Genomic DNA, 54,828 nt, shown 5'->3' on the forward strand with positions numbered 1-54,828 from the left:
CAACGGCGGGCCGTGGCTGCCGCCGCACGACGTCGCCCGCCACGCCCCCGGCGTGGCCGGCGTGCGCTGGACGCTGGTGGCCGACGGCGCCTTCTGGGTGTCGCTGCTGTGCGGCTATGCCTACCTGGGGGTGGTGGCGCCGGGCTGGCCGCCGGCCGCTTGTGTCGAGGGCGGCCTGCCCGCGGCGGCGGCCTCCGCCCTGGCGCTGCTGCTGACGGCCGTCGCCGCACGGCAGGCCTGCGCACGAGCGGGCGACGGCGCGGCGCGGCAGCGCTGGCTGGCCGTCGCGGCGGGGGCAGGCGTGGCGGCGGTCGGTCTGCTGGCCGCGGGCGGCCTGGCGGCGCTGCCGTCGCCGCGCAGCCATGCCTACGGCGCCACGGTCGCGGCCTGCATCGTCTACGCCGGCTTCCACGCAGCCGTGGGCGTGCTGTTCGCCGCCTACGGCTGGACGCGCGGCCGCGCAGGATTCGTGTCGGCACGGCGCACGGTCGAACTGCGGGTGCTCCGCATGTGGACCGGCTATAGCGCCGCGACCGGGATCGTGCTGCTGGTCGCCGTCTACCTGCCGGGCGTCTTCCGATGACGTGCGCTCCTGAAACGATAGCTGCCAGCGCAGGCCGCACCTGCGCAGAAAGGCGATTTGCATCATGAACACCGGAACCGCCGACCGCCTCTGGTCGCTCTGCACCTCGGCGGCGCCGCCCGCCCTGCCCGGCGACTGGATCGGCGCATGGAGCCTGGCGCCCGCCAGCCTCGTCGCCGTGGCGCTGCTGGCCGCCATCGGACTGTGCCACCGCGCGACCGACTCGGCCGCGCGGCGCCGCCAAGCGTGGTGGTGGACGGGTGTGGCGTTGATGGTGCTGGCGCTGCTGTCGCCGCTGTGTCGGTTGGGCGCGACGCTGGTGGCGGGCCACATGGCCCAGCTGATGCTGATCGCCACCGCCGCGGGTGCGGCCCTCGCGGCCGGCAGCGTACCGCGGCACATCCCGTGGCGCCCGACGCCGGCCGCCGCGGCCTACAGCGCGGTGCTGTGGGGCTGGCACCTGCCGCCGGTCTACGCGGCGACCCTCACCGATCCGGCGATCCACGCCGCCGCCTACGTCGCCCTGGCAGCGGTGTCGTGGTGGTTCTGGTGCGCCGTGCTGCAGGCTCCCGCCGCCCGCCGGGGCGCGGCGTTTTCGGCGCTCGGTTTCACGGTCGTGCACACCGGCCTGCTGGGCGCCCTGCTTACCTTCGCGCCGGTCGCCTACTACCCGCTGCAGACCGGGGGCGCCACCGCCTGGGGCCTGTCGCCGCTGGAGGACCAGCAGCTCGCCGGTCTGCTGATGTGGATACCCGGCGGCATCGTCTACGGCGGCGCGGCCTTCGCCCTTGCGCTGCGCTGGCTGGAACCGCCGGCCGACACCGCTCCGGCCTGACGCCCTACGCGCAGATGCGGCCGGGCTCGGTGCAATCGAGGGATCGAATACGACATCCCTCCAGGAGCTCCTGCATGAACGAAGTGCCCCATCCGCCCGCCGACCAGACCGTCCGCATCGAACCCTACGACGGGCCGGCCGGCGGCTGGGGGTCGGTCAAGTCGCTCGCGGTGGAGATCGCACGCTTCAAGGCGCCCGGTGCCGTGATGCCGCTGTTGCAGAAGCAGAACAAGCCCGACGGCTTCGCCTGCGTCAGCTGCGCCTGGGGACGGCCGCAGAAGTCGCACCTGGCAGAGTTCTGCGAGAACGGCGCCAAGGCCACCTTCTCGGAACTGACCAGCGCCCGGGTCGGCCCCGACTTCTTCGCCGACCACACGCTGACCGAACTGCGCGGCTGGACCGACTACGCGCTGGAGCAGCTCGGTCGCCTGACCGAGCCGATGCGCTACGACCCGGCCACCGACACCTACCGCCGCGTCGCCTGGGACGAGGCCTTCGCCGAGATCGGCGCCGAGCTGCGCGCACTGGCGTCGCCCGACGAGGCGGTGTTCTACGCCTCGGGCCGGGCGTCGCTCGAGACTTCCTACATGTACCAGCTGCTGGCCCGGCTCTACGGCACCAACAACCTGCCCGACAGCTCCAACATGTGCCACGAGACCACCTCGGTAATGCTGAAGAAGACGATCGGCGTGCCGGTCGGCACGGTACACGTGGCGGACTTCGAGCACACCGACTGCATCTTCTTCTTCGGCCAGAACGTCGGCAGCAACAGCCCGCGCATGCTGCACCAGTTGCAGGAAGCCCGGCAGCGCGGCATCCCGATCGTCGTCTTCAACCCGCTGCGGGAGCGCGGGCTGGAAGCCTTCGCCAACCCGCAGTCGCCCAAGGACATGCTCGGCGGCACGCCGACGCAGATCGCCACCCAGTACCACCAGGTGCGCCCGGGCGGCGACATCGCGGCGATCGCCGGCATCGCCAAAGCGCTGTTCGCGCTCGACGATGCGGCGCAGTCGGCCGGCGGCCGGCGGCTGCTCGACACCGCCTTCCTGGACACGCACACCCACGGGCTCGCCGATTTCGAAGCCTATGTGCGCGGCCTCGGCTGGGACGCGATCGAGCGCGAATCCGGCCTGACACGGCAGGCGCTGGAAGGCGCGGCGCGGGTCTACGCGCAGGCCGAGGCGGTGATCGGCGTCTACGGCATGGGCCTGACCCAGCACAAGCGCGGCGTCGACAACATCGGCATGCTGGTCAATCTGATGCTGCTGCGTGGCAACGTTGGCAAGTCGGGCGCGGGCCTCTGTCCGGTGCGCGGCCATTCCAACGTGCAGGGCCAGCGCACCGTCGGCATCGCCGAAAAGCCCGAGCTGGTGCCGCTCGACACCCTTGCCCAGCAGTACGGCTTCGAGCCGCCGCGCCACAAGGGCCTGAGCACCGTCGATGCCTGCCAGGGTGTGCTCGACGGCAGCGTTAAGGCCTTCATCGGTCTGGGGGGCAACTTCGTGCGGGCGATGCCGGACCATTTCCGGATCGAGCCGGCCTGGCAGCGCCTGCAGCTGACGGTGCAGATCGCCACCAAGCTCAACCGCAGCCACCTGCTGGCCGGCCAGGTGGCGTACCTGCTGCCCTGCCTGGGCCGTATCGAGATCGACACCCAGGCGACCGGCGTGCAGACCCTCAGCACCGAGGACAGCACCGGCTGGTTCCACGCCTCGCGCGGCCACCATGCGCCGGCCTCGGACCAGCTGCTGTCGGAGGCCCGGATCGTCGCCGGCATCGCCCGCGCCGCGCTGCCGCCGAACCCGCATGTGGACTGGGACGGCTGGTGCGCCGACTACAGCCGTATCCGCGACGCGATCGCCGCCACCTTCCCGAAGGACTTTCACGACTTCAACCGTCGGCTGGCGGCGCCGAGCGGCTTCCACCGCACGCTGCCGGCGCGCGAACGGATCTGGCAGACGGAATCCGGCAAGGCCGAATTCACCGTGCCGCAGCAACTCGACGCGGCCTTCGCCGGCCAGGGCGGCGCAGAGGACTTCCGGCTGATCACGCTGCGCAGCAACGACCAGTTCAACACCACCGTCTACGGCTACAGCGACCGTTTCCGCGGCGTCGAGGGCACCCGCGACGTGCTGTTCATGCACCCCGAGGACATCGCCCGGCTCGGCCTGCAGGACGGCGGCCGCATCGGCCTGCAGAGCGCCCCGGCCGATGCGCAGGACGGCGACGACACCCTGCGACGCATCGACGGCTTCCGGATCGTGGCCTACGACATCCCGCGCGGCAGCGTCGGTGCCTACTATCCGGAATGCAACCCGCTGATCCCGCTGTGGCAGCACGCCGACGAAAGCCTGGTGCCGGCCGCCAAATCGGTGCCGGTAAGGCTGGTACGCGACGGCACGCCGCCGTCTGCGCCGGTGGTACGTGAAGCGGAGGTCACGTCGGTTTGAACGGCAGGTAAAGGGCGCAGGTTTCCTACGCGGGACGTTTGCAGCCGGAGCAAGATGACACCATCGTCACCTCTCAGGAGACCCGCCATGAACCGTTCGAACCGTTTTTCCTCCTCGCTGTTCTGCCTGTCCCGTTCCGCAGCGGTCGTGCTCGGTACTGCCGCCGTGCTGGCCAGCCAAGCCGCGCAGGCACAGGCGCCGGTGCTGGACCCGCGCGATACCCAGGGCTACCACGAAGGCAGCATGCAGAACCAGGGCGGGCGCCCGCCGGCCCAGGTGCGCAACCCGAGCGCCGGCTGGGCCGGCGACACGATCGCCGTGCCGCGCAGTTCCGAACGCGAACTGCGCCAGTACTACGCGGAGCGCGACGCCCAGCGCTACGGCGGCTGGTGGGACCGCGGCGACGACCGCCGGGACCGCCGCGACCGCCGTGAACGTCGCTGGCGGGATTGAGGCGCCCTGCGGCTGCGCAACATCCACCGCGCGGGCATGATGCGCAGTTTCAGTCGTTCGCACGGCCGCTATCGTCTCTGTCATGCCCTTTTCCCTTGCAGCGTCCGTTGCGCATGAACTCGTCGTGCGCAAGAGCCGGTTCATCGCCTGCGTTCAGCCGGTGGCGGACCGGCCGACGGCCCTGGCTGTCGTCGCGCAACTGCGGACGGCGCACCCCGACGCCGCCCATGTGTGCTGGGCGTTGATGGCGGGCGGGCAGTCGGCGGCAGTCGACGACGGTGAACCCTCGGGAACCGCAGGGCGTCCCATGTTAGAGGTGCTGCGGCACCACGATCTCGAGGGCGTACTCGCCACCGTCGTCCGCTATTTCGGCGGTGTGAAGTTAGGCGCGGGAGGCTTGGTGCGCGCCTATACGGACGCCATAGCCCAGGCGCTGCACGTAGCCGAACTGACGCCACTGCAGCGCCGGACCGTGCAGTCGTGCGTCGTGCCCTATGCGCTGGAAGGCATGGTGCGGCGCCAGTTGCAGCAAGCCGATGCGACTCTCCTGTCGGTGGAGCACGGCCACCTCGTGACGCTGCGGTACGACGTGGTGGAGCACGAGGCAGTGCCCCTGATGCAGCGCATCAACGATGCGGCGCAGGGCCGTGCCGTCTGGCCCTGACGCAGTCGGCACGCCTTAGCCGCGGGGCAGACGGATCGTGAAGCGGGTGCCGCCGCGCACCGAGGTATCGGCGGCGACGGTACCGCCCTGCAGCGTGACCAGCATGTGCACAATCGACAGCCCGAGTCCCGAACCGCCGCCACCCGCGGCGCCCCCCCGGTCCAGCGATTTCTGAAAGCGGCGGAACGGGTTCTGGCGCATGTCCTCGGGCAGTCCCGGGCCGTCGTCGCTGACCGACAGCACGGCCTCCTGCGGTGTCGCGTCCAGCGCGACTTCCAGCCAGGCGCCGTTGACCGCGTGCCGGAGCACGTTCTCCACCAGATTCGACAGGGCCTGGCGCATCCGGTCGCGGTCCATGCGGACCGGCAGGGCATCGACAGCGATGCGCGCCTGCAGGTCGATGCCGTGGTCGGCGATGCGTTGTGCGAATCCCTGCAGCGTATCCTGCACCAGCTGCACCAGGTCGCCTTCGGTGCAGTGCAGCGACAGCCGTCCGGCCTCGGCGACCGACAGCGTGTGCAGGTCGTCGACCAGCCGTCCGAGGTGCTCCACCTCGGCGAGCAGCCCGCGGAATTCACGCTCGTCGGCCGCGATCACGCCGTCGCACACTGCGTGCAGCCGCGCCCGCAGCACCGCCAGCGGCGTGCGCAGTTCGTGCGAGACCGCGGCGGCCGTCGCCCGGCGCTCGCGCTCCAGGGATTCGAGCGCATCGGTCATGTGGTTGAAGTCGCGCACCATCTCGACCATCTCGCCGCCAGTGCGGCCGGGTTCGGCCCGCACCGAGAAATCCCCGAGCGCCACCCGCTGCGCCGCCTCGGCCATCGAGGCGAGCGGCAGCGTGACGATGCGCGACACCCAGAAGCCGACGAACAGGCCGATCGGCAGGCACACCACCAGCCCGATCACCAGCGACCACTTCTCACCGAACAGCAGGTCGCCTTTCCAGTACTGCCCGTAGATCTCGACCGCCCGCGGACCGTCTTCCATGCCGAGGTCGTTGAGCGTGTCGAGTTCCTGCTGGACCATCGAAGGCAGCGTGCGGTAGAAGCTGCGGTATTGCCATTCGGCGAAGGCGAACACGCAGGCGCCCAGGATGCCGATGGTGACCAGCACGGTCGCCGCGATCGACAGGCCGAACCGGACCCAGATCCGGTCGAGCGCTCGTCCGCGGACGGCTCCGTCGGCGCTCATTCGCCCGGCCACAGGCGGTAGCCGATACCGCGGACCGTCTCGATCAGTTCGCCGTTGCCGGCGGCCTGCAGCTTGCGCCGCAGCTTCGACAGGTGCGAGTCGATCACCCGGTCGAGCGCATCGCTCTCGGGCAGGCAGGTCTCGATCAGGTGGCTGCGCGAAAAGCACCGCCGCGGCTGGGCCGCCAGGCAGGCGAGCAGCCGGAATTCGGTGAGCGTGAGCGCCAGCGGCTCGAAACGTCCGTCGTCCGTCTGGACCCGCACCATGTGGGCGTCCTGGTCGATCTCCAGCCGGCCGACCCGCAGCACCGCCGCAGCCGGCGCCCGTGCGGCCGCCGCACCGGTGCGGCGCAGGACCGCCCGCACCCGCGCCACCACCTCGGGCGGGCTGTACGGCTTGACGACGTAGTCGTCGGCCCCCAGCCGCAGCGCGAGCAGCTTGTCCACGTCGTCGGCCAGCGCGGTGACCATGATTACCGGGGTGTCGTTGTCGGCGCGGATGTTCTTCAGCACGTCCACGCCGTCCATGCCCGGCAGGTGGATGTCGAGCAGCACCAGGTCGGGCCGCTGTTCGCGGAAGACCCGCAGCGCCGCGGTGCCGTCGGCGGCGCGGCAGCTGCGCAGGCCGTCGCGGTGCAGGTAGGCCACGAGGATGTCGGCGATCGCCGGTTCGTCCTCGACGACGAGCACCAGCGGTCCGGAAGGATGGGCGGCGAGGTTCATGGCAGCCGCGGATTATCGCGGCCCTCCCCGCGCCGCCACGCCCGCGCGCAGCCGATGCCCCCACACGCCGCCCTCCACGCGTTCTCCACATTTCCTGCATCGCCGGGCAAGCCCCGGCGTATCCAATCGCAGCCGCCATGCGCCTGCCCCTGCCCGCCTCCGCCCCTGCTGCGTGCCGTGCCGCGCTGCTGGCCGGTTGTGCGCTGCTGGCCGGTTGTGCGGCGCCTCCGGTACCGGTGCTGCCGGACGCCGTGCCCGCTGCCTGGACGCATGCGCCCGCGGCGCCGGCCGCCGCGGCGCCCGACCTGCGCCGCTGGTGGCAGGCCTTCGGCGATGCACGGCTCGATGCACTGGTGGACGAGGCCCTGCGCCAGAACCTGACGCTGGCCCAGGCCGAGAGCCGGCTGCGCCAGGCCCGGCTGCTGTCCGAACGGGCCGACACAGCCTACCGACCGTCGCTGTCGGCGAGCGTGCGGACGGTCCAGGACGTGCAGGCGGTCGATTCCTATCTCCACGCCAGCCTCGACGCCACCTGGGAACTCGGCCTGTTCGGCGCCCGCGAAAGCGCCGGCAGGATCGCCCGCGCCACGCTCGCCAACGCCGACGCGGCCGTGCAGGCGGCGCGGGTCAGCCTGGTCGCCGAGGTGGTCCGCCAGGCGGTCGAATGGCGGGCGGCGGAACGCCAGACCGCCACCCTCGACCGGCTGGCGGCGCTGGATACCCAGGCGCTCGCGCTCGCGGACGTGCGGCTGCGCACCCGCATCGCCGCGCCCGACGAACGGTTGCAGCTGCAGGCCCGCGCCGCGCAGACGGAGGCACAGCGCGCCGAGGCGGTGCAGGCCGCGGACCGCGCCGCCCAGGCGCTCGCGCTGCTGACCGGCCGCTTCGCGCCCGACCCGGGCTGGAATGGGGGCGCGCCGCTGCAGGCGCCTGCGGCCGGCATCGCGGCACTGCCGGCCGACCTGCTGCGCACCCGCCCCGATGTCCGCCAGGCCGAGGCCGCCGTGCTGAAAGCCGCCGGCGAGGCGGGGCTGGCGCGCGCCGAGCTGTATCCGCGCATCGCCCTGGGCGGCTCGTACCTCTATGCGCGCAACCTGACGCAGAACCGCCGCTACCTGACCGACCAGATTCCGGTGATCGGCCCGCTGATCGACATTCCCCTGTTCGACTGGGGCCGCCGGCAGGCCCAGGCCGCGATGCGCGGCGAAGCCCTGAACGAGGCCCTGCTCGCCTACCGGCAGGCGGTGCTCGAAGGGGTGGCGGATACCGAGACCGCCCTGTCCGCCCTGGCCCAGCAGCAGGCGCGGGCCGCGCGGCTGGACGAGGCCGCCGGTGCGCTGCGCCAGCGGCGCGCGTCGCAGCAGGCGTTGCAGCGCCAGGGCCTGGCGAGCGACTACGACCTGCTCGGCGCCGACCGGGCACTGGTTCTGGCAGAAGCCGACCGTGCCAGCGCCGACACCCAGCGCGCCCTCGCGTTCGTGGCGCTCTACAAGGCACTCGGCGGCGCGCCGTTGCCGGCTGTGCCCTCGTCGCTGGCGGAGGCGCCGCAATGATCGCCCTGGCCCGCAAGACCCTGGTGCACGAGTGGCGCCGCTTCGTTCCGGCGGTGTTCGCCGTCGGCTTCTCGGGCGTGCTGCTGGCGGTGCAAGCGGCGCTGGTGCTGGGCATCTTCGGCAGCGCGGCGGTCGCGGTCAGCGCTTCCTCGGCGGACCTGTGGGCGGGCTGGCCGGGCACCCAGAGCGTCAACTTCGGCCGCCCCGTCGGCCCCGACGTGGAAATGCGACTGCACATGGACCCCGACGTTGCCGCGGTAGAACCCTACCTGTGGGTGGAAGGCGACTGGCAGAACGCCCGCTCCATCGGCGGCAGCGTGTCGGTCTTCGTCTCGGGTGTGCGGACCGCGCCGGACGCGCTGATGTTCTCTGCCGTCCTGCCGCGGCCGCTGCGCCAGCGCCTGGACGAACCGGGCGCCGTGATCGTGGACCGTGCCGATGCGGCGCAGCTGGGCATCGCGGGGGGCGACGGCCGCGGCTGGATCAACGGCCACCGCGTGCAGGTGGTGGCCACCGTGTCGGGCCTTCGGGCACTCGGCGGCGTCACCGTGCTGGCCTCGCTCGACACGGCGCGCCGACTCGCGGGCACCGACGCGTCGGCGGGCAGCACCTATGTCGTGGCCCGGCTGCGCGATCCGGGGCAGGCCGCCGCAGTGCGCGCACGGCTCGCCCCGGACGCGGCCTTCGGGCCGTTCGAGGTGTGGACGGCCGACGCGTTCGCGCGCCGCTCCCAGCACTACTGGCTGTTCGGCACCGGCGCCGGCGTGGCGGTGCTGTTCATGTCGCTGATCGTCTGCCTGGTCGGTGCCATCGTCACCAGCCAGTCGCTGATGGCGGTGGTCGCATCCTCGTCGCGCGAATACGCCACGCTGCATGCGCTGGGCGTGAGCCGGGGTGCGCTCGGCCGGGTGGTGGTGCAGCAGGCCTGCTGGATCGGCGGGCTTGGATTGGCGCTGGCGGCGCTCGCGAGCACCGCACTACTGTCGGCCGCCGCCGCGCAGGATGTGCCGGTGGCGATGACGCTGCAGGCCGCCCTCGTCTGCACCGCCACGGTCGCGGCGATCGCGCTGCTGTCGGGCTTGGTCGCGATGCGCGGACTGCTCCGGGCCGACCCGGCGGAGCTGCTGCGGTGATCGTCCAGCGCACCGCATCGCGCATGCCTGCGGCACCCCGGCCGTCCGGCGCGCCGTCGCTGGAAGCGCGGCGCGTGGCCAAGTCCTTCATGGCAGGCGTGGTGCGGGTGCAGGTGCTGCAGGGCTTGTCGGTCGCGGTCTATCCCGGCGAGCTGACGCTCATCTCCGGTCCGTCGGGCTGCGGCAAGAGCACGCTGCTGTCGCTGCTGTCGGGCCTGCAGCCCGCCGACGACGGCGAGGTGCGGGCACTCGGCGCACCGCTGCCCACCGGCGACAAGCGGGCGCTGGAGCGCTTCCGGCTGCTGCATACCGGCTTCGTGTTCCAGGGCTTCAACCTGTTCCCGGCCCTCACCGCGCGCGAACAGGTGCAGCTGCCGCTGGGCTACCTGGGCCAGGACGACCGCCAGGCTGCCCGCCGCGCTTCGGAAGCGCTCGACGAGGTCGGCCTGTCGCACCGCGCCGACCTGCGGCCGTCCCAGCTCTCCGGTGGCGAAAAGCAGCGGGTGGCGATCGCCCGTGCGCTGGCCAAGGAGCCGCGGCTGCTGTTCGCCGACGAACCGACCAGCGCGCTGGATGCCGAGAACGGCCAGCGGGTGGTGGAGCTGCTGCACCGCATCGCCCGCTTGCACGGCACCACCGTGCTGTGCGTCAGCCACGATCCGCGCGCTGTGCGCCATGCCGACCGGGTGTTGAGCATGGAAGACGGTGTGATCTGCAACGACTGGCGGCCCGCCGAGGCCGGCGCCGCCGAACCCGTGCCGGCCCGGCCGGGCGGTATTCCCGTATGAACCTTCCGCTTTTCCGCCCGGGTGCGGGCCATGGCTTCCGCCGTGCCGCGTCCGCCTCGCTGGTCCTGGCCGGTGTGCTCCTGTCCGCCGCCGGCTGCTCCGACCGTGCCGATGCGCCGATGCGCGCCGCTGCCGCGTCGACGACGGCAGCCGCCGGCCCCCGTGCCGTCGCGATGGCCCGCGGCAAGGTCGAGGTCACGGGCGGCCTGCTCGACCTGATGGCGCCGCAGGACGGCACCGTGGAATCGCTCGCGGTGGCCGAAGGCGACGAGGTCCGCCGCGGCCAGGTGCTGCTGCGGCTGGCCTCCGATGCCGCGCGGCAGGACGTGGCCATCGCCGAGGCCGAACTGCAGCTGGCGCAGGCGCGGCAGCAGGCACAGGCCGCACGCCTGCCGGCCGCACGCCAGCTGGTGCAGCGGCTCGACGAGGCCGCCCGCGCGGGTGCCGCCGACCTGCAGCGCCACGACGACGCGGTGCAGGCCCGGCAGGACATCGCGGCCGCGGTCGCGGTCGCCGCCGCCGACGTGCAGGTGGCCCGCCAGCGGCTCGCGCAGGCCCGCGGTGCGCTGGCGCGGCGGGTGCTTACGGCGCCCCAGGATGGCACGGTGGTGCGGGTTTTGGCCCAGCCCGGCGCCCATGCCGACGCGCAGAGCGGCCGGCCGGCGCTGGTGCTGCTGCCCCACCGCCCGCTGCAGGTGCGCGCCGAACTCAACGAGAGCTTCGCCGCGGCGGTCCGGCCCGGCATGCGGGTGAGCGTGGTGGCCGACACCGGCGCCGCGGGCCGCCCCGCCGCCGGCCGGGTGCTGCGGCTGTCGCCGGTCTACGGCGCCAGCCGGCTCGACGACGAGACCACCCCGCCCCGCGTCGGCGTGCGGGTGCTCGACTGTTTCATCGCTTTCGACCAGACGCCGGATCTGCGCGTCGGTCAGGACGTCAGGGTGACCTTCCATGAATGACTGTGTGATCGATTCCCCGCGGCCGGTCGGCCGCTGCAGCATCCCGCTGCACCCGGTGCCGGCGGTGCGCACGCCCCACCGGCCGACGCCCGATGGCGGCACGGGCTGGATGATCCAGTGCGACTTCGACGGCACGATCAGCCTGGAGGACGTGACGGACACGCTGCTGCGGCGCTTCGGCCGGCCCGGCTGGGAAGCGCTGGAGGACGCCTGGGAGCGCGGCGAGATCGGCTCGCGCGAATGCATGAAGGGCCAGGTCGCGCTGCTCGACATGAGCCCCGGCGAGCTGCAGGCGCACCTGGCCACGATCGCCATCGACCCGCATTTCGCCGGCTTCGTGCGGGCCGCACGGGCGCTGGGCCTTGCGGTGCAGGTGGTGAGCGACGGCATCGACCATGCGATCCGCACCGTGCTCGACCTGCACGGCCTGGGTGATCTTCCGGTGATTGCCAACCGGCTGGTGCAGGCCGGCCCACGCAGCTGGCAGCTGCAGTCGCCGCACGCCAGCGCCGCCTGCGCCCGCGCGAGCGGCAATTGCAAATGCGAGCGGCTGGCCGAGCAGCAGGCAGTGCACGGCCGGGTGCTGTTCGTCGGCGACAGCACCTCGGACTTCTGCGTGTCGGGCCGTGCCGATTTCGTGCTCGCCAAGTACAAGCTGATCGACCACTGCCGCGCCCACGGCATCGCCCATGCGCCGTTCACCCACTTCGGCGAGGCCACCGTGCTGATGCGCGAGACGGTCGGCGTGCAGGAGCGCGTCGCCGCATGACGCACGCGCTGGAGGACGTCTGTGTCACGCCGCACGAGTTCGTGCTGCCGGGCACCGGGGCGGCCGGCCGGACCGGCGTGCTGCTGGTGCACGGCCTGACCGGCACGCCCAACGAGATGCGGCTGCTGGCCAAGGGCCTGCACCGGCAGGGCTTCACCGTCTACGCGGTACAGCTGGCCGGGCACTGCGGCGCCGTGGAGGACCTGCTCGCCACCCGCTGGCAGGACTGGTACGCCAGCGTCGCAGCCGGTGCCGACCGGCTGGCTCCGCATGTGGACCGGCTGGTGGTGGGCGGCCTGTCGATGGGGGCGGTGCTGTCGCTCGCCCTCGCGCAGGAACGGCCCCGGCAGGTGGCCGGCGTCTGCGCGCTGTCGACGATCTTCCGCTATGACGGCTGGAGCATGCCGGTCTACACCCGCCTGTCGTTCCTGCTGCCGCTGTTCCGGCGGCTGGGCATCGGCCGGCGCAGCGTCTTCATGGAGCAGCCGCCCTACGGCATCAAGGACGAGGCCCTGCGCAAACGCATCGTGGCGCAGATGCACGCGGGCGACAGTGCCGCCGCCGGTCTGCCCGGCAACCCGTGGTGGTCGGTGATCGAGATGCGCCGCCTCTCGGCCCGGGTGCTGTCGCGGCTCGGCAGCATCCAGGCGCCCTGCCTGGTCATCCATGCCCGGGAGGACGACGTCTCCACCCTCGGCAACGCCCGCGCGATCGTGCAGGGCGTGCGGCAGGCGCCGGTCGAACTGGTGGTGTTGGAGGACAGCTACCACATGATCACCGTCGACCGCGAGCGCCGCACCGTGATCGCCACGACCGCCGCGTTCGTCGCGCGCCTGGCGGCGGGACCGGGTACGCCGGCCGCGCCTGCGCTGGCGGGAGCCGTCGCCCGTGGCTAGCGACCTGTCGCCGCTGGTCCTGGTCCTCTGGGTGCTGAACGTGCTGGTCGACAGCGGCGGCCAGCTCGCCTTCAAGGCCGCCGCCGGCGATCCGCGCGCCGGCAGCGGACTGGCCCGCTGGCGCTGGATGGCCGGTCGGCCGTGGCTGTGGGTCGGCATCGGCTGCTACGTCGCCGAATTCGTGCTGTGGCTGGCGTTCCTGTCGCTGGTGCCCCTGTCCGAAGGCGTGCTGCTCGGCTCAATCAACATCGTGGCGATCATGGTCGCCGGCCGCTTCTTCTTCGCCGAGAAACTCTCGAGGATGCGGGTCGCCGGCATCCTGCTGGTGTCCCTCGGCGTCGCCATCGTGGGACTGAAGGCATGAAGCGCTTCTACCTGATCGGCTTCGCGGTGCTGATGGCGTTCGACACGCTGGCCCAGATCAGCTTCAAGCTGGCTGGCGAGCATGCGCTGCCGCTGGAGTTCGGGGCCGCCTGGCTGGCGCGGGTGTTCGGCCAGCTGTGGATCTACGGCGCCTTCGTCGGGTACGTCGGCGCCTTCTTCACCTGGATGACGCTGTTGCAGCGCGCGCCGATCGGACCGGCATTCGCGGCCTCGCACCTGGAGATCGTGTCGGTGCTGGCGGTCTCCGTCTGGCTGTTCGGCGAGACCATCGGCTGGCCGCAGATGCTGGGCGGGCTCTTGATCGTCGCGGGCATCGCCTGCCTGGCGGTGAGCGAAACGGTGGACGAAGCGTCGCCACCGGTGGCTCCGGACGGCCTGCCCGGAGCGTCGGCCGCCGCACTCGCCGTGGCCGTCGCCGATGCCGGACTGGACGATGGCGCCACACGCTGAACGGCCGAGGAGCGCGCACGAGCCGCCGCCGACGGCCGGCCTGCCGCTGCGGGCGGCTGACCTGCTGCCGGGTGGCGATGCGGCGCTCGATACCGCGCTGGTGCGCTTCCTGGGCGTGGAGTCGGTCCAGCTCGAATGCTCCGGCACCGCGGCCCTCGTCGTCGCGTTGACCGCACTGCGCGACCTGACGCCTGCGCGCCGCGAGGTGGTGGTGCCGGCCTATACCTGCCCCCTGGTGGCGCTGGCGGTCGCGCGCTGCGGCCTGGCGCTGCGGGTGTGCGAACTGCTGCCGGAGGGGTTCGACATGGACCCGGTGGCCCTGGCCGCCCTCTGCGGCCCGATGACGCTGGCGGTCGTGCCGACGCACCTGGGCGGACGGGTGGGCGACGCCGCGCCGGCCCGCGCCTGCGCCCGGGCCGTCGGTGCCTGGACGATCGAGGACGCGGCCCAGGCGCTGGGCGCGCGCATCGGCACCGAGGGGCGCAGCGTCGGCTCCGACAGCGACATCGCCTTCTTCAGCCTCGCCGTGGGCAAGGGTCTGACGATTTTCGAGGGCGGTGCGCTGGTCGCCCGCGATCCGGCGCTGCGCGCGGCGCTGCAGGCGGCATCCGCGCGGCTCGTGCCGTCGTGCCCGGGATGGGAACTGCGCCGCAGTATCGAACTACTGGGCTACGCGGCCCTCTACCGGCCCGCCGGCTTGCGCTGGGCCTACGGCCGGCCGCTGCGGCAGGCGCTGGCGCGCGAGGACTGGGTCGCCGCGGCAGGCGACGATTTCGAGGCGGACATTCCGCTGCACCGTGTGGGCCGCTGGCGCCGCGCCGTGGGCGTGCGGGCGCTGGAACGGCTGCCGGCATTCCTGGAGCAGACACGCCGCCAGGCCGCGGCGCGCATCGCCCGGCTGCGCCAGTTGCCCGGTATCACCGTGCTCGACGACAGCGCCGCGGTCCCCGGCGCACGGGGCACCTGGCCAGTGCTGCTGGTGCTGCTGCCCGACCAGGCCCGGCGCGACGCGCTGGTGCGCAGGCTCTGGGGTGCGGGCTGCGGCGTGTCGCTGCCTTTCGTGCAGGTGCTGCCGGACTACGTGCGCTACGCCGACGTGGTACCCGCCGTGCGCCCGGGCGCCCTGCCCCATGCGCGCGCGACGGCCGGCCGTCTGCTGGCGATCAGCAACAGCCCGTGGCTCGACGACGCCCGGTTCGACCACCTTTGCGACGCGCTCGCACGCGGCGCCTGAGGCGTCGGGGCGGACGGCTCAGGCCGGTTGCAGCATTCCCCGCCGCTCGATGAATTCCACCACCGCGTCCACGCCCGCCTGCGTCTTCAGGTTGGTCATCACATAGGGCTTGGCGGCGCGCATGCGCTGCGTGTCGGACTCCATGACGGCCAGGTCGGCGCCCACGTGCGGCGCCAGGTCGGTCTTGTTGATGACGAACAGGTCGCTCTTGGTGATGCCGGGGCCGCCCTTGCGCGGAATCTTCTCGCCGGCGGCGACGTCGATCACGTAGATCGTCAGATCGCTCAGCTCGGGGCTGAAGGTGGCAGCCAGGTTGTCGCCGCCGGACTCGACGAACACCACGTCGGCGTCCGGGAACTGCTCCAGCATGCGGTCGATCGCCTCCAGGTTGATCGACGCGTCCTCGCGGATCGCGGTGTGCGGGCAGCCGCCGGTCTCCACGCCCAGGATGCGCTCGGCCGGCAGCGCGCCGCTGACCGTCAGGAGGCGCTGGTCCTCCTTGGTGTAGATGTCGTTGGTGATCGCGACCAGGTCCCACTTCTGGCGCATCGTCTTGCAGAGCATCTCGAGCAGGGTGGTCTTGCCGGAGCCGACCGGGCCGCCGATGCCGACGCGCAGGGGCGGCAGCTTCTTGGTGCGGCCGGGAATGTGGTGGAGTGCGGAGGTGGTCATGCGGATCGTCAGCTTCTGAAAAGGCGGGAGTACTGGGTTTCGTGGCGGGCCGACAGGATGGCGAGCATCGGGCTCAGCGCCTGGCGGTCGTCGTCGGCCCGCGCTGCGGCGTCGGCCACCGCGGCGGGGATGGCGTCGGCGAGCCGCGCGAGGATGCGCTGGCCGGCGCTCTGGCCGAGCGGCACCGCCTTGATCGCGGCCTGCACCATGTTCTCGGCCCAGCCGAAGGCAAAGGCGCAGCCGATGTCGGCCGGCTGGGCCGCGGTGCGTGCCGCAGCGGCCGCAAAGGCGACCGGGTAGGTCGGCTGCCAGCCGTCGAACAGCGCGGCATCGGCCGGATGCAGGCCGCGCAGCCAGTCGGCGAGCGAGCGGCCCATCTGCTCGGCCTGCAGCCGCAGTTCGCTGGTCTCGCGGGTGGTACGCACCCAATCGTCGAGCGCGCGCAGCCGGGCGGTGTCGCCGGCACGGACGGCCGCGACCGCCTGTGCGACGACAGCCAGGTCGGCCCGCGCGAGGGACACCCAGAGCTGGTCGTGCAGCCAGCCGGCGACATCGGTCTCGGTGGCGACGAGGCCGGCGTCGATCGCGGCCTCCAGGCCCTCGGAATACGAGAAGCCGCCGACCGGCAGCGCCGGCGAGGCGAGCCAGATCAGCTGCAGCAGGCCGGGCGTGCCGGCGGACGCCACGGCGGACGGGGGGGCGGCCTCAGGCACCGGCGGGACGGCGCGGGTGGAACTGCATCGCGACCGGGGCCGGTGCGGCGTCGTGGCCGTCTCCGTGGTGGTGGCCGTGGCGGCAGTCCGGGCCATGGACGTGGCCAGGCGCACCGTGCGGGACCGGCGCCGTAGCGCTTGGTCCGTGCGCGTGGCCGGCATGCGCAGCGGTATGGCGTCCGTGGTCGTGTTTGTGCTCGTGCCCGTGGTCGTGGCCGCAGCCGGGACCGTGCACATGCCCGGCACCAGCGCCGTGGCCTGCAGCATGGTGGTCGTGTCCATGACCGTGAGCGTGAGCGTGAGCGTGACCATGGTCGTGGTGGTGTCCATGCCCATGACCATGCCCTCCCCCCTGGGCCCCGTACGCGCCGCCTTCGGGCTCGAAGGCCGCCTGCACCTCGCGCACGGTCAGGTGCTGGGACCGCAGCATGTCGGCCAGTACATGGTCGGGCTCGATCTGCAGGTACTCCGGATGCAGTTCGATCGGCACGTGCCGGTTGCCGAGGTGGTAGGCGGCGCGGGTCAGGTCGAACGGCGTGCCGTGCTCCGCGCAGGGCGTGATGCGCAGCACGGCCTGGGGCGCGGCGAGCACGCGGACCAGCGAGCCGTCCTCGACGACCAGCACGTCGCCGCCACGGACCACGGTACCGCGCGGCAGGAAGATGCCGAGATGCCGGCCGGTGCTGTCGGTGGCATCGAAGCGGCTTTTCTGGCGCACGTCCCAGTCGAGTTCGACGGTGGCGGCACGCTTCAGCAGGACCGGGGCAAGGCCGCGCCCCTGGGGCATGAGTTTGTTGGCGGTGAGCATGGCATCCATCGTACCGGCGGTGTCAAGCGCCGGCGCAGTCTCGGCTCACAGCAGCCACTCGATCGGCAGCAACGACAGCAGGAACACGCCGGTCCGCTTCCACCAGCCGGTGCCGGGCTCGGTATCGTGCCGCACCTGTCCGCCGGGCGTGGGTTCCAGCCAGTACAGCCGGCCGGTGGCGGAGTCGAGCCGCACCGCGTACGACTGCGCCGGGATGTGCTGGGTGAACGCGTCTTCGATGGAGGCCGCCAGAGCGGGGCTGTCGATGACGAAGCCCAGCTCGGTATTCAGGTAGGCCGAGCGCGGGTCGAAGTTGAACGAGCCGATGAAGATGCGCTGCCGGTCCACCGAGAAGGTCTTGGCATGCAGGCTGGTGTCGGAACTGCCGGACAGGCCCAGGCCGCCGCTGCCGCTGCCGCTGCCGCCTTCGGCCGGCGCATCGGTGCGCCGGCGCATCTCGTACAGCTCGACGCCCGCCGCCAGTAGCTCCGCGCGGCGCCGGGCGTAGCCCGAATGCACTGCCGGCACGTCGGTCGCCTCCAGCGCATTGGTGAGGATGCGCACACGGACGCCCTGGCGCGCCAGGGCCGCCAGCGCAGCGGTGCCGTCGGCGCCCGGCACGAAGTAGGCGGACACCAGTTCCACGTCCTTCTGCGGCTGGCGCAACAGGCGCCCCAGCTCCGAAGCCATCAGATCGCTGCGGGCGACCGGGCCCTGCCCTTTCGCGGGATCGTCGCTCAGGGTCTGCACGGCGGCCCACTCCAGCGGCAGCCGGCCGGCCAGCAGGTCGGCCGCGAAGTCCGAGCCCTTGACCTCGCGCAGGTAGCGCCGGCGTGCCGGGTCTGCGGCGACTTCGGCACGGATGCGGTCCAGTCCCGCGAGGTCTTCCGCGCGGCCCGGACCCAGGATCGCGGCCGCCGGCCAGGCCGAGGCGCTGGCCCAGTAGCGGTCGAAGTCGGCCGAGATGTCGCGCGCGGCCGGGCCGAAGGCGAGCACGTCGAGGTCGGCGAAGGCCAGCCCCTCCACCAGCGCGTCGAAGTACTCGTCGCCGATGTTGCGGCCGCCGATGATCGTGGCCTGCGCATCGGCAGTGAACGACTTGTTGTGCATGCGCCGGTTGGCACGCTGGAAATCGGTGACGAAGCCGAGCGGCTTGAACCAGCGGACCGCGAACGGGTTGAACAGCCGCACCTCGACCTGCGGATGGGCGTCGAGCGCCGCCAGTACCGGATCGAGGCCGGGAATGCCGTTGTCGTCCAGCAGCAGCCGCACCCGCACGCCGCGGTCGGCCGCCTCGCGCAGCGCCTGCAGCAGCAGCCGGCCGGTGGTGTCGTCCCGCCAGATGTACGACTGCACGTCGAGTGTGCGCTCGGCCTTGGCGGCCAGCAGCATGCGCGCGGCGAAGGCCTCGCCGCCGTCCTGCAGCGGATGGATGCCCGACGCGCCCGCCGGATGGGCCGCCGCCTGCCGTGCCACGGCGACGCCGAGCCGCGTCGCGGCGGCATCGGCAGGCGGCAGGGCCTGGGACGGCGGCGTGTCGGGCCGCGGCGGCAGCGCACAGCCCGCGAGTACGCAAGCCGTCAGCAGGGCAGCTGCGGCGGTGCGCGACCGACCCGATCGACGCACCGCGGCGATGAAGAAGCAGAAAAGCGCATGCATGGTCGCGGCGAGTGTGGAGAGGCGGTGCGGCAGACACGTGACCGGATGCAGATCGGGCGCTTTGCCAGCCGTGGCGCGCCTTCTTAATATAACGATCGTTATAACTTCACGGCCGAGGTGTCCCATGTCAGCACTTAAGCTCACCCAGATCGGCAATTCCGTCGGTGTGATCCTGCCGAAGGAGGTGCTGGCGCGGCTGAAGCTGCAGAAGGGCGATACCTTGTTCATGACTGACTCGGCCGGCGGTATCCACCTCAGCCCTTACGACGACGCTTTCGAACAGCAGATGGCGATCGCCCGGCGCATCATGAAAGACCGCAGGCAGGTCCTCAGGGAACTGGCGAAATGAGTGCCGCGAATCGGTCCTGGGTAGGGCTCGAGCCGGCGGTATTGCGCGCAGTCCACGAAGAGCAGTTGGCAGAACACGGGGGCGGCACCGGTGTGCGCAATGCGGGTCTGTTCGAGTCGGCCATGAACCGTCCGCGGCAGGCCGCCCACTACGGTGCGCCCGACGTGGCCGACCTCGCCTCCAGCTACGGCTTCGGGCTGGCGCGCAACCATCCGTTCGTGGACGGCAACAAACGCACCGCTTTCGTCGCCGTCGAACTCTTTCTGGCCCTCAACGGCTACACGCTCGACGCCGATGATGCCGATTGCGTCATGACGATGTTGGCGGTCGCGTCCGGCACGCTGGACGAAACGGCTTTCGCCGCCTGGGTCCGGTCGCACATCCGGACGTGAGCCCCCGCCCGCTCAGAACAGGAAATACCGCTGCGCCATCGGCAGCACCTTCGCCGGCTCGCAGGTCAGCAGTTCCCCGTCGGCCCGCACCGCGTAGGTCTGGTGGTCGATCTCCATCGCCGGCGTGAGGCCGTTGTGCACCATGTGGCGCTTGCGGATGCCGCGGATGTTCCTCACCGCCGACAGCGTCTTCTGCAGTCCGAACTTTTGCTGGATGCCCGCGTCCAGCCCGGCCTGCGACACGAAGGTCAGCGAGCCGCGGTGTACCGCGCCGCCGAAGGCGCCGAACATCGGCCGGTAGTGCACCGGCTGCGGCGTCGGGATCGAGGCGTTGGGGTCGCCCATCGCGGCCAGCGCGATGAAGCCGCCCTTCAGCACCACCGACGGCTTCACCCCGAAGAAGGCCGGCTTCCAAACCACGATGTCGGCCCACTTGCCGACCTCCAGGCTGCCGACTTCGTGAGCGATGCCGTGGGCAAGCGCCGGGTTGATCGCCAGCTTGGCGGCGTAGCGCTTGACCCGGGTGTTGTCGTTGCGCTCGCTGTCGCCCGGCAGGACGCCGCGCTGCGCCTTCATCTTGTGGGCCGTCTGCCAGCAGCGGATGGTGATCTCGCCGACCCGGCCCATCGCCTGGCTGTCGGAGCTGAACATGCTGATCGCGCCCAGGTCGTGCAGGATGTCCTCGGCCGCGATCGTCTCCTTGCGGATGCGGCTCTCGGCGAAGGCCAGGTCCTCGGCGATCGCCGGGTCCAGGTGGTGGCAGACCATCAGCATGTCGACATGCTCGTCGAGCGTGTTGACGGTGTAGGGCATCGTCGGGTTGGTGCTGCTCGGCAGGAAGTTGTCCTCGCCGACGACGCGCAGGATGTCCGGCGCATGGCCGCCGCCGGCGCCTTCGGTGTGGAAGGCGCAGATGCCGCGGCCTTTCGTCGCGGCGATGGTGTTCTCGACGAAGCCCGATTCGTTCAGCGTGTCGCTGTGGATCGCGACCTGGATGTCGGTCTCCTCCGCCACCGACAGGCAGGTGTCGATCGCGCTCGGCGTGGTGCCCCAGTCCTCGTGCAGCTTCAGGCCGCAGACGCCGGCGTCGATCTGTTCGCGCAGCGCGTCGGGCTGGCTGGCGTTGCCCTTGCCGAAAAAGCCGAGGTTCATCGGGAACGCGTCGGCCGCCTGCAGCATGCGGGCGATGTTCCAAGGGCCCGGCGTGCAGGTGGTGGCGAAGGTGCCGGTCGCCGGGCCGGTACCGCCGCCGAGCATGGTGGTGGTGCCGGCCGCCAGGGCGTCCTGAATCTGCTGCGGGCAGATGAAGTGGATGTGGCTGTCGATCGCGCCGGGGGTGACGATGCTGCCCTCGCAGCTCAGCACCTCGGTGCCGGGGCCGATGACGATGTCCACGCCCGGCTGGGTGTCGGGGTTGCCGGCCTTGCCGATCGCGGCGATGCGGCCGCCGACGATGCCGATGTCGGCCTTGACGATGCCCCAGTGGTCGAGGATCAGCGCGTTGGTCAGCACCAGGTCGACGGCGCCCTCGGCGTTGGTGCGCTGGCTTTGCGCCATGCCGTCGCGGATCGTCTTGCCGCCGCCGAACTTCACTTCCTCGCCGTAGCTGCCGGCACGCAGGGTGTAGTCGGCCTCGACCTCGATCACCAGGCCGGTGTCGGCCAGCCGCAGCCGGTCGCCGACGGTGGGGCCGAAGATTTCCGCGTAGGCGCGGCGTCCGATGGTGGCCATGGTTGTCCGTCCGAATGCTATTGAATCGATAGCTGCCTGCGCAGGTGGGACATGCGCAAACGGCCTTTTTTATTCTGAACTGGGCCTACAGGGGCCCGCCGACCAGCCCGCGGAAGCCGTAGACCACCCGGTCGCCGGCGTAGTCCACCAGCTCGACGGTGCGCTGCTGGCCGGGCTCGAAGCGCACCGCGGTGCCCGAGGCGATGTTCAGCCGCATGCCGCGGACCGCGTCGCGGTCGAAGTCGAGCGCGGCGTTGGTCTCGGCGAAGTGGTAGTGCGAGCCGACTTGGATCGGCCGGTCGCTGGTGTTCTTCACCACCAGCGACACGGCGCGGCGGCCGGTGTTGAGCGGGTGCTCGCCCGCATCGACGATCAGTTCTCCAGGGATCATGGCGGCGTCCTCCTGCGGTGCGGCCTTAGGCCAGCCGGGTCAGCAGCGCCACGCCCAGGCCCGCCACCACGACGCCCGCGGTGCGCGGCAGCCAGACGGTGCGGTGGCGCAGCGCTAGGCCGAGCGCGAGGCCCGCGCCGTGCAGCAGCACGGTCGCGGCCAGCATGCCGGCCAGCACCAGCGCGGCGCCGCCGTCGGCCGCCGCCAGTTCGGCGCCGTGGGCGATGCCGTGGAACACCGCGAACACGCCGACGACCGCTGCGCCGACGGCGCCCGGCAGCCGCAGCCGCGCGGCGACCAGCAGGCCCAGCACCAGCAACGAGGCCGCGATCATCGGCTCCACCCCCGGCAGCGCCACGCCGCGCAGGCCGAGCAGCGCGCCGGCCAGCAGCATCGCCGCGAAGGCGAGCGGCGCCCGCAGCAGTTCGGCGCCGCCGGTGCGCCGCGCCACCAGCGCCGACCACAGCCCGACCGCGACCATCGCACCCAGGTGGTCGGCCCCGGTGAACGGATGGACGAAGCCGGCGAGGAAACCGCCCGCGTGGGCATGGGCGGCGCCGTCGGCATGGGCGAAGGCTGCCAGCGGCGCGGCGGCGACGGCCGCGAGGGCAGCGGTGCGCCAGGAGGAAGAGGAGGCAGTGCGGAAGGGGCGGGTCATGGGCGGCTCCGGTGTGGGCGGCGGGGAGGAAGCGGGTCAGGCGATCGGCTGGTGCACGGTCACCAGCTTGGTGCCGTCGGGGAAGGTGGCCTCGACCTGGATGTCGGGGATCATCTCGGGCACGCCGTCCATCACCTCGTCGCGGGTGAGCACCTCGCGGCCCTCGCTCATCAGCTGGGCGACCGACTTGCCGTCGCGAGCGCCTTCCAGCACGGCGGCGCTGATCAGCGCGACCGCCTCGGGATGGTTGAGCTTCAGGCCGCGGGCCTTGCGGCGTTCGGCCAGCAGCGCGGCGGTGAAGAGCAGCAGCTTGTCTTTTTCGCGCGGTGTCAGGTCCATGCGCAGCCTCGGGAGATAGGTTCGTCGTGCCGGAAACGGGCATCCTAAGGCAGGAAGCGGGCCACCGGGCTGCATGCACCGGCCGCGTGCATACGGCCAACGGCGTACGCGCCGCAGCTCACATCGCCCAGATGCGCGGCGCGGTGGCGGGCAGCTGCCAGCAGGCCTCGCGCCAGGCGGCCCGGACCTGCTTCATCAGCTGCATCGCCGGCTCCACCACCGGCGCCAGCGCCCGCACCACGACGATGCGACCGTCCGGGCTGGTCGCGCCGGCGGTGGCGCGCAGGCCGTGGGCGTCGATCACCGCGCGGGCGGCGTCCAGCGCCTGCTCGCGCGCCTCGCGACCGAGCGGCGTGCCGCTGGCGAGGAACACCGACGCCAGGCAGCGGTGGCCGGCCAGGCCGAGCGGGCCGTCGAGCAGCCGCGCGTCGTCCGCGGCGATGCGGCCGCGCTCCAGCCAGACGCCCGGCCACTCGATGTGCTGCAGCAGGCTGCCGCGGCGAAACGGTTGTCCCGCATGCGGCAGGCCGAGCGCGGTCATGTCCCAGCCGATCAGCTGCGCGCCGGGCGCGAGCGTGAACTCCAGCCGGTTCTCGGCGAGGCAGCCGTCGAAGCAGAGCGCCTCCAGCGGCAGCCATTCGAAGCGTCCGCCCTCGCCCACCGCGATCCGGGAGTGCTGTAGCGCCCGCTCGCCGTCGGAGCGGTAGAAGCGGCTGGCGCCCGGCGTGGTCGCGAGACCGTGCGCGCCGGCGCCGACATCGATGCGGATGTCGAGCACGTCGCCGCCGACCAGCCCGCCCGGCGGATGCACCAGCACGTTGTGGCAGATGCCGTCGCCCTCCGGATACAGGCTCTGCAGGATGCGCAGCGGCCCGTCGTGGCGGAAGTGCGCGACGGTGCGCCGGGACCCGGCCGGACCGGCGGACGAGCGGTAGTCGAGGGCGAGCGTGGCGTGCCAGGGCATGGGGCGGCAGTGTACGGGCAGCCGCTTATGCTCCTGATTCGATAGCATTAGGCGCAGTCACTGCGTGCGCAAGGCATCGATTTCCCTCTAATCCTGCTATCCGGAAAAAGCGGGCAGTGCGCCGGCTCATTCGGCTCTGCGCCCTTGCGCGCGCAGGATGGCGCGTGACAATCGCCGGTTGTCCGTCCTTCGCCCGCCGCATTCCCTTATGTCCGATGTCACTGCCGAACTCGCCGCACTGGCGGCGCACCTGGGCCCGCGGCGCGACACCGTGCTGGCCCGCTGGCGCGAGGCGATCGGCCTCGACCCGGCGCTGGGCACCGGCGACGCACTGCCGACCGAGCAGCTGAACGACCATGTCCCCGCGCTGCTGGCTGCCTTCGAGCGCGACCTGCAGCACGCGGCAGACGCCAGCGGCACCGGCGCAGCCCCCGCCGAACCGGCAGCGGGCGACGGCGATGCGGCCGCGCACGGCCTGCACCGCTGGCAGCAGGGCTACGACCTGCGCCAGGTGACCCGCGAGCTGGGCGTGCTCAACGCCTGCATGGTCGAGGCGCTCGACCGCTGTGCCGAGACGATCCCCGTCTCGCCCGCGGCCATGGCCGTGGCGCGCCGGCTCTGGGCGACCGCCCACGGCCGCGCGATCGAGGACAGCACCGCCCAGTTCTACCGGCTGCACGAGGCCGAGGCGGCCGGCTACGTCGGCGACCTGGAACGCGCGCTGGAGGACATCCGCGAGATCGAACGCCACCGCGGCGCGCTCTGGGAACAGGTGGCGCACGACCTGCGCGGCAACGTCGGCGTGATGGCAAGCGCGACACGCGGCCTCACCGGCGCCGACGTGTCCGACGACCGGCGCGCACGGTTCCTGCAGGCGCTCGACCGCAACGTCGGCTCGCTGCGCCACCTGCTCGACGACGTGACCGCGCTCGCCCGCCTGACCGCCGGCCGCGAGACCCGCCAGGTGGCCGACACCGACGTCGGCGCCCTGCTGCACGACCTCTGCGAAGGCCTGCAGCCGATGGCGCAGGAGCGCGGCCTGGCGCTGCGCTACGACGGACCGGTGCCGCTGCAGGTGGCCGCCGACCCCGTCAAGACCCGCCGGCTGGCACAGAACCTGGTGCTCAACGCGATCCGCTACACGCCGCAGGGCAGCGTCACCGTCGCGTGGGGCGACAGCGACCCGGGCGACGACCGCCGCTGGGCGCTGACTGTGCAGGACACCGGCCCCGGCCTGCATGCCGCCGCGCCGCTCGGTGGGGCCATCGCCGGCGCGACCCAGCTCGCCCATACCGCCGGCCGGGATGTCGCCACGCCGGCCGCATCGCTGGTGCCGGCCGACGTGCCCCCCATCACGGCGGTCGCGCCGCCGGTGCCGCCGGCCCTGCCGCCCGGCGAAGGCATCGGCCTGTCGATCGTCAAGCGGCTGTGCGAACTGCTCGACGCGACCATCGAGCTGCAGACCGCCCCGGGCCGCGGCACCCGCTTCCGCATCCTGCTGCCGCGCATCTACGCGGTGGAGCCGTCGCGGCCATGACCCCGCCGCGCGTGCCAGTGGCGCCGGACGAGGTCGAACTGAGCTACGTCCGCGCACAGGGTCCGGGCGGGCAGAACGTCCACAAGGTGTCGAGCGCGGTGCATCTGCGGTTTTCGGTGCCCGCATCGTCGCTGCCCGACGCGGTGAAGGAACGCCTGCTGGCGCTGCGCGACCAGCGCATCACCGCCGACGGCACGGTCGTCATCAAGGCGCAGACCTCCCGCAGCCAGGAATTCAACCGGGTCGAGGCGCTGGCGCGGCTGCAGGCGCTGGTCGACAGCGTCGCGGTGCCGCCGAAACGGCGCCGGCCGACCGAGCCGACCTACGGTTCGCAGCAGCGCCGGCTGCAGGGCAAGGCGGTGCGCGGCGTGGTCAAGCAGCTGCGCGGCAAGGTGCGCGGCGGCGACTGACGCCGCAGGCGCCTGCGGTCACAGCACGCCCGGATTGAGCCGCCAGACCGCGAAGTTCAGCGCCGAGGCGAAGCCCACCCACAGCAGGTAGGGCACCAGCAGCAGCCCGGCGCCGGGCCGCACCCGCCAGAACGCGACCAGCGTCGCCGCGACCAGCGCCAGCAGCACCAGCACATCGACCAACGCGAGCGCGCCTTGGTGCCAGGCGAAGAACAGCCAGCTCCAGAGCGCATTGACCGCGAGTTGCACCACGTAGAGCGTCAGCGCCCGCCGGGCGCCCTGCCAGCCGGCCGTGCGCCACACCCACCAGGCGGCCAGCGCCATCAGCAGGTAGAGGGTGCTCCAGACCGGGCCGAACCACGACGAAGGCGGTGCCCACGACGGCTGCACCAGCTGGCCGTAGAACGAGGATGCCTGGATCGACGCCGCACTGCCGAGACCGGCCGCCACCGCGGTGACGGCCAGCCAGCCGAACAGGCCGAGAAGCTGGCGGGATACGGGCAGCGGGCGGGTGTGCAGGGCGGAGGAAGGCATCGTGCGGAGGCCGGTTACGGGGGCCGAATGAATATAAGGGGGCGATGGTCCCGCGACCGACGTCCACGGGCGTGAACACTTGTCACCGCGGCGCCGCCCGAAGCGCCGGGACCTGCATTCCTCAGGTCGCCTGCGCTGCTTACCGGCTACGCCCGGCGGCAGACGACGCCCGCCCTCAGCCCGCGAGCTGCGCCAGCAGCCGCCGATTGAAAGCGCCCTGCTCCGCCTGCCACCGCGCGAGATCGTCCGGCGCGACCGTCGTCTGCTGTCCGTCGCCGGCGCTCAGCCATCGCTTCCAGGCGGTTCGGTAGCGGTAGGAGGACACCTCGCCGGTCACGTCGCTGCCGGCGAGCGTGCCGCGCAGCGCGGCGATCACCGCATCGGCATGGTCCGCACGCAGCAGGCCCTGGTCCCAGTTGGTCCGCACCACGTCGGGCGCGAAGGCGTCCTTGTCGATCGACAGATAGGTCGGCTGGCGGTCGGCCGCCAACTGTTCGCACAGCGCCGCGACCAGCGCGTCGCCGCTGGCGAAGGTGCGGAACGCACGGCCGAGGCCGAGCCAGCGCGCCCAGCCGGTATCGACACCGCAGCTCCAGTAGCTCAGCTTGCCGGCGCGCAGCGGCGCGAGATAGTTCTCCCACGCATGGCCGCGGCCGATGTCCGCCGAGGTGATGCCCGCCACATGCACATGCGCCACCTGCGGCAGCAGCGCGACGTGCCGCACCCACGATCCGCAGTGGATGCCGAACGGGAAGCGCATGTTGTCCGGATGGTTGTCGAGCACCACCAGCCGCAGCGGCCACGCCGCGGTGAAGCCGCCGGCCGCGATGCAGCGTGCCACCAGTGGCGCGCTCAGGTGATGGAAATCGCCACTGCCGAGAAACACGGTGCCGTGCGTGGCGAACGCGGGCATGCGGGCCCCCAGCGCTGCGGCGAAGGCCCGCATCCGCCGCAGGCCGCAGCCGAAGCGGATCGCTTCCTGCCAGGGCGCGAGCGGCAGCCGGCATTCGCCCGCCAGCGGCGGCACCGACGCGTCGAGGTCGAGCACCACCGGCGGCCGTGCGGCCGGTGCGGTCCGCTGCGCGTCCGTCATGGCGCGGCCCAGCGGCTGTCGCTCTCGAACACGCCGGCGAAGCGCCGCGCCAGCGCCCGCAGCAGCGGGTTGCGCACCCAGACCGCATGCCGGGTCAGGGTGAAGCGCGCACCGAGCTGCGCCTTCACTTCCGGGTCGGTCCAGCCGGCCACGTAGTGCGTCAGGCCGCGCTCGACCGCGTACTCCAGGTTCAGCAGCCAGCTCACGAAATACAGGTCCACCTCACGCGCCGCGGGATAGGCGAAGCCGATGTACTTGTCGATCAGCCGACCGCCGTATTCGAAACACAGGTTCCAGCCGACCAGCGGCCCCTCGGTGCCGTCGGGCTGGCGCCGGCGGTACTCGAACACGATGCCGCCGCTCGCCGCATCGCGCAGCACCGCCGCGAAGAAGGCGCGGCCGAGCCTGTCGAAATGCACCTCGCTCTGCGCGAAGACGCCTTCGTACAGGGCGTAGTACGCATCGACGACCGCCTCGTCGGCGAACGCTTCGCCGGTCGGGATGCGCCGCACATCCAGCAGCGCGCGGCTCCTCCACTTGCGCTGCAGGTTCTTGCGCCGGCCGGTGGACAGACGCGCGAGGTAGGCGGCGATGTCGGGAAAGTCGATCGCCACATAGGCCAGCGCCTGGCCCTCGACCAGTACGAAGCCCTGCGCCGCGCAGGCCGCGGCGAGCGCGTCGGCCTGTGCGTTCTCGTCATCCGACAGCAGCGGCGACCGCTGCGGGATGTCCTTCACGATCGCCAGGCGACAGCGGCGCCCCAGGCGCTCCCGCACCGCTGCGGCCAGCGCCTCCGGCGCGGTTCCTGCGGCGAACACCGCGTATTCGGTGACGGTGGTGCCGACGAAGGCGGTGCGGATCCGCAGCCAGCGCGACCAGTGCCGGTAGAACGGCAGGGCCGCGATGCGCTGCTTGTCCGCGGCATCGACGGTGGTCAGCAGGTCGAACGGCGCGACGAAGGCGGGCTGCCCCGCGCCCAGCTCCGCCGTCGGCACGAAGCCGTCGGGCGGATGGGCGAGGAACTGGCGGATCAATACGCCGGGCTCGATCTGGTTCAGGCAGCGCACGGGCGGCGTTCCGGCGGGGGACGCAGCGCAGCCGGCCCGCTCAGGCAGCACGCTTGGCGCGGTTCAGCAGCTGGTCGAGCAGCACCATCGCCTCGTCGATCTCGGCGCGGGTGATCATCAGCGACGGCGCGAAGGTGATCACGTTCTTGTAGTAGCCGCCCACGTCGAGAACTAGGCCGCGCTTCTGGCCCTGGTATTCCAGCGTGCCTTCCAGGCCCATGTCCACCATCCGGTCGAGCAGCGCCCGGTTGGGCGTGAAGCCGTCGGCCTCGCAGATCTCGGCCCGCAGCGCCAGGCCCAGGCCGTCCACATCGCCGATCTCCGGATGGCGCGTCTGCAGGTCGCGCAGGCCCTCGAGGAAGTAGGCACCGCTGTCGCGCACCTGCTGGCCGAAGTCCACCTCGTGGGTCATCTTCAGCACCTCCAGGCCGAGCGCGGTGCCGAGCGGGTTGGAGGCGAAGGTGCTGTGGGTGGAGCCCGGCGGGAAGATCGTCGGGTTGATCAGTTCCTCGCGCGCCCACAGGCCGCTCAGGGCGTTCAGGCCGTTGGTCAGCGCCTTGGCGAACACCAGCACGTCGGGCTGCACGCCGAAGTTCTCGATCGACCACAGCTTGCCGGTGCGCCAGAAGCCCATCTGGATCTCGTCGACCACCAGCAGTACGCCGTGCTCGTCGAGCACCTTCTTCATGCCCTTGAAGTAGTTGGCCGGCGGGATCACGTAGCCGCCGGTGCCCTGGATCGGCTCGATGTAGAAGGCGGCGTATTCGCACTGCCGGGTCTTCGGGTCCCACAGCGCGTGGTACTCGTTCTCGAACTTGCGGGCGAACTCCTTGACCAGCGAATCGCCGTATTCCTCCGCCGCCATGCCCTTCGGGCGGCGAAACGGGTATGGGAAGGGCAGGAACTGCGCACGGTCGCCGAAGTGGCCGTAGCGGCGGCGGTAGCGGTAGCTCGAAGTGATGCTCGACGCGCCCAGCGTGCGGCCGTGGTAGCCGCCCTCGAAGGCGAACATCAGGCTCTTGCCGTTGCTCGCGTTGCGCACCACCTTGAGCGAATCCTCGATCGCCTGCGCGCCGCCGACGTTGAAGTGCACCCGGCCGCCGCGGCCCCACTTGGCCTCGGCATCCTGCGCGATCCATTTCGCCAGCTCGCTCTTGGTCGGGTGCAGGTACTGGCTGGCGATCTGCGGCAGGATGTCGAGCTGCCGCTTCATCACGTCCTCGAGCCGCTTGTTCTTGTAGCCGAAGTTGACCGCCGAGTACCACATCTGCAGGTCGAGGTAGCGCGTGTCGGCGTCGTCGATCATGTAGCTGCCGTCGCACCCGGCGAAGATCTTCGGCGGGTTGACGTAGTGGACGGTATCGCCGAAGGAACAGTATTGCGCTTCGTCGGCCAGCAGCTGCGTGTGGTCTTGGCTCATGGAACAGGAGACTCCGGAAAAGGGGGACGTGGTGGGACGGCCCGGAGTCTCCAGCGGCAACCTTGCCCGACTGTCGAACGTTTGTGTGCGAATCGTGGAGGCGGCGGATCAGCCGCGCGGCGTGGCGTCGAGCGCCGCATCGCAGCCGATGCCCGCGGCGATCCAGCGGCGCGCGCGGCGCCCGATCCAGGGTGCGATCCAGCGCCAGCGGCGGCCGAGCACGCCGCGCGGGTCGCTCACCATGCCGCAGAAGTAGCGGCCCTGTGCATCGTCCCAGCGCAGGGCATCGCAGGCGCCATGGCGGCGTCGCGAGACCAGCATGCCGACCGGGCACGGCTCGGCCAGGCAGCAGAGCCCGCAGCCGTTGCAGGGCGCGCCGACCGGCGGCTTGGGCGGTGCGGCGGGCTGGATCCAGACGACGGTGGGCGGGGCGGAGGCCATGGGCCCGATTGTGGCGATACAGCTTGGAAAAGCCGAACAAATCAATCAATGTGACTCAATAAAATGCACGAAAATGCATGCACATTACAGTAGTTTTGCAGTATTGTTTCGATAAATTTTCGTGCAAATAAATCAAAGCTGCACCATTCAGCTCTTCTTGGACCAGCAATGGCACGACGTCGCCGAGGTGCGGCTCCATGCCGATGCCGGCCACGGCTGGAAGACGCGCACCTATTCCGGCTACGCCCTCGACTGGGCGTTCGCCCATACGCATGCCCGGGATGCGCATGCGCTGTGCGCCCACTGGCCGGTGGGGCTCGAGCCTTTGCAACTGCCACACTGGCCGGTGTTCCTGATCGACATGCTGCCGCAGGGCTTCGGACGTCAGGAGCTGCTGCGCCGTATCGGTCTGCCCGCCACCGCCGGCACGACGGCCGACTGGCCACTGCTGCTGGCCGGCGCAGGCAACCCGGTCGGGCATCTGCGGGTCAAGGAAGCCGCCGGATGGCTTGCGGACCACGCAGGCGCGATGCGCGGCTTCACCGACGACGAGATCGCGCAGCGCGGCGAGGAATTCTCGGAATACCTGGCGTCGCACGGCCTCTTCGTCGCGGGGTCGTCCGGGGTGCAGGGGGAATGGCCCAAGGTGCTGCTGACCCGCGCGCACGACGGACTGCTGTACCTGGACCACACGCTGCCCGATGCGCAGGCGGCAGCGCACTACATCGTGAAGTTCGGACGCGGAGCCGATCGGCAGCTGGCCAGCATCCTGCGGCACGAGGCGCCGTACATGGGCATCGCCGAACGACTGGGCCTGCGCGTCCATGCGCCCCTGGTGCTGCGGCACCGCGCGTTGTTCATCCCGCGGTTCGACCGCCGCGTGGAAAACGGCCGGGTGGTCCGGCTGGCGCAGGAGAGCATCGCGACGCTGACCGGGCTGCCGGGCTTCGAGGCCGTACCCAGCCACGACCAGGTATGCCGTGCGCTTCTGCGCCACTGCACCGATCCCCAGGCGGAAGTGCTCGAATACCTGCGCCGGGATGTCGCGAACCTCGCCCTGGGCAACAAGGACAACCATGCCCGCAACACCGCGGTGCAACGCGACGCGGCTGGACGGATTGCGCTCACGCCGCTCTACGACTTCGCGCCGATGTACCTGCACCCGGACGGCATCGCCCGGCGCATCCGCTGGCAGGACAACGACGGCGGCAGTCCGGACTGGCGGCGGGTGCTGGACGGTGTCTGCGCGGCAGCGAAGACGCCCTCCGGCGCTCGGCGATCAGAGCGCCCGGTGTTGCAACGCGAACCGCTGGCGGCCGAATTGCGCGCGATGGCGCCGCGGCTGGATGAAATTGCCGGCGCGCACCCCGACGACCTCGGCCTGGACGCCGACCTGCTCGACCACCTGCGCCCCGGCATCCGCGCGCAGGCTGCGGCGCTTGCCGCGCTGAAGTGACCTTCCATGGACAAGCGTTTCCACGCCCTACCGCTCTCCGCCCAGATCGACCTCCGCCGGCAGGCGATCGAGGAAGTGCTGGCCCATCCCGAATGGTCGCTGCCGCAGGCCGTGCGGCACCTGAAGAAAACGATGCGCCTGACCACCGCGGAAATGGCGCACATCGCGGGCATCGGCTACCGCACGCTGCAGGACATCGAGCAGGAACGCAGCGAGGGCACGGTCCAGACGATGAACCGCATCCTCGGCATGTTGGGGCTCAAGCTCGGCGTGGTGCGCCGGGCGCCGCCGCAGGACGCACACACCGACGACCAGCTGCCGAGCGACGCCCGCACGTGAAGATCAGCCCGGCTTCGCCAGCCCCAGCTTCTCGATCAGCGCCTTCTCGCGGCTGAAGGTGTCCTGCGCGAAGCGGGTGTACTGCGCCGACGACATGTAATTCGGCAGCATGTCGTAGCGGCCGAGCGCCTGCAGGTAGGCCGGATCTTCCATCGCGGTCTTGAAGGCGTCGTGCAACCGCTTGACCACCTCGGGCGGCGTGCCGCGCGGCGCGCCGATGCCGAAGGGCGAGTTCTGCACCACGTCCAGGCCCAGTTCCTTGAGCGTCGGCGCGTCGGGGAACTTGGCGAGCCGCTGGTCGCCCCAGGTGTTGAGCACCCGCAGCTTGCCGGCCTCGACCTGCTGCGCGAAACCGGTGGAGTCGGCCGCCGCCATGATGTGGCCGCCCATGATCGCCTGCATCAGGTCGGCGCTGCCCTTGTAGGGCACGTGGTTGAGCTGGATGCCCAGCCGCTGCGCTACCAGTTCGGTGGTCAGGTGCGGGCTGGTCATGGTGCCGGTCGAGCCGTAGCTCAGCTTGCCCGGATTCGCCTTGGCGTACGCGACGAAGTCGCTCCAGTTCTTGATCGGGCTGTCGGCCGGCACCACGATGCCGAAGGCGTAGCCGGTCACGTTGATCACGTAGCTGATGTCCTTCACCGGATCCCAGTTGATCTTGGTGGTGTAGGGCAGCCGGAACACGCCCAGCGGAATCTGCGCGAGCGTGTAGCCGTCGGCCGGGGACGACTGCAATTGCTGCGCCGGCAACGTACCGCCGGCGCCGGGCTTGTTCTCGACGATCACCGGCTGGCCGAGCGCCTTGCCGGCGTTCTCGGCGAGCTGGCGCATCGTGATGTCGGTCGGACCGCCCGCGGGGAAGGCGATGACGAGCTTGACCGGGCGGGTCGGGAACGCCGGGGCGTTCTGGGCGTGGGCGAACGGCAGGGCGGCGGCGCCCAGGATGCCGGCGGCGCCCTGCAGCAGATGGCGACGGTGCATGGAATCTCCTTGGATGGCGAATACGATGCCCTCCATTGGACGGACCCGGCCGCCTTCCGTCATCGGGACAAACGCCCGAGATGTCGCCCGCGCGACCGGCGCCTCAGCGCGCCAGCACCCCCGCCAGCGCCCGCCCGGTGTGCGTCCCCAGCCGCACCACGTCCTCGGGCGTGGCGGTCGCCACCACCCGGCCGCCGCCGCTGCCGCCTTCCGGACCCAGGTCGATCACCCAGTCGGCTTCGGCGATCACGTCGAGGTCGTGCTCGATCACCAGCACGCTGTGGCCGCCACCGACCAGGCGGTGCAGCACCCGGATCAGCCGTTCCACGTCGGCCATGTGCAGGCCGACGGTCGGTTCGTCGAGCACGTAGAGCGTGTGCGGCGGCTTCTGGCCGCGGCGGGTGACGTCGTCGCGCACCTTGCTGAGTTCGGTCACCAGCTTGATCCGCTGCGCCTCGCCGCCCGACAGCGTCGGCGACGGCTGGCCGAGCGTCAGGTAGCCGAGGCCCACGTCCTTCATCAGCTGCAGCGGATGGGCGATGTTCGGCATGCTGGCGAAGAACTCGACCGCTTCGTCGATCTCCATCTGCAGCACGTCGCCGATGCTCTTGCCCCGCCAGGTGACGGCCAGCGTCTCCGGGTTGAAGCGGGCGCCGTGGCAGGCCTCGCAGGGCACCTTCACGTCGGGCAAGAAGCTCATTTCGATCGTGCGCACGCCCTGCCCTTCGCAGACCGAGCAGCGGCCGTCGCCGGTGTTGAACGAGAAGCGCGCCGGCGTGTAGCCGCGGGCCTTCGCCTCGAGCGTGTCGGCGAACAGGCGGCGAATCGTGTCCCAGAAGCCGATGTAGGTCGCGGGGCAGCTGCGCGGCGTCTTGCCGATCGGGGTCTGGTCGACTTCCAGGACGCGGTCCACCGTCTGGTAGCCGTCCAGGCTCTCGCAGCCGGACCAGGCGGGGTGTTTGCCGGCATCGTCGGCCTCGCGGCCGGCCTTGGTGGTGCGCTGCTGCACGGCGGCCTGCACGTTGGCCAGCAGCACATCGCGCGCCAGCGTGGACTTGCCGGAGCCGCTGACGCCGGTGATCGCGACCAGCCGTTTCAGCGGCACGTCGATGTCCACGTCCTGCAGGTTGTGCAGGTGCGCGCCGCGCAGTTCGATCCAGTCGAGCAGTAGGCTGTCGTCCTCGGCCGCCACCGGTGCGAGCGCCGGCACCGCCTTCTTCCCACGGCCCTTGCCCTTGGCGGGTTCGGCCACGACCGGAGCAGGCGCGGGTGCCGCCGGCGCGCCGCCCACCACGTCGCGCCGCGGCTGCAGCGGATGCCGCATCGCGTGCAGCAGATAGCGGCCGGTCTGCGAATCCTCCGCCGCCTCGATGTCGGCGACGGCGCCCTGCGCCACCACCCGGCCGCCGCGCTTGCCGGCGCTCGGGCCGATGTCGATGATGTGGTCGGCGCGACGGATGGTGTCCTCGTCGTGCTCCACCACCACCAGCGTGTTGCCCTTGTCGCCGAGCTTGTGCAGCGCATTCAGCAGGATGCCGTTGTCGCGGGCGTGCAGGCCGATGGTCGGCTCGTCGAGCACATAGCAGACGCCCTGCAGGTTGCTGCCGAGCTGCGCCGCGAGCCGGATGCGCTGCGCCTCGCCGCCCGAAAGTGTTGGCGCGCCGCGGTCGAGCGTCAGGTAGCCCAGGCCGACCTCCTCCAGGAATTCGAGCCGGCTGCGGATCTCCGGGACCAGGTCGCGGGCGATGCCGGCTTCGCGGCCTTCCAGCTGCAGCGCCTCGAACCAGCCACGGACCTCCTGCACGCTCATTGCCGCGAGCGTGGCGATGCCGGTCTCGCGGAACCGCACCGCGCGGGCCACCGCATTCAGCCGGGTACCGGCGCAGGTCGGGCAGGCGGCGTCGCCCACGTCCTCGGCCTCGGGTTCGGCGAAGGTCTGCTCGCGTCCCTTCTGGTCGTCGGCGAGCACCGAGTCGTCGAACACCTTGCGCTGGTCCTTGGTCAGCTTCACGCCGGTGCCCACGCAGTCCGGGCACCAGCCGTGCTTGCTGTTGTAGCTGAAGAGCCGCGGGTCCAGTTCGGCATAACTGGTGTGGCAGATCGGGCAGGCGCGTTCGGTCGAGTACGCGTGCAGCGTGCCGATGCCGGCGGTCGGCTCGCCGGCCTGCATCGCCGCCTCCAGACCCTCGATGCCGGCAAGCACGTGCACCGTGCCCTTGCCGTGCTCCAGCGCGGTGGCGAGCGCGGCGCGCAGGTCGTCCTCCTTCTCGGGCGACACATGGACGCTCGCGATCGGCAGCTCGACCGTGTGTTCCTTGAAGCGGTCGATCCGCGGGAACTTCGCGGTCGGCAGGAAGTTGCCGTCCACCCGCAGGTGGGTGTAGCCGCGCGGCCGCGCCCAGTCGGCCAGTTCGGTGTAGACGCCCTTGCGGTTCATCACCAGCGGCGCCAGCAGGCCGATGCAGCGGCCGCGGAACTGCTGCAGCAGCTGCGCCGCGATGCTGTCGGGCGTCTGCGGCAGCACCGCCGCGCCGTCGTGGATGCAGTGCTGCACGCCCAGCTTCACATACAGCAGCCGCAGGAAGTGCCAGGTCTCGGTGGTGGTGCCGACGGTGGACTTGCGCCCGCCGCGCGACAGGCGCTGCTCGATCGCGACGGTCGGCGGAATGCCGTAGACCGCGTCCACCTCCGGCCGGCCGGCCGGCTGCACGATGCTGCGAGCATAGGCGTTCAGCGATTCAAGGTAGCGCCGCTGCCCCTCGTTGAACAAGATGTCGAAGGCGAGCGTCGATTTGCCGGAGCCGCTGACGCCGGTCACCACATTGAACTTGCCGCGCGGGATGTCGACCGAGACGCCCTTCAGGTTGTGCTCGCGGGCGTTGACGATCTGGATCGCGTCGGACCGCTCGGCCTGCGCCGCCTTGCGCCGGGCCTGTATCTGCGTCTGCAGCGGCACGCCTTCCTCGACGCCGTGCGAACCCGCGCCGATCGCCTGCTCGTACTCCCGCAGCGCGCGGCCGGTGTGCGAGGTGGCGTGCTGCCGCAGGTCCAGCGGCGTGCCGGTCGCGACCACCAGGCCGCCGCCGTCGCCGCCTTCCGGCCCGAGGTCGATCAGCCAGTCGCTCGCCCGGATCACGTCCAGGTTGTGCTCGATCACCACCAGCGAATGGTCGGCGTCCAGCAGTTTGCGCAACGCCCGCATCAGCTTGGCGATGTCGTCGAAGTGCAGGCCGGTGGTCGGCTCGTCGAACAGGAACAGCGTGCCCTTCTTCGCGACCGACTGGCGGCTCGCGGTGGCACCCTTGGCCGCCTCGGCCAGGAAGCCGGCGAGCTTCAAGCGCTGCGCCTCGCCGCCCGAGAGCGTGGGCACCGGCTGGCCGAGCTTCACGTATTCCAGGCCCACGTCGACGATCGGCTGCAGCGTGCGCTGCACCTCGCGGTCGGCCTTGAAGAGATCGATAGCCTCGCTGACCGTGAGCTCCAGCACGTCGGCCACGTTCAGCGTGCGCCCGCCGCGCTCGACCGTCACCTCCAGGATCTCCGCCCGGTAGCGCTTGCCGTCGCAGTCGGGGCAACGCAGGTAGACGTCCGACAGGAATTGCATCTCGACATGCTCGAAGCCCGAGCCGCCGCAGGTCGGGCAGCGGCCGTCGCCCGAGTTGAAGCTGAATTTCGCCGCGGTGTAGCTGCGCTGCTTCGCGAGCGGCGCGGTCGCGAAGATCTCGCGCACCGCGTCCCAGGCGCCGACGTAGCTCGCCGGGTTGGAGCGCGCCGTCTTGCCGATCGGCGACTGGTCGACGAACACCACGTCCGACAAATGGTCGGCGCCGAGCAGCCGCTCGTGCGCGCCCGGCGTCTCGGTCGCCTTGCCGAAGTGGCGCAGCAGCGCCGGCGCCAGCACGTCCTGGATCAGCGTGGACTTGCCCGATCCGCTGACGCCGGTGACGGTGACCAGCCGCTGCAGCGGGATGTCCACGTTCACCCGCTGCAGGTTGTGCTCGGTCGCGCCCTCCAGGATCAGCCGCGGCGTGCTGTCGCCCACCGGCCGCTGGAAGCCCATGCCGATCTGCTTCCGGCCGCCAAGGTAGGCGCCGGTCAGGGTGTCGGCCTGCCGCAGGTCGTCGGTGGTGCCGTCGAAGACGATGTCGCCGCCGCGCGCGCCGGGGCCGGGGCCCATGTCGATCACCCGGTCGGCGGCCAGCATCACGGCCGGGTCGTGCTCGACCACCACCAGCGTGTTGCCGGCATCGCGCAGCCGGTGCATCGCCTGGGTGATGCGGTCCATGTCGCGGGGGTGCAGGCCGATGCTCGGCTCGTCCAGCACGAACAGCGTGTTGACCAGCGAGGTGCCGAGCGCGGTGGTCAGGTTGATCCGCTGCACCTCGCCGCCCGACAGCGTGCGGCTCTGCCGGTCTAGCGTCAGGTAGCCGATGCCGACATCGTGCAGGTAGCGCAGCCGGGTGGTGATCTCCTCGTAGAGCAGCTTCAGCGCCTGGCGGTCCCCGGCATCCTGCGGTGAAAAAATGCCTTCTGCGCCCGCCCCACCTGCGCCACCAGCTATCGTTTCAGGAGCAAAGGCTTCCGCCGTCATCCGGTCGAAGAAGCGCCGCAGCCGCTCGATCGGCAGCAGCATCAGGTCGTGCAGGCACAGGCCCGGCAGCGCCTCCAGCTGGTCGCGCGACCATTTCGCGCCGTGCGGCAGGAAGCGCCTGTCCGGCGCCAGCACGTCGTCGGCGTCGGCCTTCGTGCCGATGCGCCAGAGCATGCTCTCCAGCTTCAGCCGGGCGCCGGCGCAGGTGGGGCAGGTCGTGTAGCTGCGGTACTTCGACAGCAGCACCCGGATGTGCATCTTGTAGGCCTTGCTCTCCAGGTATTCGAAGAAGCGCTTGACGCCGTACCACTGCTGGTTCCACTTGCCGTTCCAGTTCGGCGAACCGTCGATCACCCAGGCCTGCTGGCCCGGCGTCAGCTTGTTCCAGGCGGTGTCGCGCGGAATGCCGGCTGCCTCCGCATGGCGCATCAGGTCGTCCTGCGCTTCCTTCCAGGCGGGCGTCTGGATCGTCTTGATGGCGCCGCCGCGCAGGGTCTTCTTCTCGTCCGGGATCACCAGGCCGTAGTCCACGCCGATCACCCGGCCGAACCCCTTGCAGGTCTCGCAGGCACCGGCCGGCGAATTGAAGGAAAACATCGACGGCAGCGGCTCGGCATAACGCTGGTCGCTCTCGGGGCAGTGCAGGCCGGTGGAGAACTTCCAGGTTTCCGCTTCCTGCCCATCGCCGCCCTCGCCTTCCGGCAGGCAATGCACGCTGAGCCGGCCGGCGCCGCGCTTTAGGCCGTTCTCGATCGCCTCGATTGCGCGGGCACGCTCCACGGTGGAGATGCGGAAGCGGTCGGCGACCACGTCCAGCACCTTGCGCGGGCCGGTCGGCGTGGCGACCTCGCGCTCGGCATGGATGCGGGTGAAGCCGCTCGCCGACAGCCACTGCTCGATTTCCTCCGCAGTGGTGTTGCCGGGCAGTTCGACCGGGAAAGTGACGACCAGCCGCGGCTCGGCGCCGCCGCGCTGCGCGGTGCGCTCGGCCGCGCGGCGCAGCAGCTCGGCATGGATCGAGTCGGGCGAATCGTGGCGCACAGGCAGCGCGGTGTCGCGGTCGAACAGCTGGGCGGCGCGGGCGAACAGCAGCTTCAGGTGGTCGTTGATCTCGGTCATCGTGCCGACCGTGGAGCGCGAGCTGCGCACCGGGTTGGTCTGGTCGATCGCGATCGCGGGCGGCACGCCCTCCACCCGGTCCACCGCGGGCTTGTCCATCCGGTCGAGGAACTGCCGTGCATAGGCCGAGAAGGTCTCGACGTAGCGGCGCTGGCCTTCCGCATAAAGCGTGTCGAACACCAGGCTCGACTTGCCCGAGCCGCTCGGGCCGGTGACGACGGTCAGTTCGCCGGTGCGGATGTCGAGGTCGAGGTTCTTGAGGTTGTGCTGGCGTGCGCCACGGATGCGGATGGTGCCTTCGGTCATAGCGCCTGCAGTTGGGGGTGGATCGATGGAAAACCACCCAGTCTAGGAAGCAGTGCGGGCGGCTCGGTGACACCTTGTGCGGTGCAGCGCTTCGGCCTGCCGCTCCGCCTACCGGCCGTGGTGCGGGCTTCCTGACGCCTGCACGGCCCGCCATCGCCAGACCGTCATAAATGCCCGCCAGGGTCATGAATGGAGGTCGACGGACGAACCTAAAGGAAATATCGGCTGCCGGCCTGCTGTGCTGCGGGCGGCCGTGGCCTGGATGCTGGTGGGCAGAACGCCCGCTTCGCCGGTCTCGCAAGTATCGGCCTGAACATCCTCACCGGTGCACCTCTGTGCATCGCAGCGATGCCGAACGCCCGCAGCCTGCGCGACGCGCTCGAAGGTCTGCGGCGCTTCGACCTGAGCGGGCTGGGACTCGGCTACGGCGCGGACGACCGGAGCGGCCTCGACTTCGCAGATCTGGCGGTCATCGGCAGCGACGGCAGGTTCCGGCGCTGACCGAGGCTGTCGATTCGATCCGATTCCGGCCTTTTGCGCCGATGGGGCCTGCGTAGCTAGCTATTGAAAATATAGCGCTGGGCGCGACCCTGTCGCGGCCGGTGCGTCCCGCGTGTCGGCCGCACGGCCGAGGCTCAGCGCGCCGCGCCGCCCGCCGGTGCGGTTGCAGGCGTAGGCGTGGCCGCCGCCGGCGCATGCTGCACGTCGCCGCTGTGCTGCTCGCCGCCCATGTCGATCTTGTCGCCGCCCTTGATGATGACGAACAGGGACACGGCGGCGAAAAGGGCGAAGCCGATGGCGATCTTCCACATGGCGATTTCCTTGGATGAGAGAGAGCTGCAGGGAGCAAAGCAAAAGGGCGCGGCGCCCGCAGGACGCCGCGCCCGGACGGGCGACGCTCAGTCGTTGGCGTAGATGTCCACGTCCTTAGTTTCGCGGATGAACAGCGTGCCGATCACCAGCGTGACCGCCGCGATCACGATCGGGTACCACAGGCCGTTGTACATGTTGCCGGTCGAGGCCACGATCGCGAACGAGGTGGTGGGCAGCAGGCCGCCGAACCAGCCGTTGCCGATGTGGTACGGCAGGCTCATCGAGGTGTAGCGGATGCGGGTCGGGAACATCTCCACCAGCATGGCCGCGATCGGGCCGTAGACCATCGTCACCAGCAGCACCAGGTAGAACAGGATGGCGATCATCAGCCCCTTGTTCATCTTGGCCGGATCGGCCTTGGCCGGGTAGCCGGCGCCCTTCAGGTCGTCGCCGACCTCCTTCTTGAAGGCGGCGATGCTCTTGACCGAGGCTTCGTCGAACTTCAGGTTGACCACGTTGCCGGTGGGCGCGGTGATGGTCTTGGTGCCGATCTTGACCACGGCGGGCGAGCCGGCCGGGCCGGCGATGTTCTCGTAGCTCACCGAGTTCTGCACTAGGTAGCGCTTGGCGATGTCGCAGGAGCTCTTGAAGTCGATCTCGCGGGCGACCGGGTTGCCCTGGAACGAGCAGGTGGCCGGGTCCGCGGTGACGGTGACGGCGGCGTTGGTCTGGGCGGCGGCCAGGTCCGGGTTGGCGGCGCCGGTCAGGGCCTTGAACACCGGGAAGTAGGTCAGCACCGCCAGCAGGCAGCCGGCCATGATGATCGGCTTGCGGCCGATCTTGTCCGACAGCACGCCGAACACCACGAAGAACGGGGTACCGAGCAGCAGCGCGGCGGCGATCAGCAGGTTGGCGGTGGTGGCATCGACCTTCAGCTGCTGCGTCAGGAAGAAGAGCGCGTAGAACTGGCCGGTGTACCAGACCACGGCCTGGCCGGCGGTCAGGCCGACGAGCGCCAGGATCACGATCTTCAGGTTCTTCCATTCGCCGAAGGATTCCTTCAGCGGTGCCTTGGAGGTCTTGCCCTCGGCCTTCATCTTCTGGAAGGCGGGCGATTCCGACAGCGTCAGGCGGATCCACACCGAGATGCCGAGCAGCAGGATCGACACCAGGAACGGGACACGCCAGCCCCAGTCGCCGAAGGCCTGCTCGCCCAGGATGGTCCGGGTGCCGAGGATCACCAGCAGCGACAGGAACAGGCCGAGCGTCGCGGTGGTCTGGATCCACGAGGTGTAGGCACCGCGCTTGCCGTGCGGCGCATGTTCGGCGACGTAGGTGGCGGCACCGCCGTACTCGCCGCCGAGCGCCAGGCCCTGCAGCATGCGCAGCGCGATCAGGATGACCGGCGCGGCCACGCCGATGGTGGCGTAGTTGGGCAGGATGCCGACGATGAAGGTCGCCAGGCCCATGATCAGGATCGTGACCAGGAAGGTGTACTTGCGGCCGATCATGTCGCCGAGCCGGCCGAACACGATCGCGCCGAAGGGCCGCACCAGGAAGCCGGCGGCGAAGGCCAGCAGCGCGAAGATGAAGGCCGCGCCCGCATCCAGGCCGCTGAAGAACTGCTTGGCGATGATCGCCGCGAGCGAGCCGTAGAGGTAGAAGTCGTACCACTCGAACACGGTGCCGAGGGACGAGGCGAAGATGACCTTCTTCTCCTCGGTGGACATGGGGCGGGGCGTGGCGGCCGGAAGGGGCCTCCCGCCATGCAGGGTGCTGGACATGCGCTTGTCTCCTGTAGGGTGTGCGGCCGCCCTCGTGGCGGTCCGTGCCCCGATTCTTGGAGGCCGTACTGACCCTGCTCTGACGCGAATCCAACAGCAGCTTGCGCCGCGCTGACGGGTGTCTGACAAACCCGGGGCTAACCCGCAAACCCGCTTCCGCGATGCGGAAAACCAGCGCTGCGGCGGACCGCGCGGGCGCGGGAACCTGTCAGCGGGACGACAGTCCGCTCGGCACGTCGGCCGCCCGCGCCCAGGCGCCACCGTCGAACCAGAAGTCGCCCGCCAGGCAGGCACGCAGCATCGGCAGGCTGTCGAGGCCCCAGAACACGCGGTCGCCGACGACGAAGGCCGGCACGCCGAACACGCCCTGCGCCGCCGCAGCATCGGTGTTGGCGCGCAGCAGCGCCTTCACCTCGGCGCCCGCCGGGTCGTGGCGCAGGGTCGGCACCTGCGCACGCAGGGCGTCGAGCCGTGCCGGATCGTTGGCATCGGCACCGCCGCGCCAGACGTGGTCGAGCAGCAGGCCGGCGACGTGCCGGTTGATGCTGCCGTCTTCCGAGGTGGCGAGCGCCAGCCGCAGCAAAGGCAGCGGACTGAACGGATGCGCGGCCGGCATGTCGAGCGGAATGCCGAGCGTGTGGCCGAGCCAGGCGGCATGGCGGTAGGTCCAGGCGCGCTTCGGCGCGATGCCGGCGTTGCCGGGGTTGCCGTGCTGCTGCAGCAGGGCGCCGAGCAGCACCGGCCGGTAGTCGATCGCGTAGCTGGTGCCTTCGAGTTCCACGGGCAGGCGGTGGAAGGCGAGCTGGGCATAGGGGGAGACGAAGTCGAGGTAGCAGGTGACAGTGTGCATGGGCATGTCTCGTGGTTGTTGGAAATCCGTGGAGCTTCTCACCGCCGTCAGAAGGCTGCCGCGCGCTGCAGCAGCCGTTGCCAGACGATCCGCTTCTCCGCATCGGTGGCACGCGACCAGTCGCGGATCTCGTCCAGGGTGCGGAAGCAGCCGACGCACAGGCTGCGGTCGTCGCTCAGGCGGCAGATCGACAGGCAGGGCGACGGCACGCCGGTGGCGGCGGCAGCCGCCTCGGCGGCGCGGTGCTGAAGCGCGGCAAGATGCTCGGAAGAATGCATGAAGGCGGGCGGAATCCGCATGTTCGTGAACGGGGCGAGGGCCGCCGTGGGTGGCCGGCAGAGCCTGCGGTCGAGCATAGCGCTCGCTGCCCTGCCCTGCCCCGCCCTGCCCTGCCCTGCCCTATCGTGCCGGGCGCTGCTGGCTGTTCGACCGCACGCAAAAAGGCCCGCCGAAGCGGGCCCGTGTGCAGCCGAGAAATGGGCCTTACTTGGCGGTGCCGGCCGGGCCGTTGGTGCCCGGTGCGCCGCTGGTGTTGACGCCGGAGCCGCTGCTGACGCCGCCGGTTTCGGGATTGTTGGCAGTGCCGCTGCGCTTGTTCATCGTGCCGGTGCTGCGGGGAGCCGTGCCCATACCGCCCGGCTTGGCCGATTCGGCGCCCATCGAGCCGGTGCCACGGGCGGCACCTGCGGGGGCCATCTTGTCGTCGGCGGTGCGGCCGGTCTGGTTGCCCTGGGAGCCGGTCATGCCGGTGCCCATGGTGGACTGGGCGGCCACCGGCATGGCGAATGCGAGGGCGGTGGCAGCGGTGGCGAGGCCGGCGGCGATACGGTGGGTGGTACGCATGGAAATCTCCTTGTGGTCGGGTGGTGTGCGGCGTTGGTGCCTGCTATCCAAGGTAGGCGGGGTATCGGGGCCGGCCCGTCGTCTTGCCGGCCCGATGGATGTAGGACTGCGCGCGGCAGTCCTGCACCGCGCCGGTCGTCAGGGCGTGCCGAACGCCTGCTTCAAACGCTGGCCGGCGAAGGCCTGCGCATCGCGCGCCTTCTGCACCACGGCAGCCATGCCGAAGAACTCGTGCGTCGCGCCGTCGTAGACCTTGCGTTCGACCGGTACGTTGGCCTTGCGCAGCGCGGCCTCGAGCTGCGCGCCGTCGTCCAGCAGCGGGTCGATCTGCGCATTCACGATCGTGACCGGCGGCAGGCCCATCAGGTTCGCGTTGACCAGCTGCAGGCGCACGTCCTGCAGGTCCGCCGGCGAACGGGTCAGCTGGTCCACGAACCACTTGACCATCGGCCGGTTGAGCGGCTTGGCATCGGCATACGTGTTGTACGACGGGGTTTCCAGGCTGGTCTGGGCGACCGGATAGACCGACAGCACATGCAGCGGCTTCGGCAGGCCGGCATCGCGGGCTGCGATGGCGGTGGCGACCGCCAGGTTGCCGCCCGCGCTTTCGCCTGCCAACGCCAGCTTCGCCGGGTCGCCCTTGATCTTGCCGGCGTTCGCGGCGGTCCAGCGGTAGGCTGCCAGGGCATCGTCCCAGGCGGCCGGGAACTTGGCTTCCGGCGCACGGCGGTAGTCCACCGAGACGACCACGGCGTTCGCCTGCTTCGCCAGCATGCGGGCGCCGCCGTCGTACACCTTGCGGTCGGCGATCACCCAACCGCCGCCGTGGTAGTACACGATGACCGGGAACGGGCCGCGGCCCTTGGGCGTGTAGATGCGTGCCGGGATCTGGCCGGCGGCGCCGGCGACGGTCGTGTCCTTGGCGGTGATGCCGGGCACCAGCAGTTCGGGTTTGGTCGGCTGCGACTGCTGCTTCAGCACCTTGTTCACCGCATCGGCGGGCGTGGGCTGCTTGCGGGCCTCGGCGGGGGTGAGCGTTTCGATCGGCTTCGGTTTCAGGCTGGCGTGGGCGTCCAGCACCATCTGCATGTCGGCATCGGCCGGCGCTGCGGCATGGACCGGCACGAGGGTGGAGAGGGCAGCGAGGGCGGCAGCGGCGCCGATGGTGCGCAGGGACAGGTTCAGTCGCATGAAGGGTCTTTCCGAGTCGGGAGTTGGATGAGGCGGGCCGTATTTGCAGCCACCCGTCCATCACACCTTTACCCAGTCGTCAGATCCGGCGACCACAACCGCATCGCCGCGTCGGCCTGCGCCCCCGGCCGCTGTAGTCGCAGATGCAGCCGCCTCAGCCGGCCCGCTTGTTGCGGATCGCCTTCGACACCCGCGACTGCGGCTCGCGACCCAGCGCCCGGCTGATGAAGACGCCCGCGTCCACCAGCCGGTCGAGGTCGATGCCGGTCTCGATGCCCATGCCGTGGAGCATGAAGACCACGTCTTCCGTCGCGACGTTGCCGGTCGCGCCCTTGGCATACGGGCAGCCGCCGAGGCCCGCGACCGAGGACTGGAAATTCCACACCCCCATCTGCAGCGCCGCGAGCGTGTTGGCCACCGCCTGGCCGTAGGTGTCGTGGAAGTGGCCGGAGATGTGGTCCACGTCGAAATACGGCAGCGTCGCCTCGATCGCGGCCTGTACCGTGCGCGGCGTGCCGACGCCGATCGTATCGGCCACGTCCACCCGCTCGACGCCGATGCCCTGCATCAGCCGGGCCAGGTAGCCGACTTTTTCCGGCGCGACCTCGCCCTCGTACGGGCAGCCGACGGTGCAGCTCATCGCGCCGCGCACCGCGATGCCGGCGGCCTTCGCCGCCGCGACCACCGGCGCGAAGCGCTCGATGCTCTCGGCGATCGAGCAGTTGATGTTCTTCTGGCTGAAAGCCTCGCTCGCGGCGCCGAACACCACGATCTCGTCCGGGCGCCCCGGCAGCGCGGCCTCGTAGCCCTTCAGGTTGGGCGTGAGCACCGAATAGCGCACGCCGGGCTTGCGCGCGATGCCGGCCATCACCTCGGCGGCGTCGGCCATCTGCGGCACCCATTTCGGGCTGACATAGCTGGTGACCTCGATCTCGGTCAGGCCGGCCTCATGCAGCTGCGCGACCAGCGCGATCTTGTCGGCGGCCGACACCGGCTGCTTCTCGTTCTGCAGGCCGTCGCGCGGGGCGACGTCGATGATCTGGACGCGGGTGGGCAGGGGCATGGTGTGTGTCTCCGTGGCGGCCCGGACGGGCGATCGCCGCATTGTCGGCCGGGCGGCGCCGCAATCGCGGCCACGGCGGTTGCAGATGCCGCCAGCGGCCGCAGGGTCAGTAGCCGCGCACCGGGTCCACCACGCCGGCGATCGGCTCGCTGCGCTCCAGCGCCGCGATCTTGCCGGCGATCTGCGCGATGCTCTCGTCGCGCAGCGTGCGCGCCGCGGTGTGCGGCGTGACCACGACCTTCGGATGGGTCCAGAACGGATGGCCGGCCGGCAGCGGTTCGGTGCGGAACACGTCGAGCGCGGCGCCCGCCACGTGGCCCTCGTCCAGCAGCGCGAGCAGGTCCTCCTCGACCAGATGGCCGCCCCGCGCAACGTTCACGACGAAGGCGTCCGGCAGCAGCCGCGACAGCGTGCGGCGGCACAGGATGCCCTCGGTCTCCGGCGTGAGCGGCAGCAGGCAGACCAGTACCCGGCAGCCGGCGAGGAAGGTGTCGAGCTGGTCGTCGCCGGCGAAGCAGTCGATGCCGTCGACCGTCTTGGGCGACCGGCTCCAGCCGCGCACCGGGAATTCGAAGGTCCGCAGCGCGGCGGCGACGCGTTGGCCCAGCACGCCCAGCCCCAGGATGCCGACGGGGTAGTCCGCCCGCGCCCGCGGCCTGCGGTACGACCAGCGGCCGGCGGCGGTCTCGGCCGCATAGCCGTCGAACTCGCGGAAATGCCGGACCACCGCATGGGTGACGAACTCGGCCATCTGCACCGCCATGCCGGAATCGTCGAGCCGGACGACCGGCACGCCCGCGGGCAGCCGCAGCGCCAGCAGCGCATCCACGCCGGCGCCGATGTTGAAGATCGCCCGCAGCGCGGGCTGGGTGTCGAAGAAGGCCTGCGGCGGTGCCCAGACCACCGCATGGTCGGCCGGCGGCGCGCCCGGCGACCAGGCGGTCACGGTGGCCTGCGGCAGGGCGGCCTGCAGGCCGGAAATCCAGGGGTCGGCGCGCTGGCCGGTGAGGCAGACGGTGATGTGCATGGGTCGAGCTTAGCGAACGCCGGAGGCGCGGCCTCGCGGGCCGTGGGCATCGGTCCGCTCCAGCAGGCTGGTGCGGAACGCCATCTTGCGCACGATCGCCGCGAAAGCGCGCGTGGCTGCAGACTCGCGGGCAGCCGGCGCCCACAGCATGCCAGGGGTGCGCACCGGCGTCGGGCTTTCGAGCCTCACCACCGCCAGCCCGGCGTCCGGCTGCACCGCATTGGCTGCCACGATCGCCGCCGCATGTGTCTGCGCCACCAGCCGCATGATCGGTGCCAGTGCATTGATCTCGGCCACCACGCGCGGCGCAGCACCACAGGAGCGGAAGCACTCGTCCAGCATCTGCCGTGTCGCAAAGCTGGAAGGCAGCAACACCATCGGCAGGCGATGCAGCTCGACCATGCGCATCCGGCGCCGGCGCGCCAGAGGATGGTCCTGCGCCACCACCAGCACCATTTCCTCTTGGTAGAGCGGCTCGAACTGCAGTACGCCTGGCACGTCAGGCCGATAGGCGATGCCGAGCTCGAGCATTCCGCGCTGCAACCGATCGGCGATCACGTCGGCCGCCAACTCGTCCACCAGCACCCGTACACCGCCGTAGCGCTGCTGAAACAGCGCAATGCAATCCGGAATGAAGCCGAGGTTGAAGGTCGGCGTCGAGCCGATCCGCAATTCGCCCTCGGCATCCTGCGGGTCGCCGCGCAGCGCGCCCAGGCCGCGGTCGATCTCCTGCAATGCGCGGGTAGCGTGGTGCAGGAACCCCTCCCCCGCCTCCGTCAGCACGACCCGTTTGCCGCTGCGGTCGAATAGCGGTGTGCCGACTTCATCCTCCAGCTGGCGTATCTGGTGCGACAGGGTCGACTGGGTGACGTGCAGCCGCTCGGCCGCCCGCGTGAAGTTCAATGACTCCGCAAGGGCGTTGAAGTAGCGCAGGTGTCGCAATTCCACGCGAACTCCTCATTGACGATTGATCGATGTCATCGATCGTATCGATGAAAAACGATCATTTCCCGAAACACCTCCACCTGCCTAGAGTTCGCAGCCATCCGCCGTCGGATCGGCCTATTTCCCAGGAGACAGAGCAGTGCACAAGGTCCTCAGCGGCATCACGGTGCTGGAGCAGGGTACGTTCATCACCGGACCGGCGGCAGGCATGTTCCTGGCTGACCTGGGCGCCGAGGTGATCAAGATCGAGCAGCCCGGCAGCGGCGACCCATTCCGCTCGTTCCGCGGCGGGCTCTACAGCCCGCATTTCCAAACCTACAACCGCAACAAGCGCAGCATCACGCTCAACCCCAAGCTGCCCGAGGACGCGGCGGTGTTCGACGAGCTGGTACGGGATGCCGACGTCTACATCCAGAATTTCCGGCCCGGCGCCGCCGAGCGGCTCGGCGCGGGCGCGGAGCGGTTGCGCGGTCTCAACCCGCGATTGGTGTATTGCGCGATCAGCGGCTTCGGACCGACCGGCCCGGCGGCCGGCCGTCCCGCCTACGACACGGTCGCACAGGCGGCCAGCGGCTTCCTGCGGCTGCTCGTCAATCCAACCGACCCGCGGGTGGTCGGGCCGGCGCTGGCCGACGCCCTCACCGGCTTCTACGCCGCCTACGGCGTGATGGGTGCGCTGGTGGAGCGCGGCCGCACCGGCCAGGGCAGGACGGTCGAGGTATCGATGCTCGAGGCGATGTGCCACTTCAACCTCGACGCCTTCACGCACTATTTTTCCGAAAACGAGGTCATGGGACCGTTCAGCCGGCCGAGCGTGTCGCAGTCCTACGTGCTCGCCTGCGCAGACAACCGCTGGATCGCATTGCACATGTCCTCGCCCGAGAAATTCTGGCAAGGCCTGGCCAACGCGATCGAGCAGCCGATGCTGTTCCAGGACCCGCGTTTTGCCACCCGGGAGGGCAGGATCGCCCACCAGGAAGACCTGATCGCGCTGCTCGGCGGGCTGTTCCGGCAGCGCAGCCGCGCCGACTGGTGTGCACGGCTGGAGGCGGAGGACGTGCCGCATGCACCGATGTACGACACCCGCGAGGCGGTCGAGGACCCGCAGGCTCGCCATCTGCAGCTCGCGGTGAGCGCAGCGCATCCGCACGGCGGCGAGTGGCGCACGATCCGCTCGCCGGTGAGCTTCGACGGCGAACGCGCACTGGAGGTCACCGCCCCGCCCGTGCTGGGTGCTGACAACGATCACATCGTCGAGCCGCTGCGCCGTCGGTTTCGCGCTGCCTAGAAGCAGCGACGGTCCTCACCGCTTCCCACCAGAACAGGAGACATGCCATGACCCCGTCCAACGAGAATGAATTGACGCAGGCCGCGCTGCAGCGGCTCGAGGGCGCCACCAATCCGCGCTTCGCGCAGATCATGCAGTCGCTCATTACCCACCTGCACGCCTTCGCGCGCGAGGTCGACCTGACGCCCGATGAATGGATGCGCGGCATCGACTTCCTGACCGCCACCGGCCGGGCGTGCACCGGCCAGCGCCAGGAATTCATCCTGCTGTCAGATACGCTGGGCCTGTCGATGATGGTGGTGATGCTGGAGCAGGCACGTGCCGCCCGTGCCGCGGCGTCCGCGGGCCGCGACGCCGGTGCCCTGGGCGCCACGCCCGCCACCGATGCCACCGTACAGGGCCCGTACTACTGGAGCGGTGCGCCGGATGTCGCCTGCGGCACCGACATCGCCGACGGCGTGCCGGGCGAGCCCGCGTTCTACAGCGGCAGGGTTACCGACACGCGGGGCCAACCGATCGCAGGCGCGTTGCTCGACGTCTGGTCGGGGGATGGCGAGGGTGTGTACGACATGCAGGTCGAGGGCGCAGGCATGGCCGCACGTGCACGTCTTCGCACCGATGCCGAAGGCCGCTACTGGTTCTGGTCGATCCGGCCGGCCCACTACCCGGTGCCGGTCGACGGACCGGTCGGCGCGATGCTCGGCGGCATGGGTCGCCATCCGAACCGGCCAGGCCATATCCACATGACGGTTTCGGCGCCCGGCCATGTGCCGGTCACCACCCACCTGTTCGTCGCCGGCAGCCCCTACATCGATTCCGACGCGGTGTTCGGCGTACGACCGAGCCTGGTGGTCGATTTCGAACCGCATCCGCCCGGCCCTGCGCCGGACGGCCGCGTGCAGGACCGGCCCTTCTGGTCCGCGCACTACGACTTCCGCCTTCAACCCACCGCCGTCTGAGCGCACGCACCATGAAAATCGGCAAATCCACCGTTCCCCGTACCGCGATCTGCACCTCCGACGAGCACACCATCGTCGTGCGTGGCCAGGACCTCTGCCAGGACCTGATCGGCCATCTGTCGTTCGCGGACTACTTTTTTCTGCTGCTCACCGGCCGGCGGCCCGACGCAGCCTGCAGCGCGGTGCTGAACGCCACGCTGGTGGCGATCGCCGAGCACGGCTTCGTGCCGAGCGTGCAGGCGGCCCGCATGACCTTCGCCGCGGCGCCCGACGCGCTGCAGGGTGCAGTGGCCGCGGGCATCCTCGGATGCGGTTCGGTGATCCTGGGCGCCTCCGAGACCGCCGGTCGCATGTTCGTGGACGTGGCCGCCCGGGCCGATGCCGGCACGTCCCTGGACGAGGCCGCAACCGCGGTGCTGCATGAGTGGAAGGCAGCGGGCCGCGCCATCCCCGGCTACGGGCATCCGCTGCACAAGGTACGCGACCCGCGGGTGGACCGGTTGATCGCCGTCGCCACCGACGCCGGCGCCGACCTGCGCTACGTGGACATCGCGCAGGCGATCGAGCGCGCGATCCCCTCTATCACCGGAAAGGACCTGCGACTCAACGTGTCCGCGGCGATTCCCGCAGTGCTGCTCGGCGTGGGCTTTCCGGTCGCATCGCTGCGCGGCGTGCCGATCCTGGCGCGCACCGCCGGGCTGATCGCCCACCTCGCCGAGGAGTTGACGCAGCCCAGCGGCTTCGCCCTGTCGTACCAGGCCACCCGCGAACTCGCATACGACGGCGACGCGCCCGATGGCTTCGGAGGTGTCCGGTGAAGCGCCGCACCCTGCTCGCCGGGGCCCTTTCGGCGGCCGGCACCGCGGTTGCGCAGGCACCGTCGCGGCCGGTCCGGCTGGTCGTGCCTTTCGGCGCGGGCACCTCGACCGACATCGTCGGGCGGCTGCTGGCCGATGCGCTTGCGCGGCCGCTGGGCCAGCCGGTCGTGGTGGAGAACAAGCCCGGTGCCGGCGGCGCGATCGGAAGCGAACAGGTGGCGCGGGCCGCCGCCGACGGCCAGACATTGCTGCTCGGCACCGTGGGCACCCATGCGATCAATCCGGGCCTCTACCGGCGACTGCCGTACCGCCCGCTGCAGGATTTCGTGCCGCTCGGTTTCGTGGGCGCCACGCCGACGTTGCTGGCGGTGCCGGCGGCCTCGGCATGGAAAAGCCTGGACGACCTGCGCCGCGCGGACGACACCGCTGCGAGCTTCGCCTCGGCCGGCAACGGCACTTCGGGCCATCTGGCGGGCGAACTGCTCAACGTGCGACTCGGCAAGCGCTTCGTGCACGTCCCCTACCGGGATGGCGCCCAGGCCCTCAACGAACTGGTGGCAGGCAACGTGCAGTTCATGTTCTACCACCCGGCCGCAGTGCTGCCGCAGGTGCGTGCCGGCAGGCTGCGGGTGCTGGGCGTCTCCAGCGCCCGGCGCAGCGCTGCGGCACCCGATGTGCGCACGCTGGTCGAGCAGGGCGTGCCCGACTTCGACCTGGTCGCCTGGTTCATGCTGTACGCACCCGCCGCCGTGCCGGCAATGGTCCTCGACCGCTTGCGGGACGCCACCCGCCAGGTGCTGGCACAGCCCGAGGTGCGCGACAAACTCACCCAGCAGGGCCTGGAACTCGCGGCGATGGACGATGCCGCGATGCGCGCGTTCGCCACTGCCGAGATCGCCCGCTGGGGCGAGGCGGTACAGCGCGCCGGCGCGCAGGTCGACTGAGCCCGCCCTTTTCCCCAGAAGACCTCCCACGATTCCATAACGAGCAGGAGACAGACATGCGTTCGCGATTCTTTCCGTGGTTGACAGCCCTCTGCCTGGGACTCGCCGGTGGCGCAGCGGTGGCGCAGGAAGCGCATTGGCCGAACAAACCGATCCGGGTCGTCGTCGGCTTCGCGCCGGGCACGCCGCCGGACATCTTCGCCCGACTCTATGGCGACTACGTCGGCAAGCAGCTCGGCGTGCCGCTGGTGATCGACAACCGGCCGGGCACTGCCGGCAATCTAGCGGCCGACACCGTCGCGAAATCGCGCGGCGATGGCTACACCCTGCTCTACAACCTGTCCACCGGCTTCACGATCAACCCCTACATCTATGGCAAGCTGCCGTACGACCCGCAAAAGGACTTCGTGCCGGTGGCGACCACGATGCGCCAGGGCCTGGTGCTGATCGCACCGACGAAGTCGCCGTTCAAGTCGGCGCGCGATCTGGTGGCCGCCGCCAAGGCCCGACCCAACACCCTGTCGCACGCCTCCTACGGCGCCGGCAGCCCGTCGCACCTGATCGTCGAGTGGCTGAAGGACGAGACCGGCACCGAGATGCTGCATGTGCCCTATCGGGCCAGCCCCGTCGCAGATCTGGTCGGCGGCCAGGTCGACACCCTGATGGAGCCGATCTCCACCGGCTATCCGCTGATCGCCGGCGGGCGCGCCCAGGCGCTTGCCTATTCCGGCGACACCCGCCATCCGGCGATGCCCGACGTGCCTACCTTCGCCGAATTGGTGCCGGGGCTGAGCATGACGTCCTGGCACGGCATCTGGGCGCCGGCATCGACGCCGCCGGCAGTGGTGGCCCGTCTCAACGCACTGATGGTCCAGGCCAGCAAGGACCCCGAACTGCAGAAGCGTATCCGTGAACTCAACAGCGAGCCGCTCGGCCTGTCGCAGGCCGAGATGACGGCGATGATCCGGCGCGACGCCGAGATCTACAGCCGCATCGTCAAGGCCAAGAACATCCGCGTCGATTGACCCGCGGTCAGGCGGCGTCCAGCCGCAGCAGCTCCGCGCCCTCCCCCACCTGGTCGCCCGGCGCATACAGCAGCTCGGCCACCGTGCCGTCGGCCGGGGCGGCGATGGTGTGTTCCATCTTCATCGCCTCCATCACTGCCAGCGCCTGGCCCTTGGTCACCGTATCGCCCGCCTGGACCGCGAACGACACCACCTTGCCGGGCATCGGCGCGGTCAGGCGACCGCCTTCGGCCTGGGTGTCGCCGGCATGGGCCAGCCGGTCGATTGCTACGATTTGTGTAGCGCCTTGCGCAGTGTGGACGTGCGCTACCGGCCCTTTTGCATACAAACGGACAGTGCTGCGGCGGTTGCAGAAGCGCAGGTCCAGCGCGCCGTCGGGCTGCGCGGTCCAGGCGAGCGGTGCCTCCTCGCCGGCGATGGCGAGTACCCGCGTGCCGTCGCGTTCGCGGCGCAGCAGTGCCTCGGCCGGCTGGCCGCGGAATTCGAAGTCGAAGCGCCGCTCCATCGGCCCGTGCGAGCGCCAGCCGTCGCGCTGTCCGAACGGGTCGCCCGGCCGCTCGGCGGCGGTCTCGGCCTGCAGCGCGTGGGCGACCGCCGCCGCCGCGGCGAACGGCAGGCCGAGCGGCTCCTGGTCGAACAACACCGCACGCTCGCGCTCGATCAGCGCGGTGTCGAGCCGGGCCTCGGCGAAGGACGGGCTCGCCACCACCCGGCGCAGGAACTGCACGTTGGTCTGCAGGCCGACGATGTGCGTCTCGGCCAGCGCGGCGTCGAGCCGGGCCAGCGCCTCCTCGCGCGTCGCGCCGTGCACGATCAGCTTGGCGACCATCGAGTCGTAGAACGGCGAGATCGTGTCGCCCTCGCGCACCCCGTCGTCGATCCGCACAGCGCCGCGCGCGAAGGCTTCGGCCGCGGGCTTGCGGTACACGTCGAGCGTGCCGGTGGTCGGCAGGAACTGGTTGTCCGGGTTCTCGGCGCAGATGCGGGCCTCGATCGCGTGGCCGTGGATGCGCAGTTCGTCCTGGCGCAGCGGCAGCGGCTCGCCGGCGGCGACGCGCAGCTGCCACTCGACCAGGTCGAGGCCGGTGATCGCCTCGGTCACCGGATGCTCGACCTGCAGCCGGGTGTTCATCTCCATGAAAAAGAAATCCATGCGGCCGTCGTCGCGCTGCTCGACGATGAACTCGACCGTGCCGGCGCCCACGTAGCCGACCGCCTGCGCGGCCGACACCGCCGCAGCGCCCATGGCGCTGCGCATCGCCTCGGTCATGCCGGGCGCGGGCGCCTCCTCCAGCACCTTCTGGTGGCGGCGCTGCACCGAGCAGTCGCGCTCGAACAAATAGACCACCGTGCCCAGCGTGTCGCCGAACACCTGGATCTCGATGTGCCGCGGGCGCTGCACGTACTTCTCGACCAGCACCGCGTCGTCGCCGAAGCTGTTGGTCGCCTCGCGCCGGCAGGAGGCGAGCGCGTCGGCGAAGTCCTCGCGGCGGGCCACCGCGCGCATGCCCTTGCCGCCGCCGCCGGCGCTGGCCTTGATCAGCACCGGGTAGCCGATGCGGTCGGCTTCGCGCTGCAGCAGCGCCGGATCCTGGTCGGCGCCGTGGTAGCCGGGCACCAGCGGCACGCCGGCCTTTTCCATCAGCTGCTTGGACTCGGCCTTCAGGCCCATCGCGCGGATCGCCGAGGCCGGCGGGCCGATGAAGACGAGGCCGGCGTCGGCACACGCCTGCGCGAAGTCCTCGTTCTCGCTCAGGAAACCGTAGCCGGGATGCACCGCCTGGGCGCCGGTGGCGCGGGCGGCGTCGAGGATGCGCTGCCACTGCAGGTAGCTGTCCTTCGGCGCGCTGCCGCCGACGTGCACCGCCTCGTCGCAGGCGGCGACGTGCTTGGCGTCGGCATCGGCGTCCGAATACACCGCGACGGTGCGGATGCCCATGCGGCGGGCGGTCGCGGCGACGCGGCAGGCGATTTCGCCGCGGTTGGCGATCAGGATCTTGCGGAACATGGGGGTGTCTCCAGGAGCAGTCGGGTGGTCGGCGGGGCGGTGCAAGGCGTGTGCAGGTGCCGGGGCGGCCGTCGGGTCAGCCGAGCCAGGACGGCTTGCGCTTCTGCAGGAACGCCTGCACGCCTTCGCGGCCCTCGTCGCTGGCACGAATGTCGGCGATGCCCTCGACGGTGTGCGCGACCAGCGCGTCGTCCACCGGTCGGCCGGCCACGTCGGCGATCAGCCGCTTGCAGGCGCCGACC

54 protein-coding genes and 1 pseudogene (1 of these 55 only partly in view) are annotated in these 54,828 nt (G+C 70.9%); 26 read left to right on the forward strand and 29 right to left on the reverse strand.

The window, feature by feature from the left end:
• The 5 genes and pseudogenes from QZ500_RS07665 to QZ500_RS07685 form a co-directional block, all read left to right on the forward strand.
• Positions 1-583: pseudogene (locus QZ500_RS07665) on the forward strand (hypothetical protein); the annotation flags it as partial.
• Positions 584-647: 64 nt separating this feature from the next.
• The gene (locus tag QZ500_RS07670; RefSeq protein ID WP_295853248.1) at positions 648-1,418 is read left to right on the forward strand and encodes a cytochrome c oxidase assembly protein; all 771 of its coding nucleotides are present in this window, start codon (positions 648-650) and stop codon (positions 1,416-1,418) included.
• A gap of 74 nt (positions 1,419-1,492) precedes the next feature.
• The gene (locus tag QZ500_RS07675; RefSeq protein ID WP_295853251.1) at positions 1,493-3,868 is read left to right on the forward strand and encodes an FdhF/YdeP family oxidoreductase; all 2,376 of its coding nucleotides are present in this window, start codon (positions 1,493-1,495) and stop codon (positions 3,866-3,868) included.
• 87 nt (positions 3,869-3,955) lie between these two features.
• On the forward strand, positions 3,956-4,321 hold the full coding sequence (locus tag QZ500_RS07680; RefSeq protein WP_295853254.1) for a hypothetical protein: 366 nt from the start codon (positions 3,956-3,958) through the stop codon (positions 4,319-4,321).
• 82 nt (positions 4,322-4,403) lie between these two features.
• Positions 4,404-4,985 carry a YigZ family protein gene (locus QZ500_RS07685; RefSeq protein ID WP_295853256.1) on the forward strand — a complete coding sequence of 194 codons (582 nt, stop codon included), beginning with the start codon at positions 4,404-4,406 and terminating at the stop codon, positions 4,983-4,985.
• 15 nt (positions 4,986-5,000) lie between these two features.
• Here the strand turns inward: QZ500_RS07685 and QZ500_RS07690 are convergent, their stop codons facing one another.
• Together QZ500_RS07690 and QZ500_RS07695 are read right to left on the reverse strand one after the other, a co-directional pair.
• The gene (locus QZ500_RS07690) at positions 5,001-6,176 is read right to left on the reverse strand and encodes an ATP-binding protein (protein ID WP_295853259.1); all 1,176 of its coding nucleotides are present in this window, start codon (positions 6,174-6,176) and stop codon (positions 5,001-5,003) included.
• Positions 6,173-6,898 (reverse strand): response regulator, encoded by a 726-nt coding sequence (locus QZ500_RS07695; RefSeq protein WP_295853262.1) that lies wholly within the window; start codon positions 6,896-6,898, stop codon positions 6,173-6,175. The genes QZ500_RS07690 and QZ500_RS07695 overlap by 4 nt, the downstream gene beginning before the upstream one ends.
• A gap of 137 nt (positions 6,899-7,035) precedes the next feature.
• On the opposite strand from QZ500_RS07695, the gene QZ500_RS07700 reads away from it, so the two are divergent.
• From QZ500_RS07700 to QZ500_RS07740, 9 genes are all read left to right on the forward strand, one after another.
• Positions 7,036-8,451: a TolC family protein gene (locus QZ500_RS07700; RefSeq protein ID WP_295853265.1), complete on the forward strand. Its 1,416-nt coding sequence runs from the start codon at positions 7,036-7,038 to the stop codon at positions 8,449-8,451.
• Complete coding sequence (locus tag QZ500_RS07705) at positions 8,448-9,584, forward strand: ABC transporter permease (protein ID WP_295853269.1); 1,137 nt, start codon at positions 8,448-8,450, stop codon at positions 9,582-9,584. The genes QZ500_RS07700 and QZ500_RS07705 overlap by 4 nt, the downstream gene beginning before the upstream one ends.
• A gap of 23 nt (positions 9,585-9,607) precedes the next feature.
• Positions 9,608-10,372 (forward strand): ABC transporter ATP-binding protein, encoded by a 765-nt coding sequence (locus QZ500_RS07710; RefSeq protein ID WP_295853271.1) that lies wholly within the window; start codon positions 9,608-9,610, stop codon positions 10,370-10,372.
• Entirely contained in the window at positions 10,369-11,328 is a 960-nt protein-coding gene (locus QZ500_RS07715; protein WP_295853275.1) for an HlyD family efflux transporter periplasmic adaptor subunit, read from the forward strand. Before QZ500_RS07710 ends, QZ500_RS07715 begins: the two co-directional genes overlap by 4 nt.
• A 109-nt stretch (positions 11,329-11,437) precedes the next feature.
• Complete coding sequence (locus QZ500_RS07720) at positions 11,438-12,097, forward strand: MtnX-like HAD-IB family phosphatase (protein WP_295853456.1); 660 nt, start codon at positions 11,438-11,440, stop codon at positions 12,095-12,097.
• Positions 12,094-12,993, forward strand: a complete 900-nt coding sequence (locus QZ500_RS07725) for an alpha/beta fold hydrolase (protein ID WP_295853278.1) — start codon at positions 12,094-12,096, stop codon at positions 12,991-12,993. Before QZ500_RS07720 ends, QZ500_RS07725 begins: the two co-directional genes overlap by 4 nt.
• A complete protein-coding gene (locus QZ500_RS07730; protein ID WP_295853281.1) occupies positions 12,986-13,357 on the forward strand; it encodes an EamA family transporter in 372 nt (123 codons plus the stop codon). The genes QZ500_RS07725 and QZ500_RS07730 overlap by 8 nt, the downstream gene beginning before the upstream one ends.
• Positions 13,354-13,827 carry an EamA family transporter gene (locus tag QZ500_RS07735; protein ID WP_295853284.1) on the forward strand — a complete coding sequence of 158 codons (474 nt, stop codon included), beginning with the start codon at positions 13,354-13,356 and terminating at the stop codon, positions 13,825-13,827. Before QZ500_RS07730 ends, QZ500_RS07735 begins: the two co-directional genes overlap by 4 nt.
• Positions 13,811-15,061, forward strand: a complete 1,251-nt coding sequence (locus QZ500_RS07740; RefSeq protein WP_295853287.1) for a DegT/DnrJ/EryC1/StrS family aminotransferase — start codon at positions 13,811-13,813, stop codon at positions 15,059-15,061. The genes QZ500_RS07735 and QZ500_RS07740 overlap by 17 nt, the downstream gene beginning before the upstream one ends.
• 18 nt (positions 15,062-15,079) lie before the next feature.
• On the opposite strand, the gene ureG is transcribed toward QZ500_RS07740, so the two are convergent.
• The 4 genes from ureG to QZ500_RS07760 are packed head-to-tail and all read right to left on the reverse strand — an operon-like array spanning position 15,080 to position 18,913.
• Complete coding sequence (gene ureG, locus QZ500_RS07745; RefSeq protein WP_295853289.1) at positions 15,080-15,733, reverse strand: urease accessory protein UreG; 654 nt, start codon at positions 15,731-15,733, stop codon at positions 15,080-15,082.
• An 8-nt stretch (positions 15,734-15,741) separates the two neighbouring features.
• Positions 15,742-16,446 carry an urease accessory UreF family protein gene (locus QZ500_RS07750; RefSeq protein WP_295853292.1) on the reverse strand — a complete coding sequence of 235 codons (705 nt, stop codon included), beginning with the start codon at positions 16,444-16,446 and terminating at the stop codon, positions 15,742-15,744.
• Entirely contained in the window at positions 16,439-17,254 is an 816-nt protein-coding gene (ureE, locus tag QZ500_RS07755; RefSeq protein ID WP_295853295.1) for an urease accessory protein UreE, read from the reverse strand. Before ureE ends, QZ500_RS07750 begins: the two co-directional genes overlap by 8 nt.
• 45 nt (positions 17,255-17,299) lie before the next feature.
• Positions 17,300-18,913, reverse strand: a complete 1,614-nt coding sequence (locus QZ500_RS07760) for a phospholipase D family protein (protein ID WP_295853298.1) — start codon at positions 18,911-18,913, stop codon at positions 17,300-17,302.
• Between the two features lie 124 nt (positions 18,914-19,037).
• Between QZ500_RS07760 and QZ500_RS07765 the strand changes: the two genes are divergently transcribed.
• Together QZ500_RS07765 and QZ500_RS07770 are read left to right on the forward strand one after the other, a co-directional pair.
• A complete protein-coding gene (locus QZ500_RS07765) occupies positions 19,038-19,262 on the forward strand; it encodes an AbrB/MazE/SpoVT family DNA-binding domain-containing protein (RefSeq protein ID WP_295853301.1) in 225 nt (74 codons plus the stop codon).
• Positions 19,259-19,654, forward strand: coding sequence for a type II toxin-antitoxin system death-on-curing family toxin (locus QZ500_RS07770; RefSeq protein WP_295853304.1), 396 nt, complete (start codon positions 19,259-19,261; stop codon positions 19,652-19,654). Before QZ500_RS07765 ends, QZ500_RS07770 begins: the two co-directional genes overlap by 4 nt.
• Positions 19,655-19,666: 12 nt before the next feature.
• On the opposite strand, the gene ureC is transcribed toward QZ500_RS07770, so the two are convergent.
• The 5 genes from ureC to QZ500_RS07795 form a co-directional block, all read right to left on the reverse strand.
• Positions 19,667-21,385, reverse strand: a complete 1,719-nt coding sequence (ureC, locus tag QZ500_RS07775) for an urease subunit alpha (RefSeq protein ID WP_295853308.1) — start codon at positions 21,383-21,385, stop codon at positions 19,667-19,669.
• Between the two features lie 85 nt (positions 21,386-21,470).
• A complete protein-coding gene (locus QZ500_RS07780) occupies positions 21,471-21,776 on the reverse strand; it encodes an urease subunit beta (protein WP_295853311.1) in 306 nt (101 codons plus the stop codon).
• 25 nt (positions 21,777-21,801) lie between these two features.
• Positions 21,802-22,434 (reverse strand): HupE/UreJ family protein, encoded by a 633-nt coding sequence (locus QZ500_RS07785; RefSeq protein WP_295853314.1) that lies wholly within the window; start codon positions 22,432-22,434, stop codon positions 21,802-21,804.
• A gap of 36 nt (positions 22,435-22,470) precedes the next feature.
• Positions 22,471-22,773, reverse strand: coding sequence for an urease subunit gamma (locus tag QZ500_RS07790; protein WP_295853317.1), 303 nt, complete (start codon positions 22,771-22,773; stop codon positions 22,471-22,473).
• A gap of 118 nt (positions 22,774-22,891) precedes the next feature.
• Positions 22,892-23,737, reverse strand: coding sequence for an urease accessory protein UreD (locus tag QZ500_RS07795; RefSeq protein WP_295853319.1), 846 nt, complete (start codon positions 23,735-23,737; stop codon positions 22,892-22,894).
• A 208-nt stretch (positions 23,738-23,945) separates the two neighbouring features.
• Here QZ500_RS07795 and QZ500_RS07800 point away from each other — a divergent pair, with 208 nt between their 5' ends.
• Positions 23,946-25,274 (forward strand): HAMP domain-containing sensor histidine kinase, encoded by a 1,329-nt coding sequence (locus QZ500_RS07800; protein WP_295853321.1) that lies wholly within the window; start codon positions 23,946-23,948, stop codon positions 25,272-25,274.
• Positions 25,271-25,684 carry an alternative ribosome rescue aminoacyl-tRNA hydrolase ArfB gene (arfB, locus tag QZ500_RS07805; RefSeq protein ID WP_295853323.1) on the forward strand — a complete coding sequence of 138 codons (414 nt, stop codon included), beginning with the start codon at positions 25,271-25,273 and terminating at the stop codon, positions 25,682-25,684. Before QZ500_RS07800 ends, arfB begins: the two co-directional genes overlap by 4 nt.
• Positions 25,685-25,702: 18 nt before the next feature.
• Here the strand turns inward: arfB and QZ500_RS07810 are convergent, their stop codons facing one another.
• From QZ500_RS07810 to QZ500_RS07830, 5 genes are all read right to left on the reverse strand, one after another.
• Positions 25,703-26,218, reverse strand: a complete 516-nt coding sequence (locus tag QZ500_RS07810; protein ID WP_295853325.1) for a TspO/MBR family protein — start codon at positions 26,216-26,218, stop codon at positions 25,703-25,705.
• Positions 26,219-26,393: 175 nt separating this feature from the next.
• Positions 26,394-27,311 carry a hypothetical protein gene (locus tag QZ500_RS07815; protein WP_295853329.1) on the reverse strand — a complete coding sequence of 306 codons (918 nt, stop codon included), beginning with the start codon at positions 27,309-27,311 and terminating at the stop codon, positions 26,394-26,396.
• Entirely contained in the window at positions 27,308-28,378 is a 1,071-nt protein-coding gene (locus tag QZ500_RS07820) for a GNAT family N-acetyltransferase (protein WP_295853331.1), read from the reverse strand. Before QZ500_RS07820 ends, QZ500_RS07815 begins: the two co-directional genes overlap by 4 nt.
• Before the next feature lie 40 nt (positions 28,379-28,418).
• Positions 28,419-29,798: an aminotransferase class III-fold pyridoxal phosphate-dependent enzyme gene (locus QZ500_RS07825; RefSeq protein ID WP_295853333.1), complete on the reverse strand. Its 1,380-nt coding sequence runs from the start codon at positions 29,796-29,798 to the stop codon at positions 28,419-28,421.
• Positions 29,799-29,906: 108 nt separating this feature from the next.
• On the reverse strand, positions 29,907-30,239 hold the full coding sequence (locus QZ500_RS07830) for a hypothetical protein (protein WP_295853336.1): 333 nt from the start codon (positions 30,237-30,239) through the stop codon (positions 29,907-29,909).
• A 127-nt stretch (positions 30,240-30,366) separates the two neighbouring features.
• Here QZ500_RS07830 and QZ500_RS07835 point away from each other — a divergent pair, with 127 nt between their 5' ends.
• Together QZ500_RS07835 and QZ500_RS07840 are read left to right on the forward strand one after the other, a co-directional pair.
• Positions 30,367-31,695: a HipA domain-containing protein gene (locus QZ500_RS07835; protein WP_295853457.1), complete on the forward strand. Its 1,329-nt coding sequence runs from the start codon at positions 30,367-30,369 to the stop codon at positions 31,693-31,695.
• Between the two features lie 6 nt (positions 31,696-31,701).
• Entirely contained in the window at positions 31,702-32,034 is a 333-nt protein-coding gene (locus QZ500_RS07840) for a transcriptional regulator (protein WP_295853339.1), read from the forward strand.
• A gap of 3 nt (positions 32,035-32,037) precedes the next feature.
• On the opposite strand, the gene QZ500_RS07845 is transcribed toward QZ500_RS07840, so the two are convergent.
• Positions 32,038-33,012 carry a tripartite tricarboxylate transporter substrate binding protein gene (locus QZ500_RS07845; RefSeq protein WP_295853341.1) on the reverse strand — a complete coding sequence of 325 codons (975 nt, stop codon included), beginning with the start codon at positions 33,010-33,012 and terminating at the stop codon, positions 32,038-32,040.
• A gap of 103 nt (positions 33,013-33,115) precedes the next feature.
• On the reverse strand, positions 33,116-39,028 hold the full coding sequence (gene uvrA / locus QZ500_RS07850) for an excinuclease ABC subunit UvrA (protein ID WP_295853344.1): 5,913 nt from the start codon (positions 39,026-39,028) through the stop codon (positions 33,116-33,118).
• Positions 39,029-39,376: 348 nt separating this feature from the next.
• Here uvrA and QZ500_RS07855 point away from each other — a divergent pair, with 348 nt between their 5' ends.
• On the forward strand, positions 39,377-39,529 hold the full coding sequence (locus tag QZ500_RS07855) for a hypothetical protein (RefSeq protein WP_295853347.1): 153 nt from the start codon (positions 39,377-39,379) through the stop codon (positions 39,527-39,529).
• 134 nt (positions 39,530-39,663) lie between these two features.
• Here the strand turns inward: QZ500_RS07855 and QZ500_RS07860 are convergent, their stop codons facing one another.
• From QZ500_RS07860 to QZ500_RS07900, 9 genes are all read right to left on the reverse strand, one after another.
• The gene (locus QZ500_RS07860) at positions 39,664-39,840 is read right to left on the reverse strand and encodes a hypothetical protein (RefSeq protein ID WP_295853350.1); all 177 of its coding nucleotides are present in this window, start codon (positions 39,838-39,840) and stop codon (positions 39,664-39,666) included.
• Positions 39,841-39,927: 87 nt separating this feature from the next.
• Positions 39,928-41,625 carry an MFS transporter gene (locus tag QZ500_RS07865; RefSeq protein ID WP_295853353.1) on the reverse strand — a complete coding sequence of 566 codons (1,698 nt, stop codon included), beginning with the start codon at positions 41,623-41,625 and terminating at the stop codon, positions 39,928-39,930.
• Positions 41,626-41,833: 208 nt separating this feature from the next.
• Positions 41,834-42,475 carry a DsbA family protein gene (locus QZ500_RS07870; RefSeq protein ID WP_295853356.1) on the reverse strand — a complete coding sequence of 214 codons (642 nt, stop codon included), beginning with the start codon at positions 42,473-42,475 and terminating at the stop codon, positions 41,834-41,836.
• A gap of 47 nt (positions 42,476-42,522) precedes the next feature.
• Positions 42,523-42,753 carry a DUF1289 domain-containing protein gene (locus QZ500_RS07875; RefSeq protein WP_295853360.1) on the reverse strand — a complete coding sequence of 77 codons (231 nt, stop codon included), beginning with the start codon at positions 42,751-42,753 and terminating at the stop codon, positions 42,523-42,525.
• A gap of 205 nt (positions 42,754-42,958) precedes the next feature.
• Positions 42,959-43,318, reverse strand: a complete 360-nt coding sequence (locus QZ500_RS07880) for a hypothetical protein (protein WP_295853363.1) — start codon at positions 43,316-43,318, stop codon at positions 42,959-42,961.
• A 138-nt stretch (positions 43,319-43,456) separates the two neighbouring features.
• A complete protein-coding gene (locus QZ500_RS07885; RefSeq protein WP_295853365.1) occupies positions 43,457-44,509 on the reverse strand; it encodes an alpha/beta hydrolase in 1,053 nt (350 codons plus the stop codon).
• Positions 44,510-44,663: 154 nt separating this feature from the next.
• Positions 44,664-45,572, reverse strand: coding sequence for a hydroxymethylglutaryl-CoA lyase (locus tag QZ500_RS07890; protein WP_295853367.1), 909 nt, complete (start codon positions 45,570-45,572; stop codon positions 44,664-44,666).
• A gap of 106 nt (positions 45,573-45,678) precedes the next feature.
• On the reverse strand, positions 45,679-46,599 hold the full coding sequence (locus QZ500_RS07895; RefSeq protein WP_295853369.1) for a glyoxylate/hydroxypyruvate reductase A: 921 nt from the start codon (positions 46,597-46,599) through the stop codon (positions 45,679-45,681).
• 9 nt (positions 46,600-46,608) lie between these two features.
• Entirely contained in the window at positions 46,609-47,547 is a 939-nt protein-coding gene (locus QZ500_RS07900) for a LysR substrate-binding domain-containing protein (protein WP_295853372.1), read from the reverse strand.
• A 136-nt stretch (positions 47,548-47,683) separates the two neighbouring features.
• On the opposite strand from QZ500_RS07900, the gene QZ500_RS07905 reads away from it, so the two are divergent.
• From QZ500_RS07905 to QZ500_RS07925, 5 genes are read left to right on the forward strand one after another with little or no spacing between them, the layout of a single operon-like run.
• Positions 47,684-48,832 (forward strand): CoA transferase, encoded by a 1,149-nt coding sequence (locus QZ500_RS07905; RefSeq protein WP_295853375.1) that lies wholly within the window; start codon positions 47,684-47,686, stop codon positions 48,830-48,832.
• Positions 48,833-48,879: 47 nt separating this feature from the next.
• Positions 48,880-49,791 carry a dioxygenase gene (locus tag QZ500_RS07910; RefSeq protein WP_295853379.1) on the forward strand — a complete coding sequence of 304 codons (912 nt, stop codon included), beginning with the start codon at positions 48,880-48,882 and terminating at the stop codon, positions 49,789-49,791.
• Between the two features lie 11 nt (positions 49,792-49,802).
• Complete coding sequence (locus QZ500_RS07915) at positions 49,803-50,609, forward strand: citryl-CoA lyase (RefSeq protein WP_295853382.1); 807 nt, start codon at positions 49,803-49,805, stop codon at positions 50,607-50,609.
• The gene (locus QZ500_RS07920; protein ID WP_295853385.1) at positions 50,606-51,553 is read left to right on the forward strand and encodes a tripartite tricarboxylate transporter substrate binding protein; all 948 of its coding nucleotides are present in this window, start codon (positions 50,606-50,608) and stop codon (positions 51,551-51,553) included. Before QZ500_RS07915 ends, QZ500_RS07920 begins: the two co-directional genes overlap by 4 nt.
• Positions 51,554-51,609: 56 nt before the next feature.
• Complete coding sequence (locus QZ500_RS07925; RefSeq protein ID WP_295853387.1) at positions 51,610-52,578, forward strand: tripartite tricarboxylate transporter substrate binding protein; 969 nt, start codon at positions 51,610-51,612, stop codon at positions 52,576-52,578.
• A gap of 7 nt (positions 52,579-52,585) precedes the next feature.
• On the opposite strand, the gene QZ500_RS07930 is transcribed toward QZ500_RS07925, so the two are convergent.
• Complete coding sequence (locus tag QZ500_RS07930) at positions 52,586-54,586, reverse strand: acetyl/propionyl/methylcrotonyl-CoA carboxylase subunit alpha (RefSeq protein ID WP_295853389.1); 2,001 nt, start codon at positions 54,584-54,586, stop codon at positions 52,586-52,588.
• A 76-nt stretch (positions 54,587-54,662) separates the two neighbouring features.
• Positions 54,663-54,828, reverse strand: the final stretch of a protein-coding gene (locus QZ500_RS07935; RefSeq protein WP_295853392.1) for an enoyl-CoA hydratase/isomerase family protein. Its footprint extends 611 nt past the window's final position; 166 of the gene's 777 nt are visible here — the last part of the coding sequence; its start codon lies beyond the right edge, outside the window; it ends in the stop codon at positions 54,663-54,665.

The organism is uncultured Xylophilus sp., from assembly GCA_913776965.1.
GTDB lineage: Bacteria > Pseudomonadota > Gammaproteobacteria > Burkholderiales > Burkholderiaceae_C > Xylophilus.

Excerpts from the sequence above, each read along its gene's own strand:
- QZ500_RS07670 (WP_295853248.1), top strand. The coding sequence starts at position 648 with ATGAACACCGGAACCGCCGACCGCCTCTGGTCGCTCTGCACCTCGGCG.
- QZ500_RS07675 (WP_295853251.1), top strand. The coding sequence starts at position 1,493 with ATGAACGAAGTGCCCCATCCGCCCGCCGACCAGACCGTCCGCATCGAA.
- QZ500_RS07680 (WP_295853254.1), top strand. The coding sequence starts at position 3,956 with ATGAACCGTTCGAACCGTTTTTCCTCCTCGCTGTTCTGCCTGTCCCGT.
- QZ500_RS07685 (WP_295853256.1), top strand. The coding sequence starts at position 4,404 with ATGCCCTTTTCCCTTGCAGCGTCCGTTGCGCATGAACTCGTCGTGCGC.
- QZ500_RS07690 (WP_295853259.1), bottom strand. The coding sequence starts at position 6,176 with ATGAGCGCCGACGGAGCCGTCCGCGGACGAGCGCTCGACCGGATCTGG.
- QZ500_RS07695 (WP_295853262.1), bottom strand. The coding sequence starts at position 6,898 with ATGAACCTCGCCGCCCATCCTTCCGGACCGCTGGTGCTCGTCGTCGAG.
- QZ500_RS07700 (WP_295853265.1), top strand. The coding sequence starts at position 7,036 with ATGCGCCTGCCCCTGCCCGCCTCCGCCCCTGCTGCGTGCCGTGCCGCG.
- QZ500_RS07705 (WP_295853269.1), top strand. The coding sequence starts at position 8,448 with ATGATCGCCCTGGCCCGCAAGACCCTGGTGCACGAGTGGCGCCGCTTC.
- QZ500_RS07710 (WP_295853271.1), top strand. The coding sequence starts at position 9,608 with ATGCCTGCGGCACCCCGGCCGTCCGGCGCGCCGTCGCTGGAAGCGCGG.
- QZ500_RS07715 (WP_295853275.1), top strand. The coding sequence starts at position 10,369 with ATGAACCTTCCGCTTTTCCGCCCGGGTGCGGGCCATGGCTTCCGCCGT.
- QZ500_RS07720 (WP_295853456.1), top strand. The coding sequence starts at position 11,438 with ATGATCCAGTGCGACTTCGACGGCACGATCAGCCTGGAGGACGTGACG.
- QZ500_RS07725 (WP_295853278.1), top strand. The coding sequence starts at position 12,094 with ATGACGCACGCGCTGGAGGACGTCTGTGTCACGCCGCACGAGTTCGTG.
- QZ500_RS07735 (WP_295853284.1), top strand. The coding sequence starts at position 13,354 with ATGAAGCGCTTCTACCTGATCGGCTTCGCGGTGCTGATGGCGTTCGAC.
- QZ500_RS07740 (WP_295853287.1), top strand. The coding sequence starts at position 13,811 with ATGGCGCCACACGCTGAACGGCCGAGGAGCGCGCACGAGCCGCCGCCG.
- ureG (WP_295853289.1), bottom strand. The coding sequence starts at position 15,733 with ATGACCACCTCCGCACTCCACCACATTCCCGGCCGCACCAAGAAGCTG.
- ureE (WP_295853295.1), bottom strand. The coding sequence starts at position 17,254 with ATGCTCACCGCCAACAAACTCATGCCCCAGGGGCGCGGCCTTGCCCCG.
- QZ500_RS07760 (WP_295853298.1), bottom strand. The coding sequence starts at position 18,913 with ATGCATGCGCTTTTCTGCTTCTTCATCGCCGCGGTGCGTCGATCGGGT.
- QZ500_RS07765 (WP_295853301.1), top strand. The coding sequence starts at position 19,038 with ATGTCAGCACTTAAGCTCACCCAGATCGGCAATTCCGTCGGTGTGATC.
- QZ500_RS07770 (WP_295853304.1), top strand. The coding sequence starts at position 19,259 with ATGAGTGCCGCGAATCGGTCCTGGGTAGGGCTCGAGCCGGCGGTATTG.
- ureC (WP_295853308.1), bottom strand. The coding sequence starts at position 21,385 with ATGGCCACCATCGGACGCCGCGCCTACGCGGAAATCTTCGGCCCCACC.
- QZ500_RS07780 (WP_295853311.1), bottom strand. The coding sequence starts at position 21,776 with ATGATCCCTGGAGAACTGATCGTCGATGCGGGCGAGCACCCGCTCAAC.
- QZ500_RS07785 (WP_295853314.1), bottom strand. The coding sequence starts at position 22,434 with ATGACCCGCCCCTTCCGCACTGCCTCCTCTTCCTCCTGGCGCACCGCT.
- QZ500_RS07790 (WP_295853317.1), bottom strand. The coding sequence starts at position 22,773 with ATGGACCTGACACCGCGCGAAAAAGACAAGCTGCTGCTCTTCACCGCC.
- QZ500_RS07795 (WP_295853319.1), bottom strand. The coding sequence starts at position 23,737 with ATGCCCTGGCACGCCACGCTCGCCCTCGACTACCGCTCGTCCGCCGGT.
- QZ500_RS07800 (WP_295853321.1), top strand. The coding sequence starts at position 23,946 with ATGTCCGATGTCACTGCCGAACTCGCCGCACTGGCGGCGCACCTGGGC.
- arfB (WP_295853323.1), top strand. The coding sequence starts at position 25,271 with ATGACCCCGCCGCGCGTGCCAGTGGCGCCGGACGAGGTCGAACTGAGC.
- QZ500_RS07810 (WP_295853325.1), bottom strand. The coding sequence starts at position 26,218 with ATGCCTTCCTCCGCCCTGCACACCCGCCCGCTGCCCGTATCCCGCCAG.
- QZ500_RS07815 (WP_295853329.1), bottom strand. The coding sequence starts at position 27,311 with ATGACGGACGCGCAGCGGACCGCACCGGCCGCACGGCCGCCGGTGGTG.
- QZ500_RS07825 (WP_295853333.1), bottom strand. The coding sequence starts at position 29,798 with ATGAGCCAAGACCACACGCAGCTGCTGGCCGACGAAGCGCAATACTGT.
- QZ500_RS07830 (WP_295853336.1), bottom strand. The coding sequence starts at position 30,239 with ATGGCCTCCGCCCCGCCCACCGTCGTCTGGATCCAGCCCGCCGCACCG.
- QZ500_RS07840 (WP_295853339.1), top strand. The coding sequence starts at position 31,702 with ATGGACAAGCGTTTCCACGCCCTACCGCTCTCCGCCCAGATCGACCTC.
- QZ500_RS07845 (WP_295853341.1), bottom strand. The coding sequence starts at position 33,012 with ATGCACCGTCGCCATCTGCTGCAGGGCGCCGCCGGCATCCTGGGCGCC.
- uvrA (WP_295853344.1), bottom strand. The coding sequence starts at position 39,028 with ATGACCGAAGGCACCATCCGCATCCGTGGCGCACGCCAGCACAACCTC.
- QZ500_RS07855 (WP_295853347.1), top strand. The coding sequence starts at position 39,377 with ATGCCGAACGCCCGCAGCCTGCGCGACGCGCTCGAAGGTCTGCGGCGC.
- QZ500_RS07860 (WP_295853350.1), bottom strand. The coding sequence starts at position 39,840 with ATGTGGAAGATCGCCATCGGCTTCGCCCTTTTCGCCGCCGTGTCCCTG.
- QZ500_RS07865 (WP_295853353.1), bottom strand. The coding sequence starts at position 41,625 with ATGTCCAGCACCCTGCATGGCGGGAGGCCCCTTCCGGCCGCCACGCCC.
- QZ500_RS07870 (WP_295853356.1), bottom strand. The coding sequence starts at position 42,475 with ATGCACACTGTCACCTGCTACCTCGACTTCGTCTCCCCCTATGCCCAG.
- QZ500_RS07875 (WP_295853360.1), bottom strand. The coding sequence starts at position 42,753 with ATGCATTCTTCCGAGCATCTTGCCGCGCTTCAGCACCGCGCCGCCGAG.
- QZ500_RS07880 (WP_295853363.1), bottom strand. The coding sequence starts at position 43,318 with ATGCGTACCACCCACCGTATCGCCGCCGGCCTCGCCACCGCTGCCACC.
- QZ500_RS07885 (WP_295853365.1), bottom strand. The coding sequence starts at position 44,509 with ATGCGACTGAACCTGTCCCTGCGCACCATCGGCGCCGCTGCCGCCCTC.
- QZ500_RS07890 (WP_295853367.1), bottom strand. The coding sequence starts at position 45,572 with ATGCCCCTGCCCACCCGCGTCCAGATCATCGACGTCGCCCCGCGCGAC.
- QZ500_RS07895 (WP_295853369.1), bottom strand. The coding sequence starts at position 46,599 with ATGCACATCACCGTCTGCCTCACCGGCCAGCGCGCCGACCCCTGGATT.
- QZ500_RS07910 (WP_295853379.1), top strand. The coding sequence starts at position 48,880 with ATGACCCCGTCCAACGAGAATGAATTGACGCAGGCCGCGCTGCAGCGG.
- QZ500_RS07915 (WP_295853382.1), top strand. The coding sequence starts at position 49,803 with ATGAAAATCGGCAAATCCACCGTTCCCCGTACCGCGATCTGCACCTCC.
- QZ500_RS07925 (WP_295853387.1), top strand. The coding sequence starts at position 51,610 with ATGCGTTCGCGATTCTTTCCGTGGTTGACAGCCCTCTGCCTGGGACTC.
- QZ500_RS07930 (WP_295853389.1), bottom strand. The coding sequence starts at position 54,586 with ATGTTCCGCAAGATCCTGATCGCCAACCGCGGCGAAATCGCCTGCCGC.